Below are 57,671 nucleotides of genomic sequence, written 5' to 3' on the forward strand. Positions count from 1 at the left end.
GACGCCGCACCCGCATCGTGGCCGTCCGAACGCCAGTTACATGGTTCCCTACACTGTCCGCGCCATGGCTGACGTGACAGGAAGTGACCTCGCGGAACTCTGTTCGCGGCTGGCGAAAAATACCGTGGATGCTTATGGATCTTGGGCCTAATCCGCGCTTTTTAGCCGGTGTACCGGACGTTCCCCCAGGTTCCATGGGGGATACCCGGTATGCAGAAGGCTTGGATGGTTTATAACGGATCGGTTACTGTGTTAAACAAGTAGCCGGGGTCGGGGAAGGCCTTCGGACAGCTGGCCTGCTGATGCAGGCCCTCAGTTCAACGATGTGAAACGGCGCAAACGGCCGGCAGTAAAAGGCGGGACCAGGCTTATATGCCTGGCCCCAACGTTTTGCGGCCACGCTCGTTTTTGTGCTCTTCCCCGTGCCTGGATGGTCTAAGAGTAATGGGCAATCGTGATCAAGTTCTTCACAACGGATGGCAAGTTCAGCTTTCTCAAAGTCGGTGTCCAAGTGTTGGTTGTCGCAGCACTGGTGGTCGGAGTTGTCGCCTTCGTCGGCAACAACAAGACCGTAACCCTCAACGTTGACGGCAAGGTGAGCTCCATCCAGACCTTCGGTGGCACTGTTGACGAAGTCGTCAAGGCTGCAAAGGTCGAGCTGAAGAACACGGACCGCGTCTCACCGGCACTGAATGCCAAGGTGGATAACGGCTCTGTGGTGAACGTGAACCTCGCTAAGGCGGTGTCCATTGACTTGGACGGCGCCCGCAAGACGGTCACCACCACGTCCCCGGACGTTGCCGGACTGGTCTCCGAGCTCGGCGTAGCCAGCACGTCCAAGGTCTCCCAGCCCAAGGATGCCTCGCTGGCAGTCAACGGTTCGTTCGTCTCCATCTCCACGCCCAAGACCATCAGCATCGTCGCTGACGGCAAGGACACCAACACCACCACGACGGCGGCCGACGTCGCCACGGTCTTGAAGGACGCCGGTGTTAAGGTGGGCGCTGATGACCGGGTCTCCCAGCCGGGCAACGCCCCGATCATCCAGGACATGGTGATCAAGGTCTCCCGCGTGGACACCAGCAAGACCGCCCAAGCTACCGAAGATGTCCCCTTCGACAGTGTGAAATCGGACAGTGCCGACCTGTTCAAGGGCGAGCAAAAGGTTACCCAGGCCGGTGTGGCCGGCTCTTTGGTCAAGACGTTCAAACTGGTCCTTGTTGATGGCCAGGAGGCATCCCGTGAACTCGTGTCCAGCAATGTGACCACCCAGCCTGTTACCGAGAAGATCAGCGTCGGCACCAAGGACCGCCCGGCCCCCGCGCCGGCGCCTGCCGCGGCTGCCTCAGCCCCTGTTTCGAGTGGACCCACCGGCGCCCCGAACGAAGCCATGTGGGACAGGATCGCCCAGTGTGAGTCCGGTGGAAACTGGGCCATCAACAGCGGCAACGGATACTACGGTGGCCTCCAGTTCTCTGGTTCGACGTGGCTGGCCAACGGTGGTGGCGCATACGCTCCCACCGCAAACCTTGCCAGCAAGGCACAGCAAATCGAGATCGCCAACCGTCTCTACGCCCGCAACGGCCTCAGCGACTGGGGCTGCGCGCACGCAGCCTGACCCGTTCGCCGGACATCCGGCACAGGGGATGTCCGGCGCAGACGATACGATACCTAGGTGACTGAACCGAATTCCCAGCCCGCCGCCGTCGCGCCTTTGCTTGGCGCCTCCGACATCCGGCGACTTGCCGAGGAAATCGGGGTCCGTCCCACCAAGACCTTGGGCCAGAACTTCGTGATCGACGGAAACACGATCCGACGGATTGTGTCCACTGCCGGCATCGGGCCTGACGAAACGGTGCTGGAGGTAGGCCCCGGGCTGGGCTCGCTCACCCTTGGATTACTTGATGCCGCGAGTGCGGTGGTTGCCGTGGAGGTCGATCCCGTGCTCGCCGCCAAGCTCCCGGAGACGGTCAGTGCGTGGCGCCCGCGGACGGAAGGCAATTTCCATCTGGTGGTGTCCGATGCCATGAAGGTTACCGAGCTGCCCGTACAGCCCACGGCGCTGGTGGCGAACTTGCCCTATAACGTTGCCGTCCCGGTGGTGCTCCACCTGTTGCAGCATTTTCCGAGCCTCCAGCACGGTCTGGTGATGGTCCAGGACGAGGTGGCCGATCGCTTAGCCGCCAGCCCCGGGTCCAAGGTCTACGGCGTTCCTTCGGTCAAGGCCGCTTGGTATGGCCGCATGCGCAAAGCCGGCGTTATTGGCATGAACGTCTTTTGGCCCGCGCCCAAGATCCATTCCGGCTTGGTGTCCTTCACCCGGCATGACCCGCCAGCCACCCACGCCACCCGCGAACAAGTGTTCGCCGTCATCGACGCAGCCTTTGCGCAACGGCGTAAAACCATGCGTGCAGCGTTGGCAGGCTGGGCCGGAAGCGCAGCAGAAGCTGAGCGTTTCCTGGTCACGGCCGGCGTCGACCCCACTGCCCGCGGCGAGGTGCTCGATATCTCGGCCTATGTCAGGATCGCCGAAGCCCGCCACCCCGTGGAAGCATGAACCCGGGTACCCGAAAACCAGCCGGCCTGCCATACGCGGGTGACCGCTTCCATGCCCGTACCGTGCGCGTCAAGGCGCCGGGAAAGGTAAACGTCTCGCTCAGCGTGGGCCCACTGCGTCCTGATGGTTACCACTCGGTGGCCAGCGTGTACCTCGCGGTCTCCCTGTACGAGGAAGTGGCGGCCACCAGCACGGAGGCCAGCGGGATCACAGTGAGCATCAGCCCGGACAGCACGCTGGACCTCGACGGCGTCGACATTCCGCTGGACGAGCGGAACCTCGCCTACAAGGCCGCAGCAATCATGGCGGAGGTGTCCGAGAAGCCCACCGGGGTGCACCTGGAAATCACCAAGCGGGTGCCTGTGGCTGGCGGGATGGGCGGCGGATCTGCGGACGCCGCAGCCACGTTGCTTGCCTGCGATGCCTTGTGGAACAGCGGACTTTCCCGGGAAGAACTGGCCCACCTGGCTTCAGAGTTGGGCGCGGACGTGCCTTTCGCGCTCCTCGGCGGCACCGCCGTCGGGCTTGGTGTGGGCGATAAGTTGTCACCGGCGCTGGCCAAGGCGCAGATGGATTGGGTCTTGGTTTTTGCCGATTACGGGCTCTCCACGCCGGATGTTTTTCGCACCCTTGACGGGCTCAGGGACTCCGAAGGCCTGGACATACCCGAGCCCGTGGAGGTGGACCCCACCATCCTGCAGGCCCTCCGGCACGGGGACCCCGAGCAGTTGAGCCGGGTCCTCATTAATGATTTGCAGCGGGCATCCATTGCCTTGGCACCGCAACTTCGCGATGCCATAGGCCTCGGTGAAGCCCGCGGTGCCTTGGCGGGGATGGTGTCCGGGTCCGGGCCCACCATCGCATTGCTCGCGAGGGACTCCGTTTCCGCGAGTGTCCTGGCCGAGGAACTGACGCACCGCGGGCACACCGCCGTCGCAGTCCACGGCCCTGTACCCGGGGCACGGATCATCTCCGATACCCTCCTTTAGTACCTCCGCGTTCCAGCTGTAGAAAGTAGTACCCATTGGCCCACCTGCTCGGCGGCGAGAACCTCACCGTTTCGTTCGCGACCCGCACTGTCCTCGACGGCGTCACCCTCGGTTTGGAGGATGGCGACCGCATCGGCATGGTGGGGCGCAATGGTGACGGAAAGTCCACGCTCATGCGTCTGCTCGCGGCTCGGGCAACGCCGGATTCGGGCCGGGTGACCAAACGCGGCGACGTCACCGTTGGCTACCTCGACCAAAGCGACGTGCTGGACGGTGACCTGACAGTCGGCGCCGCGATCGTCGGTGACCAGGCCGATCACGAATGGGCAGCGAACCCGAAGATCCGCGAAATCATGGGTGGGCTGGTGGGCGACGTCGATTGGCACGCCAACGTCCACGCGCTCTCCGGCGGCCAGAAGCGGCGCGTTGCGCTGGCCAAGCTCCTCATCGGAGACCACGACGTCATCATGCTGGACGAACCCACCAACCACCTCGACGTCGAAGGCGTCGCTTGGCTGGCCAGGCACCTCAAGACGCGCTGGCGCGCCAATCAGGGCGCGTTCCTGGTGGTCACGCACGATCGCTGGTTCCTGGATGAAGTGTGCAACTACACCTGGGAAGTCCACGACGCCATGGTGGACATGTTCGACGGCGGATACGCCGCCTACGTTTTGGCGCGCGCGGAGCGCGACCGCATGGCCGCCGTCGTGGAGGGCAAGCGCCAGCAGTTGGTCAAGAAGGAACTGGCATGGTTGAGGCGCGGCGCCCCGGCCCGGACGGCCAAGCCGAAGTTCCGGATCGAAGCAGCCAACGATCTCATAGCCGACGTGCCGGACCCGCGCGACTCCGTGGCCCTCAGCAAGATGGCCACCGCGCGCCAGGGCAAGGACGTCCTCGACCTCGAGAACGTGACGCTGGACTTCCTCGACGGCGAGGAGGGGCAGAAACTGTTCGACAACATCACCCTCCGGCTTGCCCCGGGCGAACGGCTTGGTTTGGTGGGCGTGAACGGCGCAGGCAAATCCACCTTGCTGAAGCTGCTCAACGGTGAAATCCAACCCACCACGGGCAAGGTCAAGCGCGGAAAAACCGTGGTTACTGCCGTCCTCACCCAAGAGGTGAAAGAGCTCGACGACGTCTCGGACCTGCGCGTCATCGAGGTCATCGAGCGGGAGAAACGCTCCTTCAGCGTGGGCGGCAAGGAATTCACGGCCGGACAGCTGGTGGAGCAGCTCGGTTTCACCAAGGAAAAGCAATGGACTCCCGTATCGGATCTCTCCGGTGGTGAACGACGCCGGCTGCAGCTCCTGCGGTTGTTGGTGGGGGAGCCCAATGTGCTCATGCTCGACGAACCCACTAACGACCTCGACACCGACACGCTCGCCGCCGTCGAAGATGTCCTGGACGGCTGGCCGGGGACGCTGGTGGTTGTCAGCCACGACCGATACCTGCTCGAACGCGTCACGGACCATCAGATGGCGCTGCTTGGCGATGCAAAACTCCGTGGTTTGCCTGGCGGTGTGGATCAGTACCTCGAACTCCGCGAGGCCGCCTTGGCTTCCGGTGGCATGGGCGGGGGATCGGGCGCCCCCACGGCCACGAGCGGTTCTTCTGCATCGGCGTCGTCCGCCGCGCCGTCCGGGGCCAGCGAATCCGAAAAGCGTGAAGCGCGCAAGGACCTCAACCGGATCGACCGGCAGCTCGGCAAAATAGCGCAGCAAGAAGAAAAGCTTCACACCCAAATGGCGGCGAAATCCGAAGCGGGAGATTTCGATGCGCTCGGCGAACTGAACGCCAAACTGCAGGAGTTGCTGGACGAGAAGGAAGGCCTCGAGCTCGAGTGGCTGGAGGCCGCGGAGGTGCTCGGAGAGTAACCCGGCGTGCCCGTAGCTAGGCCCCGGAGCTGGCTAGGCCCCGGAGCGCAGCTCGGGTTCCTTTTGCAACCCGGTCAGCCCATTCCACGCCATGTTCACCAAGTGCGCGGCCACTGCGCGTTTATCCGGCGTGCGGCTATCGAGCCACCATTGGCCCGTCATGGCCACCATGCCAACGAGCATCTGAGCGTACATGGCACCGTCGGCGGAACTGAATCCCCTGAGGGCGAACTCATCGGACAACAGATGCTCCACCCGGACGGTGACATGCGAAAGGAGCGTCGAGAACGCGCCTTCGGGCTGTGATGGCGGCGCATCCCGGATGAGGATCCGGAATCCGTCAGTGCGCTGTTCGATGTAGCCAAGCAGTGCCAGTGCCGCGCGCTCCACAAGAACCCGGGGGTTGGCATCGGTGCTGAGCGCTTCGGTGATGGAGTCGAGCAAGATTCGGAATTCATGCTCTACCACCTCCCGGTAGAGGCCTTCCTTGGACCCGAAGTGTTCGTAGATCACAGGTTTGGAGACTCCGGCCTTGGCGGCGATCTCCTCGATGGTTGTCGCGTCGAGTCCCCGCACGGCGAAGAGGGAGCGGCCAATGCCGATCAGTTGCGCCTTTCGCTGGTGCCCTGTCATCCGAATGCGGGCCGCCGGCTCCCCCGGGGAGGCTTCGGTAGCGGGTTCCAAGCCAACAGAACCGGTCGGGGCCTGGGGCAGGTTGGTGGGCTTGCTCACGTGTCCATCATGCCGCAAAGGCCTGTTGAACACGGGCAACGGCTGTGGGAAGGGCATGTCCGGCAGGGAGTAAAAACCGGTCAAGTCGCGAAGCACGCAATGGTCATGGCAAACTAGATTCTTGTGTGTGCATCCCGGTCATCCGGGAAGCCGTCCGGGCTGCCGCCCTGGCTGCGGAAACACGCACAGTCCGCTCTGGTGTAATGGCAGCACCCCGGCCTTTGGAGCCGTGGAGTATAGGTTCGAATCCTATGGGCGGAACGGTCGGAAAACGCGCTCCTCTCTGTACCTGGAACGGCTCGAACGGTGCCTGGGTCCATTGTTGGATGTGGCATTCCGAAGCCGGGTCACCCGGGACATACCGAGCAAGGAGAGCCAGTACGTGAGCCCCGAAACCACCGGTCCCGCAGCGGTGATCGTCTTGGCCGCAGGTGCAGGAACCCGCATGAAGTCGCGGACTCCCAAAATTCTCCACGAAATCGGCGGCCGCTCCATGGTCGGGCACGCGCTCTTGGCGGCCCGATCCATCGAACCGCGGAAGCTTGCCCTGGTGGTCCGCCATGAGCGGGACCGCGTGGCCGAGCATGTCGCAGCTTTGGACGCGGATGCCCTGATTGTTGACCAAGACGAGGTTCCCGGCACCGGACGCGCGGTGGAAGTTGCCCTCAGCGCCCTCGACGCCCAAGCCGATGTCACCGGCACCGTGGTAGTGACCTATGGCGATGTCCCCCTTCTCACTGGCGAACTTCTCGGCGAGCTCGTGGCCGCGCACGAGGACGAAGGCAACGCTGTTACCGTCCTCACCGCTGTCCTGGATGACGCCACGGGTTATGGCCGCATCCTCCGCGCCGAGGACGGAACAGTGACAGGCATCCGGGAGCACAAGGATGCAAGCGACGCTGAGCGCAGCATCCGTGAGATCAACTCCGGAATTTACGCTTTCGACGCCGCAGTGCTCCGGACTGCGTTGGCCAAAGTGACCACCGATAATGCCCAGGGCGAGATGTACTTGACTGACGTCTTGGGCTTGGCGCGCGACGCCGGCGGCCGGGTTGCCGCCGTCGTGACCGAAGACCGCTGGCAGGTTGAGGGCGCCAACGATCGCATTCAGCTCTCGGCCCTTGGTGCAGAGCACAATCGCCGCATCGTCGAGTCCTGGATGCGGGCGGGCGTCACCGTGGTGGACCCTTCCACCACGTGGATCGATTCCACTGTCACACTGGACGAGGACGTCCGGCTGTTGCCCAACACGCAACTTCACGGCACCACCACGGTGGCGCGCGACGCCGTCGTCGGCCCCGATACCACGCTGACCGATGTCAAGGTGGGCGAGGGCGCCAAGGTGACCCGCACGCACGGCTCCGGTTCGACGATTGGTGCCAAGGCAAGCGTTGGACCCTTCACCTACCTCCGCCCCGGAACGGTGCTGGGGGAGACGGGCAAGATCGGTGCGTTCTATGAGACCAAGAACGTGACGATCGGCCGTGGCTCCAAGCTTTCCCACCTTGGCTACGCCGGCGACGCCGAGATCGGCGAGGACACCAACATCGGCTGCGGGAACATCACGGCAAATTACGACGGCGAGAAGAAGCACCGTACGGTCATCGGCTCGGGGGTCCGTACCGGATCCAACACGGTATTCGTTGCCCCCGTGACAGTTGGCGATGGTGCCTACAGCGGGGCCGGAGCCATCATCCGGAAGGACGTCCCCGCCGGCGCCCTGGCCTTGAGCGTCGCCTCGCAGCGCAACGCAGAGGGTTGGGTCATCGCCAACCGACCGGGCACGGCGTCGGCCGACTTGGCACAGAATGCGCAGGCAACCGCCTCCGCCTCCACTTCCCCAGAATCTCCGGCAACAACAGAAGAGGGCACACAGGCATGAGCGAAATTACCGCACACGGCGAGAAGAAACTGATTCTCGCCGCCGGACGGGCGCATCCGGAACTGGCGCAGGAAATCGCGAAGGAGCTGGAGACGGAACTCCTTCCTATCGACGCTTATGACTTCGCCAATGGGGAAATTTACGTCCGTTCGGCCGAGAGCGTCCGAGGCACCGATGCCTTCGTCATCCAGGCCCACCCGGCTCCACTGAACAACTGGCTCATGGAGCAGTTGATCATGATCGACTCCCTGAAGCGCGCCTCTGCCAAGAGGATCACGGTTGTTTCGCCGTTCTACCCGTACTCCCGCCAGGACAAGAAGGGCCGTGGCCGCGAGCCCATCTCGGCCCGCCTTGTGGCTGACCTCTACAAGACGGCCGGCGCGGACCGCATCATGTCCGTTGACCTGCACACCTCGCAGATCCAGGGCTTCTTTGACGGCCCGGTGGACCACCTGATGGCGATTCCGTTGCTTGCCGATTACATCCGCACCAAGGTCGAAGCGGACAACATCACCGTTGTTTCCCCTGACACCGGCCGCGTCCGCGTCGCAGAGCAGTGGGCCGAGCGCTTGGGCGGTGCCCCGCTGGCGTTCGTCCACAAGAGCCGTGACCTCACGGTCCCCAACCAGGCCGTCTCCAAGACCGTTGTTGGCCAGGTTGAAGGCCGGACATGCGTGCTGATCGATGACATGATCGACACCGGTGGAACCATCTCCGGCGCCGTCCAGGTGTTGAAGAACGCCGGTGCCAAGGACGTCATCATCGCCTGCACGCACGCCGTGTTCTCCGATCCCGCAGCCCAGCGCCTGGCTGATTCCGGTGCCCGCGAAGTCGTCGTCACCAACACGTTGCCCATCCCGGCCGAGAAGCGTTTCCCGTCCCTGACGGTGTTGTCCATCGCGCCGCTGATTGCCCGCGCCATCCGCGAAGTGTTCGACGACGGTTCGGTCACCAGCCTGTTCGACGGCAAAGCGTAGCCTTGGCGTACTGAAACAACCGCTGAAGCAGGACGGGTCAGTCGCCGCCTTCGGGTGTGCGGCTGGCCCGTTTCGTTTGTCCGTTTTCAGTAATCAGGCGGTCCACTGATAAACTCTCGGGGATACCTTGGCGAGGGAGAGCACATCCGGTTCGCGTTAGTGGACCTGGGTTGCGGGTCTCCGTTATCGACTGGGTCTGCACCTCCTTCAACACAGGCGGAACGGCTGCACTGCAGCTGGTCTCGGCCGGGCGTAGAAGGTCTCCAGACCTCCGCCCTTGCTGATAGACCAGTCCGGAACATTCCGGACGCCACAGTAATCAAGGAGTACTCATGTCTGAGCAGAAGCTCACCGCAGAACTGCGCACCGAATTCGGCAAGGGTTTTGCCCGCCGTGCACGCATGGCCGGCCAGATCCCGGCTGTCATCTACGGCCACGGTGCAGAGCCCATCCACATCAACCTGCCGGGCCGCGCCACCACGCTGGCAGTCCGCGTCTCCAACGCCCTCTTGGCGATCGACGTCGACGGCCAGCAGCACCTCACGCTCGTCAAGGACATCCAGCGCGATCCCGTAAAGCAGATCATCGAGCACGTTGACCTGCAGACCGTCCAGGCCGGCGAAAAGGTTACGGTTGACATCGCCATCCACGTGAGCGGCGAAGTTGCTCCCGGTGCTGTTGCCAGCCTCGAAGCAACCACGGTTTCCCTCGAGTCCGAGGCAACCCACGTTCCCACCGCCGTCGAGGTCAGCATTGAGGGCCTCAAGGCCGGCCAGAACATCCACGCCGCAGACCTCGACCTTCCCAAGGGTTCCACGTTGCTCACCGAAGGCGACACCCTCGTGGTCCGCATCGCTGAAGCTGCAGGTTCGGAAGAAGAAGAGTCCGGCGAAGCAGCTGCAGAGTAGTCGTTTGACTGCTTGAGTCGCATGCCGTTGAGTGGCCGGGTACCTTTGGGTCCCGGCCACTTGCTTTGCCCCGCCCGGCGATGCCCGCCTGACGATGACCAGACCATTTCCTAGGATGAAACCATGACAGAGACGTGGCTGATTGTCGGCCTTGGCAATCCCGGCACAGAGTACAGCAACAACAGGCACAACGTGGGCCAGATGGTGTTGGACGAGTTGGCCTCCCGCATGGGCGGGAAATTCAAGGTTCACAAGTCCCGCGCCCAGGTAGTGGAGGGGCGGCTGGGCATTGGCGGCCCGCGCGTGGTGTTGGCCAAGCCCATGACGTACATGAACACTTCAGGCGGACCAGTGTCCGGCTTGGCCCAGTTCTTCGACATTGCTCCCGATCATGTCATTGCTGTTCATGACGAAATCGACATAGCTTTTAACACAGTGAAGTTAAAACTCGGTGGGGGCGAGGGCGGCCACAACGGGCTGCGCGACATCTCCAAAGCACTCGCAACCAAGGATTACCTCCGGGTCCGGGTTGGGGTGGGGCGCCCGCCAGGCCGGATGGAGACTGCCGATTATGTGCTGCGCGATTTTGCCACGACGGAAAAGAAGGAGTTGCCCTTCCTCGTGGATGAGGCTGCCGATGCGGTGGAGCTTCTCATCGCCGAAGGCCTTCTGGCTGCACAACAGAAGCACCACCCCGCCAAAACGTGAGCGACGCGGGCTGTAGCGACGCCGAACCTTGAGCCAATCTTGAGGGAAGCCTGATCAAAGCCTGACAGTTCGGAGCAGTTCAAGCCCTACACAGTGTCGGCGCCCAACGGTAGTGTGCATGGTACGCGGTACGAGGCAGGGGACCACCGCGGATGTGTAGCTAAGGATGCAGATGTCGGCGGAGTTGCTAAGCAGCGGTGGGCGAGGCGCAGCTAGTGCTGCGGCTCCGGATCTCGTTGGCAGCGCGGCAGACCGGCAAACGTGGTCCCTCTTGGCCAGGAGCCGCGATTTATCCAAGGCCGCCATGCAGCTTGAATCCCCGGGCTCCTATGGAGTGGTCCTGACCGGGCAACGTGGCATCGGTAAATCCGGATTGGCCAGGGCACTGGTGTCCTCGCTTGGCCCTAAGGTCCAGAGCCTTCAACTACGGAACACGGTAGCTGGTTCGGAAACACCGTACGGGTGCTTGGGTTTCTTGTTGGCCCGCCTGCCTTCCGAAGCGGTGGCCACCCCTACGGGCATCCTCCACGGCATCACGAGGCTGATTCAATCTGAAGCCGCGGGCCGGGACACGGTGGTGATCGTGGATAGTGCCGGGGGCATGGACCCCATGAGCGCGGGAGTGCTGTTGAACCTTATGGCAACAGGCACCGCCAAAGTGATCGCCACGGTCCAACATGCCAGTGATCTTCCTCCCGACTTCCACCGCTTGGTCCTGGAAGGACAGTTGGGCGAAGTCCACCTCGAAATGCTGACCGAAGAGCAGACCAAACAGGTCCTGGGCTCCGTTTTGGGCCATTATGTTTCCGCAACGCTGGTTGGTTCGCTGCACTCGGCCGTGGGTGGAAACCCGATGTTGCTGCATGCACTCCTTGAGGAGCAGCGGCATTCCGGCAACCTGGTGCTCAACGATTCGGTGTGGACGTTGCGGGAGCAGATCAAGCTCGTCGGTGCTCCGGTGGTGGAGGATTTCGTTCGGTCAAAGTTGGCCCGGGAATCCCAAGCCCATCGAACCGTCGTCGAGCTCTTGTCCTGCGCGAAGCGAGTCAGGCTCGTTGAGTTGGCCGCCATCGTAGGTACCGAGGTCGTGGTGGAAATGGAGGACGCTGGCCTACTCACTGTTGATCGCTGCGCCGAGCACTGGGTCTGTCTCAGGGACTCCTTTATCGGGGAAGTCGTCGGCGGATGGCTGAGCACCCGTCGTCGTCGCGAGTTGCGGTTAATGCTCCTCGGACCCAAGGAACCTAGCCTGGAGGGTCTGGCTTCGCAGGATGTCCTGGCCTACGCCAGGTGGATCCAAGCCTGTGAGGATGATACTGCTCCCTCGGCCGCCTACGCACTGGCTGCCGGACGCGCGGCACTGGACGCCTTCGACCCCGCCTTCGCCATCACGTCCATCGAGTCACTGGATCCCAAGGACGACGAGTGGGTGCCGGGCCAACGTGTCAAAGCGGCCGCTTACTTGATGTTGGATCTGCCGCTGCACGCAGCCCGGACGTTGGACGAGGTGCCCCCGGACAGGGCTGCGGCGCTGGACCCACTGGAGTTTGCCCACCTTGTTGCGGCACAATGCCAGGCCATGCTCTGGATAGACGGCCGCTGTGGCACGATTCCGGACGTTCTCGACCAAGCGGTCGCTGTCCTGGAGAACCGGTCGGAGGGCCATCCAGCGGCAATCATCGCCAAGGCCCGTCACCGGCTACAGCTGAGTCGCTACGAGTACAGGACCTTCATTGGCGATTATGCGTCCGTGGTGGAGTCCTTGGAAGACGAGTTCGCGAACGGGCCTGGCGAGGACTATGACTATTGGATGAGGGCGTGCTTCTACCTGATGGAAGCGCGATGCATCTTGGGCCGGGAGTTGGAGGCGCAAGAGCTTGCACGCACAATGTCCCGCCATGTGGAAGGCATGGCCCGGTCGCCGCAGCTTGAAGAGGCTTTTGTATTACCGCTTTTCCTGACGTTGCTGATGTCCGGCCAATGGCGCAAATGCGTGGGGCTCCTGAGCCGGACTCCTTCCCACCCGGCACGCTTGCAGTACCGTGGCGCCCTGCCCGAACTGGGCCGGGGGCTTGCCTTCACGTATGCCGGGAAGCCGGCCAGCGCCATCGAGCCCCTTCGCTCCGCGGTTGCCCATCTGGAACTTCGGCCCAGCATGAACCTGATCAAAGTCGCTTACGCGGCCACTGCGTTCGCCTATGCCCAAATAGGGAACTCCGCAGAAGCAGGCCGCTACCTCGACCTCTATAGGACATCCCGTGGTGTGGGCACTTACATCGCCGAATCCATAGCGGAGTTTTGCGCTGAGATGGCCGGACGTTGGATGGGTGACCCCGACGTCAAGCAGCGGCTTCTCATGAGGGTCCATGACGACGTCGACAATCAGCGCTTGACGCCGGCAGGCATCTGTCTGTTCGGCGCCACGGTAGAAGGAAGCGACGACGAATATCGCCTGCTTGAAGACATTGCTGCGCGCAGGCAGGGTCCACTGGCTCGAATTTCAGGAGATTTGGCCCGGGGAGCCCTCCACAAGAACGCCAATGCGTTGCTTGCTGCGGCAAATGCCGCGGCCAGCATGGACCTGTTGGTGGTAGAGGCACGATGCGTCGCTATGGCTCTGGACTATGCCCGCGACGCCGGCGAAAGTACCACAGCCCGGACGGCACAGTTGAGGCTTGAGCGGCTGGAACATTTGGTCTCCGCGCTGCCGATCCATCCACGCAGCGACGCTCCTGTTCTGACCGAGCGTGAACGCCAGATTGCCAAACTCGCAGGGAAAGGTGTCAGCAACCGTGAAATCGCCATGGATATTGGGGTATCAGTGCGGACGGTGGAGGGTCACCTATACCAAGTGTTTACCAAGCTCGGCGTTACATCCCGCGGCGAACTCCAAGAGCTGTTATGAGGCCTACGGAGTAGTTTCAATTCTCACGTGCCTGGGCGCCCATGCGGGCTGAGTACCTTGTTGGCAGGGACGGGGAGCTGGGGCTGGCCCTTGACATATTGCGGCAGGACGGTGTTACTGCCGTTCTCCTGCTGGGCGAGTCCGGCGTCGGCAAGTCAGCCATGGCTGCTGAGATAGCCGCGCGCCTGGAGCCGGACATGGTGGTGATGCAAATCCACGGAAGTCCTGCGCTGTCCGGGGTACCTTACGGCGTACTAGCGCCGTACCTCGAGGACCTGCCCGTTGGGCAGGCGACTTCGCCAGTCTCGATCCTCCGCGAGTTTTGGTCCCAGTTCGAAAAGCGCCGGGGGGAAGCTGGATCGCGCCTGGTCCTGGTGATAGACGATGCCCATGAGCTGGACGACCACAGTACACAGATCGTTGCAGAGCTTGTGACTGCCGGGTGGGCCCGGCTGGTCGCCACCAGCCGGCCCAGGCCCGGCTTGCCCGCGGCCTTGGTGCAGCTGTGGTACGACGGATTGGCTGAGCGCTTGGAGCTCCGCCCGTTGGACAAAGACGGCGTGGCGGAGTTGGCTGCCAAGAAGCTCGGCGGAACGGTCATGGCCAGCGTCGTAGACGTGCTCCATGCCGTCTCTGAGGGCAATCCTCTGTTGCTCCAGTGCCTGTTGGCTGACTCGCGCGCTGAGGGTCAGTTGGTGCGCCGCAACGGTGTCTGGCTCCTGGCCCGGCCACTTACGGGAGGCGGTGAGTTGCTCGCGGAGGCAGCTCGCAACCTGGTATTACGCGCCAGCCAGTCCGAACGTGACGCAATGTTCGCGATTGCCCTCGCCGAGCCCGTACCCGCAGGGATGCTGGAACCATACGTGGGCAAGGACACCATCCGTTCCCTGACGGAGAACCGACTCGTGCTTGCCACGGACGGCGCCGGCGGGCCCCTCCGCATCTGGCACCCGCTCTACGGCGAGGCCCTCCGACACTTCATCTCGCCGCCGCGGAGCCTTCACATCCGCGAACGCCTGGCCCCAGACCTTGCCGGGGAACTCCCTATGGAAGGATTGCTCCGTAGGGTGAGCTGGGCGTTGGACTGTGGTGCCGACGTCGACGACGATACGCTGCTCCAAGCAGCCTTCCACGCTGCCAAACGGCTGGAGAATCCGTTGGCACTGGCGGCCGCGCGCCAAGTCCGCTCGGAGGCCCTTCAGCCCCGCGCACGCGCAGTGATGGCCATGGTCCATTACAACGACGGTGATTACCGCAGTGCCGTTGACGTGCTGGGGGCGGACTGCGGTTTCCTCCAGGGCGGCGCTGCGGACGACGTCGACGGCGCTGCTGCTGTGGGGGTGGGCTTACACGCCGGGCTCTTGGATGTTTGCCTCCTCTGGGCGGCATCCAGGGCAGCTTTGGGCCATGCCTCGAAGGACATACTGGCCGACGCACGGGCTACCGTGGGCAACCTCGTAGCCGGACGGGCAGAGTCTGGTCCCGTCGTGCGGCGCCTCCGGAAGTGCATCGAGGCGCTCGAGTTGGCCGAGCTTGCCCGTGAAGGCAGGTTTGAGGACCTCGCGGCCAGCCTGGAGACGTTCCAAGGCAACGCCGAAACGGAGTCAACCGACCGCGGGGCGGAGGGGCTTTTCCTGCTGGCCATGCGCTGTGAAGCCTTGATAGCGCAGGGCCGGCCCGTGGCTGCGCAGGAAGCCGGACGGGAGGCTTTGTCCATGGTAGAGGAACGCCAGGATGACGTCCTGTTCCTCGGTGACTTTGTCCTGATCCGGTATGCCCTTGCCGCACTGGAATCGGGGGACTGGGACTCCGCGGAGGCGGCCATGGCAGACTTTGCGCCCGGCTCAGTAGCGGGACCAGTTGTTTTCGGTGGCGGCACGCATGCGCTCACCGGTCTTTCCCTCCTGCGGCAGGGCCGCGTGGAGCAAGCCAGCAAGGTATTGACGCCAGCTGTGGAGGCTCTTCGCGTCGCTGACCCGCTCCGGCTCGGCGGCTTTGGAGACGCTCTTGCGTTCTATGCGGCTGCCGCTTCCGGGGACACCGCCGTCGCTGAACGACTCGCAGGTGAAGGACCCACTCGGGAATTCACGAGTGGCGGGAGCGCCTATGTCGAGGCACTAGCCGGGCTTTTTCGGATCGCGGGCCAGGCGCATTTGGAGCACCGTGCCAAGTCGGCAAGCTCCATGTACTCCGACGACCGCGCGCCGTCCCAAAGCGGGGTATCCTCGAGGCGCGGCGCGGAAGGGACTTCCGGACTGCGGCAACTGCAGGAACTGGAGAGTTCCGGACGGTTGGACCGGCTGCCGGGAGTGAAATTCCAGAACGTTGTCCTTCGTGTCGAATTGGGGGACCAGGCTGCCATGGAGTCGGTCCGGGAAACCGCGCGAACTGTCGAGGGCGCATGGGTAGCAGGCTGGCGCTCCTTGGCGGATGCGCATCTGTCAGGGGCGGGCCAAGGATTCGTCAGCGCAGGGAACGAGCTCGCGGCCGCAGGAATGCCCGGGCCCGCTGCCCTTGCCTTCGAAAAGGCGGCCGTGACGTTCGACGCCGAAGGCAAACGCCCGGAGGCACGCCAAGCAGCGGTGCTGCGCGATGTCAGCGAGGCTAACCTGGGTACTGCTCCGCTTCCAAACGCCCATTCCGACGTCGACCGAACGGTGCCGTTGACGCGGCGTGAACGGGACATCATTGCCCTGGCCGTTGCTGGCCTGACGGACCGGCAGATCGCCCAGAAGCTCATGGTTTCGGTGCGTACCGTCGAGGGCCACTTGTACCGCAGCTATGCCAAGCTGGGCATCCGCCGCCGGGAAGACCTCGGAGCTGCAGTCCACGAGTGACAGCGTTGGTGTTTGGAAGTCTGCTGCACTCGTCATTTTCGGACGTCGCGATCCTGTTCAGCTACTCGCGTGCCTGGAAAAGTTCGTCGAATGCAGCGCCCTGCGCGCGCTGAGTGCGTGACGCTTGAGGATTAAGGTCGGTGCACCATGCCGGATAGACGCGGAATCCGCGTTTGCCGGGAATCAGGTCGGAGCTGACGTACCCGAGTGAGAGCAGGTGCGCCGTGGTGAATTGGAACACCCCGAACCTTTCGTGCTCCTGTACGAAGACGAGCAGTCCAGACATCGATTCGTCAGCCGTGAAGGGCCTGGTTGATCCGCCTTCGTCGCGCTTCCAGACAGCGACGAAGGCGCCAGGCTTTGTCGGTGTGATTCGGGCGGTGCGGATTCGCCACTGCTCCTTCCCGATGCGCGCGACCCCGGATTCGTAGTCGCTGTTCTGTTCTTCACCCTGGATGACGGGGTGTGCATCGGCAGGAGGAGGCGCAAGGTCGATGAAGCGCTTGAAGGCGTGGAAATTCACCCTCAAACTGTATTCGTTCAAGAATCCGGCTTGAAACCTGTCCGGTTGACGATCCTTCACCGGAGGCAGTCCCCTCATAACGTCGGAAGAAACTCCATGATGTCGTCGGCTAGAAGTTCAGGTTCCTCGTGTGGTGCGAAGTGTCCGCCACGGGGCATCCTTGTGAAGCGCCTTACGTCGTACGTTCGCTCGGCCCAGCTGCGGGGTGGGCTCGCAAGGTCGCGCGGAAAGAGCGCGAGAGCGGTCGGAACGTTCACCCTTTCGACCCGGGCGGTGAAACCCGCCGCGAACTCGTAATACGGGCGAAACGACGTCCCGATGGAGTTTGTAAACCAGTACACGGAGGCGAGTGTGATGAGGTAGTCGTCGCTGAATCGTGTCGAGACGTCTCCGTCGCAGTCGCTCCACGCTCGATGCTTCTCGAGTATCCACGACAGAAGTCCCGCTGGAGAGTCTGAAAGCGCGGGAGCCAGCGTGAGTGGACGCGTCTGTTGCTGGTGTTGATAGGCGCCTTCTGCGGCTACCCACGCCTCGACTCGGGCCAGGTGTTCGCGTTCTTCTGTAGTCAGTGTCGTCTGGTCATATTGCCGAGGGGCGGCGACCGCCAGGAGGTGGATTCCCGCGACCTCTTCGGGGTACGCCTGCGCGAGCCGTGAGGTGATGCCGGCGCCAAGATCGCCCCCATGAGCGGCATACCGCGTGAAACCGAGGTGATCGGTCATCAGCGAGTGCCAGAGATCGTGTGTCTGTTCGCCAAACGTAGGCCTTTGTGGTGAGAACGGCAGTCCAGGGAGGGCTGGAACGATCACCGTGACGGCGTTGTCCGGGTCCTTCCCGAACTGTGACGGCGTCGCCAAGCGCTGGGCCAGATCTACCAACTCGAGTGCTGTGCTGGGCCATCCATTCGTGAGGACGATGGGAAGACCGCCTTTGGTCTCTGCGTCGAAGCGGAGGTAGGTAAGGGCGACATCGCCGATGTCCGCCGTCTCCCACGGCAACGCGGCCATCCGACGTTGTTGTGCTTCCCAGTCGAAATCCTCGGACCAATAGGTGACTAAACGACGCAGCTCGTTGTGGTCGGTCCCGGCTTCCCAACTCGTGGACGGCCAAGGTGTCGACCAACGTGTGTCGCGGAGTCTCCGGCGCAGATCGGCGACGTCATTGTGGCTGGGCGCGAAGTTCATGAGCTCCTTTAAGTGCAGCGAAGCTCCTCAGTGTGGAGAAGGTTTTCGAAGCTTATCGCCCGAGTGACATCAAGTCGTGTCCGCAAGCCGGTGGCTTAGCGGATTTCTGGGAAGTGGCCGCGGTGCGCCTCTTCCATACTGTCACCACCGAGGTAGGACCGCCGTCGGCGTTTTCTGAGCCATCGGCAAGGCGCGGTTTCTCTTGGTCGAACTCGATGGCGCCGTTGTCGACGAACGGGACGGCGACGCTCGCGCCGAGCGATTCTGCTTGGGCGATCGCGGCCTTCACGAAAGTCCTGTCGAATAGTGAGCCGTAGAAGCTCCGGGCGGCATCCGGGTCGGCCGAGCCGACCTCGAAGTAGTTCACTATGGCAGCCATCGTGATTCCCCGGGGTAGGCTCCATGCCCATGGAGATGCCCGAGTAGCCGCTATTGAGGAGTCATCTGATATTGACCCGGGCGGCGCGGCCCCTTGTCGGTAGCCGCTGTGGGGCGGACCAGAAACCGCCAGCCGAGTTGCTTCATTTTTCGGACCCGCGATTTCGGCCCGTTAAGGATCCGCTAGGCGGAGAACGTAGCCTCTGGTCCGATGCTCTCGCTAGATGCCAGACTGGTCGTATGTTCCGCAGACCTCGTGACGCCGACCTATCTTGGCGGCGGTGACCTACCTCAATCCCGTGGGATGGACGCTGCCGCAGAATGTAGGAGCGTCATATGTCCCGTACCGAGAAGACCCAGCCGTTTCGTATCCGCCTGTGGGACGGTACGTTGCACCGTCTCGCTGTCCACGATCATCGGGACGGCATCTGCGACCTGCCAACCACCATCCAGGGGGACCTGGAGCAGGTCGAGCACAAGGACGGCCTTATGGCCCGGTGGTCCTGCCACTGGGAATTCCAGTACACCGGAACAAACACGTGCTGCTGCCCGCTCTGCCATGACGCAGATGGTCTGCGCGATGAGCGCCGGGCAGAGCGTCATCGGAACCGCCGCGACTTGGCCGAACTGCTGAAGCGGACTCGTCACGGCTGGCGCGAACTCGACTGAGGGGTCGATCACGAATTCGGGATCTATCGTTCGAAGCGCGGCGAGGGATCCTCTACCGGACACTTCGGTCACTCTGCGACTTAGGTGAAGCAGTCAACCAAACCGGGGGCAGCCCCAGGTCTGCCTGCTGCCGGTCGGTCTACTGCTGCCGCGTCGATATTTACAGCTTTTTCGGACTTTGGAGGCGCAACTCTTCCTGTTCCCGGATGTCATTTTCGCGGGGTGCCTGCACTTGGGGGTTCCTGCCGTCGTCGAGGTGTAATCTGCAGAAAAGTTCTGACCGAGGTAGTACGTGACTGGTGGGGGGGGTGCCATGGAACATCAACATGCCTTGGGTACCGCGGTCGGCTGGGGCGGGGTGGGTCCGTGGACCACGGCCCGTTCGGTACCGGGCACGCGGAGGGTTGTGGCCGCGGTAGCTACCGCGGTGATGGCGGGTTCCTTGTTGCTCGGAGCGGGCGCCCACCCGGCACGGGCGGATACGACCGTACCCGCTGGCCCCATGTCGGGAGCGGTCGCGGTGAACCAGGCGACCGACAAGATCTATGTCGATAACTATGACTCCACTCTGACGGTGATCGACGCGCCCACCAACACCACTGCGACCGTTCAGGCCGGCATGAGCGGCCAGGGCGGGTCGGTGGTTGTAAACCCGGAGACCAACAAGATTTACTTCACCAAGGGCGACGGTTCCGGTTGTGCTTGTGGTGCCTATCTGGGGGTGATCGACGGGGCCACCAACACCACAACCGGCCTCGGCTTTCCCGTCATCCCGGGCGCAGGGATGCTGGCGGTGAATCAGGTGACCAACAAGATCTACGCCTCCGGTGACCGTGGCACCGTGGCGGTGGTCGACGGGGCCACCAACACGAAAACCGCCGTCCCCGTCGCCACCGGGACGGGGAAGCTGGCGGTGAACCCGGTGACCAACAAAATCTACGTCGCCCCTTCGTATGGCAGCACTGTGACGGTGATCGACGGGGCCACCAACTCCACAACCACCGTTCCCATTGCCACCGGCTACCACCGGATGTCGGTGGCGGTGAACCCGGTGACCAATAAAATCTATGTCGCCAACCGGGACAGCAACATTTTGACGGTGATCGACGGGGCCACCAACACCATCGACGCGAACCTCACGACCGGCAATTACCCGAGTGCTGTGGCCGTGAACCAGATGACCAACAAAATCTACGTCACCGGGGGCACTGTGACGGTGATCGACGGGGCCACCAACACCACCGCCACCGTCGGCGGCAGCGGTGATTCCGTGGCGGTGAACCAGGCGACCAACAAAATCTACGTCACCGGCCTCGGCCAGAACTATGCCAACACTGTGGCGGTGATTGACGGGGCCACCAACACCACCGCGGCGGTTGCCGTCGGCGGCCATTATTCGGTGGCGGTGAACCAGGTGACCAACAAAATCTACGTCACCAGCTTCGGCAATACTGTGGCGGTGATTGACGGGGCCACACCCAGGAAGGATTACAACGGGGACGGGAAGACGGACTTGCTGGCCCGGGACCCCGGTGGGAAGTTGTGGTTGTACCCGGGCAACGGCTCCGGTGGCTGGCTGGGCCGGTCCCAGGTCGGGTCCGGCTGGAACGTGATGACGGCCATCATCGGCGCGGGTGACTTTAACGGGCGCAGTGCCTCCGATGTGCTGGCCCGCGACACCGCGGGCAACCTGTGGCTATACCCGGGCAACGGCTCCGGGGGCTGGTTGGCCCGGTCCCAGGTCGGGTCCGGCTGGAACGTGATGACGGCCATCATCGGTTCAGGTGACTTCAATGGTGACGGAAACATGGACGTGCTCGCCCGAGACAGTGCGGGCAACCTGTGGCTATACCCGGGCAACGGCTCCGGGGGCTGGTTGGCCCGGGCCCAGGTCGGCTCCGGCTGGAACGTCATGACGGCCATCATCGGTTCAGGTGACTTCACCGGTGACGGCAACATGGACGTGCTCGCCCGAGACAGTGCGGGCAACCTGTGGCTGTACCCGGGGGACGGCTCCGGGGGCTGGCTGGGCCGGGCCCAGGTCGGCTCCGGCTGGAACGTCATGACGGCCATTATTGGCTCAGGTGACTTCACCGGTGACGGCAACACTGATCTTCTCGCCAGCGACCAGAATGGCGTCCTGTGGCTGTACCCCGGTGACGGTTCCGGTGGGTGGCTTGACCGCAGCCAGGTCGGCCAAGGCTGGAACGGCATGACGGCCGTCCCCTAAGCCGTCGGCGGTAACGACCCGTGGAAAGGATCCTGCAATCGTTGCGGAACATGCCTGCAGACGGAGGGCCATAGGCGCCTCGCCCGGCGTCCGTGTGGACGATCGGCGTGCGGGCACCGGTGCGACATTTAGCGCCGCGAGAATGCCGCCACTTATCGCTAGGATTCACAGGGACGTACCCCGACCTTCCCTTTCGATACAGGCACAAAGGGTCGTTTTTTGACTGTTGCGGACAGGGATCCTTGGGCACTTTGCGACTTTCCATCCGCTACACCGCGGTGGAGGATTGCAGGATGAAGACCATTGAGTGGTGGCCAAAATTAGACGCCGAGGCACAGGCGTGGCTGATCGAACACAACGGCGAGGTTATCGCCGCAGATGTGGTGAACAAGATCGCAGCAGCTGGCGGCACCGTGACATCGGACGCTTGGTGGATCGGGGACCGGGGACCCGAGGGAATTTACCTCTCCGACGAAGCAGTCGATTGGATCGAGGCAACCGCCACCGGCGAATGAACTGTGGGGTGACCGCGTAAGGATCCTTTCCGTTCGGAGCATCTGCTTGGCGTGGTGGTCAGCTGGCCCTCGGTGTGGCCTGACCGATCACATTTCCGCGCCATGCGGGTCTGTACAACGAAAACCGATTCACAGGAGACTGGTGCCATGCGCAAACTAGCCTTCGGCATGAACCTGAGCCTGGACGGCTACATCGCCGCGGCCGGAGACGACCTCGGCTGGAGCGTACCGAGCGACGAGCTGTTCCAATGGTGGTCCGACCGGGTGGGGGAGACGGGCCTTGCGCTGTACGGGCGCAAGCTGTGGGAGACGATGAGCTCCCACTGGCCGACCGCCGACCAGCAGCCTGGCGCCACAGCGGCACAGATCGAGTTCGCCCGCCGCTGGCGGGACATGCGAAAGGTGGTGTTCTCCTCGTCGACCAGCACGGTCGGCTGGAATACCCGCCTGGTCACCGGCGACGCGGTCACCGAGATCATCCGGCTCAAGGCCGACGACGGCGGCCCCATGGACATCGGCGGTGCCACACTCGCCGCCGCGGCCATGCGGGCCGGGCTGATCGACGAGTACGTAATCGTCACCCATCCGGTCCTCGTGGGCGGCGGCACGCCGTTCTTCACAGCCCTGGACAACTGGGTGAACCTGAGCCTGGTGGAGACCCGGACGTTTCCCGACGGCGTGGTCCTTACCAAGTACGAGACCAGGAGCTGAGTGCCCGACGTCGAATCAGCGCGGGCTTCGGCCCGCCCAAAGAACTCGTGGCGCTGCGTTCGAGGCGATCGTGAGGCTCCTACCGGATCCTGTTCTAACCGCAGACGAGGCGTCCGCTGAGGGATCCCTAACCCAGGTCAGGACGCACGGCGCCCTGACCGGTGATTGCTCGGCTCCCGCGGCTCAGCCGGCGAATTCGTTGACGCCGAGGGCGAAGTCCCAGTGGCCGACCCCGTTCCCGGCGAGTCCCACCGTGACCAGGCCCATTCCTTCCAGCCAGTGGGCCATTTTCAGGCCGCCGACGTCCAGCGGGCGCAGCCCGAGGCTTTCGGTGAATGCCGCCACGTCCGCCTTGGCTTGCGCATTGTCGCCCGCGATAAGGACGTTGGGCCGGCCCTTCTCCAGGACATTGCGGAAGATGGTGTTGAATGCCTTCACCACGCTGGCGCTGGCCGGGGCCACCTTGGCGACTTCCTGGGCGATCGAGGTCTCCCCGTTGTGGGCCAGCCCGTCGAACGTGGCGTTGAAGGGGTTGCTGATGTCGATGATGACCTTGCCTGCGAGGGCGTCACCGTACTCTGCGACGACAGGAACGACACCGTCGTACAACAGGGCCGTGATGACGATGCTGCCGGCCGGGACGGCTCCCCACGTGCCCGTCGTCGTCCCGCCGCCCAGAGTCTTGGCCAGGTGATCTGCCTTGGACTGGTCACGTCCCATGACTTCGACGGTATTGCCGCCTTCCACTGCCAGGGTGCCGATAGTGCGGGCCATGTTTCCGGTGCCGATGAGGGTAATAGTGCTCATGAGTTGTGCTCTTTTCTTGTTTTAGAGGTGTCGCTTTGTCTTGTTGGAGATCAGTTCGTTGTGGCGACGGGAGTTGGGAGGGTTTGCCCGTGGGATTCCCGGTGTGTGGTTCAGAGTGCAGTGGTGCCGCCGTCTGCGACCAGTTCCAGGCCGTTGACGTAGCTGGAGTCGTCGGAAGCGAGGAACAGGGCGACTGAGGCGATTTCTTCTGGGCGGCCCATTGCCCCACGGGGAATGAGGGACTCGAATGCGGACTTGGTTGCGTCGTCGAAAAGTTCTGCCTGTTTCGCAGTGGCGACCTGGCCGGGGGTCAGGACGTTGACCCGGATCTTGCGGTCGCGCAGTTCGTTGAGCCACACGCGGGCCCAGGCTTGCTGGACAGCTTTGCTTCCCGCGTAGAGGCTCCAGCCGGGGAATGCTCCGAGGGAGGCGTTTGATCCGGTCATGAAGATCGAGCCGTTGTCGTTGATCAGAGGCAAGGCCTTCTGGACCGTGAACAGGGTGCCGCGCGCGTTGAGTGAGAACGCGCGGTGGAACTGTTCCTCGGTGATCTCGCCGAGGGTGGCGGGTTCGCCCATCCCGGCGCTGGCCCACAGTACATCGATCGAACCCTTCTCCCGTTTGACGGTGTCGTACAAGCGGTCCAGATCGTCCAGGTGGGCCGCGTCACCTTGGACGGCGGTGACGTTGCGGCCGATCCGTTTGACGGCGTCATCCAGTGCTTCCTGCCGTCGGGCCTGGATGAAGACGTGCGCTCCTTCTTCGACGAACAGTTTTGCGCCGGCCAGTGCCATGCCAGTGGATCCGCCGGTTATCACCGCGACCTTGCCGTCAAGCTTTCCCATGAGTGCTCCATTCATACGTCCCGTCGGCGTTAAGTACACCGAACTGAGTGCTTAACGTATCCACGTGGTTGGGCGTGGCTCAAGTTAAGTACACCGAGCCGTACCCTTGGTGGGATAAGCTGGTTGTATGACGGAGTTGAAGAAAGGACCGCGGGGTCTGCGCCGGGGTAGGGGCGCGCGGGAGCGCATCCTCAGCGCATCACAGCAACTGTTCCGCGATCAGGGCATCAACTGCACCGGGATGGACCAGCTCTGCGCGTCGGCTGAGGTGTCCAAGCGAACGCTGTACCAGCACTTCGCCGGCAAGGACGAGCTGATCACCGAATGCCTCCGGCAATTCGATCCCAACATCCTGCCCGAGGTCTTCGACCGCACCGACCTCACGCCCCGCGAACGACTCCTCGCCATCTTCGACATCCACGCGCCCCTGTGCCCGTTCATCGCAGCGGCCGTCGAAATCCCCGACCCTGACCACCCGGCACGCGCCTACGCCCGCAACTACAAAAGAGATTTTGCCGCGCGGCTCACGGATACCGCCCGCGACGCCGGCGCCACCAACCCCGAGGAGCTCGGCGAGCAACTCGCGCTGCTGCTGGACGGCGCTTCGGCCCGGAGCCGGGTCCTCAACACCGACACCTTCGCCACCGCTGCCGCCATCGCAACGGTCCTCATCGACAACGCCACCCCCAGGGCAATGGCACCGGCCGGCGCCATTGCCGTCGAACACCCTGGCCAGGCCCGCGTCCTTGAACACACCCCTGGGCAGATGTGATCAGAAAGCTACATCGGGCAGAATAGCGAGTCGGTTGACTTGCCTGAAAACACAGTCAAGTCACCGGTCGGCGCCCACCGCTTCCGAGTACCCCTCCGGGCCCGAAGGACCACCCGTTCCGGCATTGACCTGCGTTTGGCCATTCATTGGAGTAATGGGCCGTTTTTTCGTGTCCCAACCAAGTAGTGCAGGTCCGCGGTACTGAGTACAACAGGGTATGTGCCGAACCAAAGCTCCCAAGTAATCGAGTACCAACTACTGGTGTACGGGGTTCATCCGAACGGCAGGATTGTTCTTGGAAGAACGGTTTAGCCCCAAGCATCACCGGGATTCCACAAGTCGCATCATCCGCATCGGTGGTCTCTTTGAGCCGATGCACCGGCCGTCGAAAGGCGGTTCGGCCTTGGACGAAGCCGGCGGCGACAGAGTCTTCTGAGACCGAGACTCTCCCCCCAGCCGCCGCCGGCTTCTAGGCCAAGGACCCGCGAATCGCGGAACCCAAACTTCCCGGACCAGGGACTGCTGCTATTGGAGTGTGCATGTTGCCGGATCCTTGGCTGGATGAAGAAACTGCCGAATCAGGCCTGAAGCCATCAGCCTTCCCGGACCGGACACAGTTGCTCCAGCTCATCGTTTCCGCTGTACCCTCACCTTCCACCCACGGCGTCGTGGTAGTAGGTGACCGGGGATCTGGAAAGAGCGGGTTGTTGCGGGCGGTCAAGGCGGCCCTTCCTGCCAACCTGGACGTCCGCAGCTTTGCCGGAACGCCCGAACTTGCAGCGACCCCCTACGGCATCTTGAATGCGCTCAACGAAGCCTACGAGGATCAGGGCACCCCGCCGGGATTGAATGTCCTCCGGGCTTTCACCCGCACGCTCGGTCCGGCGCAGCACTTGTTCGCCCCCGGCAATGCGCGACGCCGGAGCCGCGGCGGTCCGCCGTCGGGCAGGCCTCCACTGGTCCTGCTGGTGGACGATATCCAGCACATCGACCAAGCCTCTCTGGCCGTCCTTCTTCAGCTGATCCCGGGGTTCGGTGCCACCCTGGTGGCCACGGCAGACAGCGGAGGGCCACTTCCGCAGGATCTCTACCAGCTGTGGGAGGACGGGTTCCTGGAGCAGTACGCGCTCCCGCCGCTGACTTTCCCGGAAGCGCATCAGGTGTGCAGGAGCATTCTTGGGGGCAACGTCCAGGAGCGAGCCAGCGCTCTCCTCTGCGCATTGAGCGGTTTCAACGTGGGTTTCCTGCGCCTTGCGATCGAGGACGCCCTTGAGGCCGGACTCCTGGTACTGCGGCACGGCTTCTGGACTATAGACGCCGGCCTGCACTGTCACTGGCCACGGGTGGTTCGCCGCGTGGAGTGTGAGAACGCCCAGCGACCCGACGAGGAACGGGAAGCACTCGAACTCGTGGCGCTCGCGGAACCGTTGCCCCTGGAGACTGTGGAGCGAAGCTATGGCCAAGTCGTCGTGGAGCGGCTGTTGGCCTCCCACCACCTCAGGCTGCTGGCGGGGCGCCCGCCCCTGATCCGGACGGCGTCCTGGCTATTTGGCGAGGGAACGCGGCGGTCGGTGCCAGCGTCGCGCAGTATCGCTTTGCGGTTGGCGGCGGATGTGCCCTCCCTGACGCCTGCATCGGCACCGACCATGCTCCGATGGTTGACGTGGACGCTCGCGTGCGGATTGCCACTGCCTGAAGAGCTTCTGCTGGCCGCGGCACCGGCCGCTGACAGGCCCTCCACAGCAGCGCTGGCACTGCGCGCAACGGCCGCGGTGGCAGGAGTTGCGCACCGGGACGAGGTGAGGCTCGTGACGGCCCGGGCCTTGGTGGCCGAAGGCCGCCTCCGGGAAGCCGCCCTGGAGTTGCGGCAGTTGGCGGCGGCTGGAATCCCGGCCGAGGTTCGCGTAAGTGCCGCAGACCGTCTCGCGGCCTTGGAGCTGTTAGGGGTAGTGGAAGGCGAACCGTCGGGAGTGTCGGAGGATGCCGATTCCCTGACCGGGGCCGTCAGGGAATCGGAACGGCTGGTGCTCGCCGGCAACTTCAGGGCGGGATTGGCACCATCCTCGGCGGCAATGGACAACATTGCTGCTGATCCTCGCTTGGAGGTCTTTCGGCCCGGTGTGATCCTGAGGCACATGGTGGCCCTCAGGTACAGCCTGGCCTGGGAAGAAGCGGATGGCTTGCTGGAGTCCGCCACCGTGTACGCGCTGCCGCTGCATGTTGCCCTCTGCCATGACGTTGCACGCGGGTACACCCAACTCAGCCAGGGGTTACTGCCGACGGCACAGCGGACGTTGGAGCCGGCGGTTGCAGAACTGTCCGACGCCGGCCTCCCGGCCGTCTACTCGCTTGCCACAGCCATGCTCGCGTATGTGGAGGCGGCCACCGGACAGACCGAACGAGCCACTGCAAGGATCAAGGAAAGTGGCGCCGCCATGGCTCGGATCGGCACCGGCCAACTCCTGCCGCAGCTCGCTGGCTTGTTCACTGCTGCAGCCCAGGATGCGGCGGATGCCCCGTCCGGTTACCTACTGCACCTGGCCGGGCGGTTCCGTGCAGAAGGACGGCCTACCCTGGAGGCCGAAGCGTTATCGCTCTCTGTGCTCAACAAGGCGAACGCAGGTGTAGCAGCCGATGATCCAGTGATTGGCCGCTTGACTGAGGTGGCGGGGAGCCTGGACGGTGCTTGGGCCTCGTCGCTCGGTAAGTTCGCCTCCGCCCTGGGGACTGACAACCCAAGACTGCTGGAACTGGCGGGAAAGTCCCTCGCCTCGGACCGCCAGTTTGCGCACGCTGCGATGTGCTATTCCCGTGCGGCGAGCGGATATGACGCAAGTGGACGCTGGGCTGCTGGCCGGCGCGCGGCCGGCCTCCTCCAACGGCTCCCTGGCGCACTCGAGAGTGAGGTTGCTCCATCCCCGGGAGGGGTGCTGGGGACAACCGCGGGTGAGGTGGCCAACGGCACACCGTTGTGACCGCCCTGCGTGGGATAATTGGGAGTCCCTGAAGGATTTCCAAGGAGCGCCCCTTGACTGCCGTATCAACTCCCGCCTCACTGCAACGGTCCATGAACGCCATGGACAACGCAGAGGTGCTCCGAATCCGGAATGATTTCCCGGTCCTCCACCAGCAAGTCAATGGCCAGGCCTTGGTGTACCTCGATTCCGGTGCCACGTCGCAGAACCCGCTCAGCGTTATCGAGGCGGAGCAGGAATTCTACGAGCAACGCAACGCCGCAGTTCATCGCGGCGCGCACCACTTGGCCGTGGAAGCGACAGAAGTCTTCGAGGACGCGCGCCAGACTGTCGCGGACTTCATCGGCGCGGGGTACGAGGAAACGGTGTGGACCTCCAATGCCACCGAGGGCCTGAACCTGATCAGCTATGCCCTGTCCAACGCGACGCTCTGGGCTGCGCAGGGGAGGGGCAGTTCGGCCCTGAAAGACCTGGCGGTAGGCCCCGGTGACGACATCGTGGTCACCGAAATGGAACACCATGCCAACCTCATTCCTTGGCAGGAGCTCGCGTTCCGGACCGGCGCCACCTTGAAGTACATTCCGGTAACGGACCACGGCGCCCTTCGCCTGGACGCAGCTGCCGAGATCGTGGGAGAGCGGACCAAGGTCCTCGCGTTCACCCACGCTTCCAACGTCCTCGGTACCATCAACCCGGTCCAGGAGCTCGTAGCCATGGCCCGCCTGGTTGGGGCATTGGTGGTTCTGGACGCCTGCCAGTCCGTTCCGCATATGCCCATCAACGTCAAGGACTTGGGCGTCGATTTCGCTGTCTTCTCCGGCCATAAGATGCTGGCACCGACGGGCGTGGGCGTGCTCTACGGCAAGCAGGAACTCCTCGATGCCCTCCCGCCGTTCCTCACCGGCGGTTCCATGATCACCACGGTGACCATGGAGCGGGCCGAGTACCTGCCCGCGCCGCAGCGGTTCGAGGCCGGGACCCAACGGATTTCGCAGGCGGTGGCGTTGGCGGCGGCCGTCAATTACCTGACCGAGACCGGCGTCGACCGCATTCATGCGTGGGAAGCGACGCTGGGACAACGGCTGGTGAAGGGCTTGGAAAGCATCGACGGCATCCGCGTGGTGGGTCCGCCGTCAGGGACTGAGCGGATCGGTTTGGCCGCGTTCGACGTCGACGGTGTTCATGCGCACGACGTCGGCCAGTTCCTTGACGCCCGGGGGATCGCGGTCCGGGTTGGCCATCACTGCGCGCAGCCGCTGCATCGGCGCCTCGGACTGACCGCTACCACCCGGGCGAGCACCTACCTCTACAACACCACGGACGACGTTGACGCTTTCCTTGACGCTGTTTCCGGGGTCCGGGCCTACTTCCAGGCCTGAGCGCATTTTTGATCCCGATTTCTTTGATCCCGAGTTCCCAGAACAGGCAACACACACCATGAGTCTCGACCAGCTGTACCAGCAAATTATCCTGGACCATTCCAAGCAGCGCCACGGCAGCGGCCTCGCTGACACCGCCGCGCCGGCGGGTTCGTCCACAGGTCAATCGCATCAGCTCAATCCCGTGTGCGGGGACGAGGTCACGTTGCGGCTGGCGGTTGCCGATGGCACGGTGCAGCAGATCAGCTGGGACGGTGCCGGTTGCTCCATTTCCATGGCCTCGGCGTCGGTCCTCACGGACCTCGGTGAGGGAATGTCGGTCGCGGAGCTGCACTCGGTCATTGACACCTTCCGCGAGGTGCTCCGTTCCCGTGGCAAGGTGCACGCGGACCCGGAAATCCTGGGGGACGCAGCGGCATTCGAAGGCGTGGCGCGCTATGCGGCAAGGGTCAAGTGCGCCATGATCTCCTGGGTAGCCGCCGAGGACGCCTTGAACCAGGCAAGCGCCTAGCGTTCAGTCCCGGGCAAAGAGGTCCGGCACGCCGTCGCCGTCGTCGTCGCGTTCTTCATCGGCTTGGACTGCCCGGTAGCGCCGGTTTCGGGCTTTAAGCACGACGGCGGCCAGCAGCGCGGAGACCAGGGAACCTGCCAGGATGGCGACTTTGGCGTGGTCCGTGTGCGGCGACGCGGGGCCGAAGCTGAGCTCGGCGATGAGCAGCGAGACGGTGAAACCGATGCCGGCCAGCAGCGCCAGGCCGAAGAGGTCTATCCATGCGATGCTGGAATCCAGGCTGGCGCGGGTGGTTTTGGTGACCAAGAACGTGGTGCCAAAAACACCCACGGCCTTGCCCACTACCAGGGCCGCGGCAATGCCAAGGGCCACGGGATCCCGCAGTGCGGCCCCGACGCCGTCGAAAGCACCGCCGTCGAAAGCACCGCCGTCAAAACCTAATAAGGTGACGCCCGCGGAGAAGAAAGCGAAAACGGGGACGGCGAAGCCGGCAGAGAACGGCCGGAGACGGTGTTCGAGGTACTCAGCCAAGCCCTCAGCAGGTTCGTTTTTCCTCCCGCTGGCCGAGACGGGAACGGCGAAGCCCAACAGCACTCCGGCCACCGTGGCATGAATCCCCGAGGCGTGGACCAAACCCCAGGTTGCAAGCGCCAGGGGGAGCAGGACGTACCAGGTGCGGACGCGCTTTTGGACAAGCACGGTGAACAGGCCCAAGGGAACCAAAGCGGCCAGCAGCAGGAGCGGCTGGAGTCCCGAGGAGTAGAAGAAAGCAATGATGCCGATGGCGATGAGGTCATCCACCACGGCGAGCGTCAATAAGAAGGTTCTCAACGCGGCTGGAAGATGGGTGTTGATAACGGCCAGGACCGCCAGGGCGAAGGCGATGTCCGTGGCCGTGGGAATTGCCCACCCTGTCAGCGTGTCCCGGTTTCCGAGGTTGAAGAGCACGTAGATGAGGGCCGGAACCGCCACGCCACCTACGGCAGCGGCCACGGGAACCACTGCCCGGGCCGGTTTGCGGAGCTCCCCGGCAACGAATTCGCGCTTGAGCTCCAAGCCTGCGAGGAAGAAAAACACCGCCAGCAGGCCGTCGGAGGCCCAATGGCCAAGACTCAGATCCAAGTGCCACGGCGCGTAGCCGAAACCGAGGTCCCGTAGGGCGAAGTAGCCATCAGCTGCCGGGGAATTCGCCCAGACGAGGGCGGCCACGGTGGCCGCGAGGAGGAGCGCACCGCCAACAGTCTCCGTGCGGAGAATCGCGAGGATACGGCGGTACTCGGGGTAGCTTGAGCGGGTGAAAAGGCGGTTGGAAGGTGCCGGTAACTTGGACACGAAGTTCCTTATCTGGTCAGGGCGTTACAAATAAACCGCCGACCAGACTTCCCGGCACACCAATATCCACTCTACCCAACCAGGGGACAGCACATGTCCCAATAACCGCTCAGGGAAACGTGTGCTGTCCCCTGGTTAGGTGCGGGCAGCGCTAGGCGACCAGGCCCACGACGCCGATCACCGCAGTCGCGAGGCCAAGGACCATGGAGATACTGACCAGGACAACGTGGACCGTGAGGAACTTGGTGGCCTTACCGGCAGTGTCGCGGGCGCGGGGATCCTTCATCACGCGCTTGAGGAACTGCGGCCACACCGCCAAGGACCACACTCCGGCAATGACCAGGATGATCGCCAGGATTGCGGGGATGTTCATGCTTAGTGGCTTTCGAGCCAGGCTTCGGCCTGCTGCGACTGGATGTTCAAAGCCTTGCCGACCATGGGCTCGGCGGCATCGGCGATCTTGCCGCCGAGGAACGGAACGGAGGAAGACACGGTGCCTTCGAGTTCGATGCGCGTGCCGGTACCGTCGGCCACCAGGCGCTGGACAGCTTTGACGTCCAACGGAGCGCCGGAAACCTTGAGGGCAATGTTGCTCGAACGCGAGCCGTCCGCTGCCGGGGCTTCCCACTGCTCGTTCTGGGTCACGGTAAGGGTTTCACCGACGAACTTACGGGCCATTTCCGGCAATCGAGTGGTGGGCAGGGTCCGGACGGTGGTGGTGCTGAACGGCCCGGCGGTATCGCCCTCGATGGTGAACGACACGAGGGAGCCGCCCACCAGTTCGCTCGTGTGGCGCAGGAAGTCCTCGTCAACAAATACGGCGGTGACGCGGTCAACGCTGTGCGGAAGTGTGGTGGATGCGCTCAGTGCCATGGGTCCTCCGTGGATGGTGGTGGTGAAGCTTTTTAGCTCCCAACATCCTACGGGGTCTCGCTGGGCACCCCGGAACCGGCCGCCTCCGGCGTCTCTTGGAGGGCCATCGCGGCAGCGGAAATGTTGCGGGCCATGGAGGGGAAGATGAATCCGTGGAACGGGTACACACCCAGCCAATAGAGCCTGCCCGCCAAACCACGCGGAAAGAAGATGGCGCGCTGTTTGTAAAGGCTGCCATCGCCGTCGGGCTCTACACCCAACTCAAGCCACGCACCTCCAGGGGCCCGCATCTCGGCCCGCAAGCGCAGGAGATGGCCCCGCTCGATGGCCTCTACACGCCACCAATCAACTACCTCGCCCGTGTTCAGCGTCTTGGGATGCCGGCGCCCACGCAACAGCCCGGCGCCACCCTGCAGCTTGTCCATCCATCCCCGGATCCGCCAGGCCAGGGGCAGTGAATACCACCCATTCTTCCCGCCGATGCCCTCAATGATGGTCCACACCTGCTCAGGCTTCGCTTCGCTGTGGAAGGTGCGCTCATCGAGATACACCTTGTAACCGGCCCAGTCGGGGTCGCTCGGCAGCGGATCGGCGTCGATCCCGGCATTGGCCCAGGTGGTCTCCACCTGCCCGTCCCTTTCCTTGCCGAGCGCCAGGGCGACGGCGCGGCGGTACGGCGTCAGGCCGCCGTCGGGCTTGGGAATGTAGTGGTCGACGTCGTGCTCCCGTGACACGGCGTCGTGCTGGAGTGACTGCACCAAAGGTAAGGACATGGACCACGGAATGGGCGTCACCAGGGCAACCCATAGCCCGGCCAGCTTGGGCGCCGGGACCGGGAGCGCGATAACCAGCCGCCGCGGAAGCCCACGCTCCGCGGCATATTCATTCATCATTTCCTTGTACTTCAAGACCTCGCGGGAGCCGATGTCGAAAGAACGGTTCAGCTTCTCCGGGAGGGCAGCGGCCGCAACGAGGTAGTGCAGCACGTCGCGGACCGCTATTGCCTCGATCCTGTTATTCACCCAACTGGGTGCGGGCATCACAGGCAGGGTGTCGGCAAGGTGCCGGATCATCTCGAAGGACGCTGACCCCGAACCAATCACCACGCCGGCCTGGAAGACGATCGAATCGACCGGCGACTCGAGGAATACACGCCCCACGGTCTCGCGTGAACGCATGTGTGTGGAAAGCTCCGTGTCCGCCGGGTGCAGGCCGCCCAAGTACACAATCCTGTCCACGCCGGCGTCGGCTGCGGCGCCTGCGACCAGGCGGGCCATGGCTTCCTCCTTGGCCTCGAAACCCCCGCCGGATGCCATGGAATGGACCAGGTAGTACAGGACCTCGACGCCGCTCAAAGCTTCGGTGAGTCCCTCGGCGTCGGACAGGCTGTTCTCCACAATTTCAACGCGGTCATGCCAGGGGACGTCGGCAATCTTCTGCGGCGTGCGGACCAGGACCTTGACCCTGTGGCCCGCTTCGAGGAGCCGGGGGACCAGGCGTCCGCCGATGTAGCCGGTGGCGCCGGTGACCAAGACGGTCCTGGGCTGCTCAGGGGTGTTCGAATGGGTGGCTTCGGAAGGCTGCAACGGAACTCCTGGGGGTGGGGGAGGGGTAGGCTGGAATGACCCGGCATTCATCTGAATTTCCGGGCATTTGTGTTGCCTGCCCTTGGAACCACCCTAGGAGTTTCAGCCATGAGCCTCAACGGTCTGCGCCGCGCACTGGCGGAGGACAAGACTTTCGCCCGCGTCCGTACGGAGGCTGAGCGGCCCTTCGCCGACCGCAACAGCGACTACCAGATCAGTGCCCCCACAGGGATGCGGGCCGTGTTGCTTGCTGAGATGGCCGACGCTTTGGTGTCCGGCGACACGACGAATGGACAGAGCGTACCGGTGGTCCTCGCCGTCACCGCCACCGGCCGCGAAGCCGAGGACCTTACCGCAGCCCTGGCTTCCTACCTTCCCGCGGACTCGGTAGCGACCTTCCCCAGCTGGGAAACCCTTCCGCACGAAAGGCTCTCGCCGCGCTCCGATACTGTCGGGCGCCGGCTTTCGGTCCTCCGCCGCCTCACCCACCCGGAAAGCTCGACGTCGGCCCCCCTCCGCGTGGTGGTGGCTCCCGTTCGTGCTGTGGTCCAGCCCATTGTGGCCGGACTGGGCGACCTGGTTCCGGTCACCCTGCAAGTGGGCCAAGACCGTTCCTTCACTGACGTGGTCCGGGCCCTCTCCGATGCCGCCTACGCCCGGGTGGACATGGTGACGCATCGCGGTGAATTCGCAGTGCGCGGTGGCATCCTGGACGTTTTCCCGCCTACCGAGGACCACCCCATCCGCGTGGAGTTCTTCGGCGATGAGGTGGACCAGATGCGGTGGTTTGCCGTCGCAGACCAGCGCTCGCTGTCTGCGCCCGGCGTTCACCATCCCACGGAACTGCACGCTCCGCCCTGCCGCGAAATCCTGATCACGCCCTCGGTGATGTCCCGCGCCGCGAAGCTTAAGGCAGACATGCCGGCAGCGGCTGACATGCTGGAGAAGATCGCCGGTGGAATCGCCGTGGAAGGAATGGAGTCCCTGGCGCCCGTGCTGGTTGATTCCATGGTTCCATTCGTGGATTCGTTACCGGCCGGCTCGCTGTCAGTGGTCATCGAACCCGAGAAGGTGCGCACCCGTGCGCACGACCTCGCCGCCACCAATGAGGAGTTCCTCGAAGCCGCGTGGTCAACAGCGTCCGACGGCGGTTCGGCTCCCCTTGACCTTTCTTCCCAGGCCTCGTCGGACCTGCACGCCGCCAGCTTCCGTTCCCTGACGGACACCCGCTCGGCAGCCTTGGAACACAGTGTGTCGTGGTGGTCCATTACCTCCCTCGCGACCGACGAAGACCTGGTCCTGGATATCGACGTCCTCAACATGCGCGCCCGGGAGCCCCGGGGCTACCAGGGCGATGTGGCCGAGATGCTCGAGTTCATTGGCTCCCGGGTCCGGGACCAGTGGCGTCTGGTGGTGGTCACGGACGGTCCTGGGCCTGCGCAGCGCCTTGCCGAGTTGTTCCATGACGCGGAGATTCCTTGCTCCCGGGTGGACTCGCTGGATAAGGAACCCCAGGCCGGGATCATCGAGGTGACCACCGCCGCCGTCGGACGTGGTTTTGTTTTGGACGGCCTCAAACTGGGCCTGTTGACCGAAGCCGATTTGCTGGGGCGCGCCAGTGCGGGCTCCACCAAGGACATGCGGCGCATGCCGTCCAAGAGGCGCAACGCCGTGGATCCCTTGCAACTGCATGCGGGGGACTTTGTGGTACACGAACAGCACGGCATCGGCCGGTTCGTGGAGCTGATCCAGCGGAAGGTGGCCGGTACGTCCTCCTCCGATGCCGGACTGCGGGAATACCTGGTGCTGGAATACGCGCCGTCCAAGCGGGGTGCGCCGGGGGACCGGCTTTTCGTTCCGACGGACCAGCTTGACCAGGTAACGCGCTACGTCGGCGGTGATGCGCCTGCGCTGAGCAAGATGGGTGGCGCGGACTGGGCCAGCACCAAGTCCAAGGCACGCAAGGCCGTCAAGGAAATCGCCGGTGAACTGATCCGGCTCTACTCGGCGCGAATGGCCTCCCGTGGGCACGCCTTCGCGCCCGACACGCCGTGGCAGCGGGAGCTCGAAGAGGCGTTCCCGTACGTGGAGACTCCGGACCAGCTGACAACCATCAACGAGGTCAAGGCGGACATGGAGCGGGAGATCCCCATGGATCGCCTGGTGTCCGGGGACGTCGGCTACGGCAAGACCGAAATCGCCGTCCGGGCCGCTTTCAAGGCCGTCCAGGACGGTAAGCAAGTGGCCGTCCTGGTCCCCACCACCCTCCTCGCCCAGCAGCATTATGAGACGTTCACTGAGCGCTTCTCCGGCTTCCCCCTGCGCGTGAAGCCGCTCTCACGGTTCCAGTCCGCGAAGGAAGCCAAAGAGACGGCCGACGGCGTGAAGAGCGGCGCCGTGGACGTGGTAATCGGCACCCACCGGCTCCTGTCCAAGGACTTCCAGTTCAAGGACCTTGGCCTGGTTATCGTTGACGAAGAGCAGCGGTTTGGCGTTGAACATAAGGAAGCGCTGAAGAAAATGCGCACCAACGTGGACGTCCTGGCCATGAGCGCCACACCGATCCCGCGAACCTTGGAAATGTCCCTCACCGGCATTCGGGAAACCTCCACGCTGGCCACTCCACCTGAAGAGCGCCATCCGGTCCTGACTTATGTGGGCCCCTACACCAACAAGCAGACCTCCGCCGCGATCCGCCGGGAGTTGATGCGCGAGGGCCAAGTGTTCTTCGTGCACAACCGGGTGTCTTCCATTGAACGCATTGCCGCCCAGATCCGCGAACTTGTTCCCGAAGCCCGGGTGGAAGTGGCGCACGGCCAAATGTCCGAGAGCCGCCTGGAAAAGATCATTGTGGACTTCTGGGAGAAGCGCTTCGATGTGCTGGTGTGCACCACCATCATCGAGACAGGCCTGGATATCTCCAACGCCAACACCCTCATTGTGGACGGTGCCGACAAGTACGGACTCTCGCAGCTCCACCAGCTCCGGGGACGCGTTGGCCGTGGCCGTGAACGCGCCTACGCCTACTTCCTCTACCCTTCGGAAAAACCACTCGGTGAGGTGGCACTGGAGCGCCTCAAGGCCGTGGCCGCGCACAATGAACTCGGCGCCGGCATGCAGCTGGCCATGAAGGACCTGGAAATCCGTGGTGCGGGTAACCTGCTCGGCGGCGAACAGTCCGGGCACATCCAAGGCGTCGGCTTCGATCTCTACATCCGACTGGTGGGCGAGGCCGTCGCGGAATACCGTGGCGAGGCCGAGGAGAAGGCCGCCGAGATGAAGATCGAGCTGCCAGTGAACGCCCACCTGCCGCACGACTACGTGCCCGGCGAGAGGCTGCGCCTGGAGGCGTACCGCAAGTTGGCCGCCGCCATCACCTACGAAGCCATCGATGAGGTCTTGGCCGAACTGGTGGATCGTTACGGCGAGCCGCCGTTGCCCGTCCAGAACCTCATTGCCGTTGCGCGCTTCAGGGTGGGCGCACGCGAAGCCGGCCTGTCCGACGTCGCCCTTCAGGGCAATTTCGTCCGTTTCTCGCCAGCGCAGCTGCCCGAGTCCAAAACCATGCGCCTGAACAGGATGTACCCGGGTTCGCAGGTCAAGCCGGCCCTGGACGCCGTGCTCATTCCTAAACCCAAAACCGCTAGGATCGGCGGCCGGGACCTGCAGGATGCCGAGATCCTGCAGTGGGCCAACAACGTCATCGAAGCGATCTTCACCGACGTCCCCGTAAAGGCAGGCTAGCCCGATGATGGGAGGACACCACGCCGCATCAGGAGCCGCGGCGTGGATAGCTATTGCCTCAACCAGCCCCTACGCCCTGGGTTGGTACCCGCTGGACCCCACCGGCATCCTGATCGGCGCCATGGCGACGGCGGGCACCGCCTTGGTGTGCGACTGGGACCACCGTCACAGCACCATCGCGAACTCGCTGCCGCCCCTGTCCAATGTGGTTGCGGTCGGCATCGAGAAAGCCAGCGGCGGCCACCGGCAGGGTACGCATTCATTGCTGGGAGCCTCGGCGTTCGTGGTGCTTGCCACTATCGCCGCGCAATTCCAGATGACGACGCCCTTGGGACGGCTGTCCATCGGTGCGGGGCTGCTGTGCATGTTCATGATCAACCTGGCAGCGAAAGCGCTGCACCTGTTTCCGAAATCCGGCTGGATCACCAACTGGCTCTTCGCCGTGGTCATGGCAGGGCTCGTGACCTGGTTCGCGCCGGGCCAGTGGAGCTGGTTGCCGCTGTCCATGCTGACCGGGGTGGCAGTGCACATCGTGGGCGACATGATCACCGTAGGGGGAGTGCCGCTTCTCTGGCCCATCGTCATCAAGCCACCCAAATTCCTCCGAAAGTCCCTCATCAGTGGCATTTGGCGTGCCAACGGAGCGTTCTCCATACCCTTGCTGGGACGCGCCGGATCACGCCGCGAGTGGCTCGTGCTCATCCCCGTCAGCGGATACGCCATGGTGGGAATGGGCGCCGCTGCGTGGGCGCTTCTGCAGCGGCACTGGCCGGGTTTCCTGGCAGCGTTGGGCGGTTTTCTGCCCCCGTTGTGAGGCGTCATTGCACCTCCCGCAGCCATCATGCCGGGGTCCCCGTGCAAGTAGTCTTCGGCGGGAAAACCGAGTACTCGGCAAGGACCACCACTACTTTTCAGGTATTTTTCGAGTAGCCACTACTCGTGCCTGCTTCCGGGGCCAGACATACCGTGGACTTTTACGACGTTTTTGCTTGGCTAGTTGGAGGTTCTCATGGATCTGCTGGACTCGGACAGCATCCAAAAGACCAACTGGGGTAGTCGTGACGTGCAGCGAACAATAGGATCATTGCGCCGTTCCCCTGTCGATCTTGAAGTGGTGATACCGGCCTACAATGAGGCCGAAAGAATTCCTAAAACCCTTATTCAGACTGTCGATTTCCTTGCCTGCCACAAGTGGTCCTCACGGGTTGTAGTGGTGGACAACGGGAGCGTGGATGAGACTGCTGCGGTGGTTCGCCGCATTTCCGGCGAGAATCGCAGCATGGTTCCGATTAGTGTGGTGGGATGTTCACGCCGCGGCAAAGGAGCAGCCGTGGCCCGTGGCCTGCTCAGCGGAACCTCCAGATTCACCGGGTTTTTCGACGCCGATCTCGCCACTCCCCTCGAGACACTCGAAGCCGCCATGGATCATTTGGAACGCGGGGCTGCGGCCGTCATTGCGTCAAGGCACGCCCCCGGTTCCACCTTTGTGCAGCCACAACATTTGGGACGCCGGGTGGGAGGCACCGCCTTCCGGGTATTGACGCGGTCAAAAGTCAAAGGGATCAGCGATACCCAATGCGGTTTCAAGTTCTTTGAACGCGATGCGCTGACGGCGGCAATGGTGCAGTGCCGCACAACGGGCTTTGCTTTCGACGTCGAGCTGCTCCAGTGGCTTCAGCGTTCAGGCGCTGACATCGTGGAACTGCCGGTCGCGTGGACCGACGGAGAATCTTCCACTTTCCGCCCCTTCAAGGACGGAGCTGCGAGTTTTGCGTCAGTCTTCCAGCTTCAGAAAGTCACGCCGTGACGCGGTCTTTCGTGCCTGTGAGCCTTTCGGAACAGCTGGCGGGGAAGCAGATACTTGTCCTGAATTGGCGCGACATTACGCATTCACAGGCCGGTGGAGCCGAGCAATACATGCACGAAATATCCCGCAGGTGGACCGACGGCGGTGCTAAGGTCACTTGGTTTACAGGCCGTGAAGATAGCCAGTCCGGCGACGACATGATCGATGGAATCCGGATTTTCCGCGCCGGAGGCCCTTTGGGGCTCTATCCTAAAGCCGCCCTCAAACTCCTGCGTACCCGCAGTGCATTCGATGCCGTGATTGATTGCCAAAATGGGATCCCTTTCTTCTCGCCACTTTTCCTGCCGAGAAGACTGCCCATAGTCCAGTTGATTCATCACGTCCACCAGGAGCAATTCAGCACCCGTTTTTCCGCCCCCATGGCAGCCGTCGGTCGCTTTTTGGAGGGCAAAGGCGCCAAAGCGGTTTACGGGCGTCGGGCCATTGTGGCTGTGTCCCCGTCCACCCGCTTGGAATTGCGCAAACTTGGTTTCACGGCGCCCATTCATGTTGTGCCCAACGGAACCATCGAAGTAGCCCCAACAGTGGGTCCGCGTGATTTTGAGCCGACCGTCGCCGTCGTCAGCCGGTTGGTGCCCCATAAGCGGTTGGACTTGCTGCTCGGCCAATTTGCCGTGGCTGTCCGGAGCGTGCCGAAGCTCAGGCTCGAAATTGTGGGTGACGGCCCGGAACGCCCCCGCTTGCAGCGACTCGCCATGGACCTCGGCCTCGACGACGTTGTCACGTTCCACGGGTATCAACCCGACGCAGTGCGCAACAGCCTGCTCAGCCGGGCATGGCTCACCGCTTCCACATCGGCATCGGAAGGTTGGGGGTGCTCGGTCATCGAGGCCGCAGCATGGGGAGTGCCGTGCCTTGCCTTGCGGGTCCCGGGGATCCGGGATTCCGTGGTGGAGGGCCGGACCGGTTGGCTTGTGGACACGCCCAAGGAATTTGGGGCTGCCATAGTGTCCGCGATTCAGGTGTTGTCCGACAATGGCACGGCGGGAAGTATTTCCGCCCAATGCCAGGAATGGGCGCGCTGCTTCACATGGGACCGGAGCGCCGCGCTGCTCGCGGGGGTTCTCCTGGAGGAGGAATCACGCAGGAGTGGCCGGTCCGAAGCAGTTGCTGACCGCTCCGATATGTCCACCTTGGTGCATTTCGACATGCCTGCTGGTGCCGACCTCGAAGCCATTCTTCGTCCAACCGATGAAATAGCCGAGAACCAAGGCAAGGTGTCGATCCTGATGAAAGGCCGCGACGAGTTCGAGGCATTTGCATTGATACGGCGGATCGGTCTGGTGCCCGCCGAGCTCCGCTCGGCCAGTCGCAGTGCCTTGCTTGCGGGGCCGGGTAATGCTTTCGCACCGTTCGACGCCGTAGAGGGCATCTGACGCCGTCACACCGAAGCCCTACCCCAGGGGGGACAATGACTGACACTTTGCGCGATGTCGATCCTACCGCGGGTACTGTCGTGTCTGGGACGAGAACCAGAACCAGAACCAGCCAAAGCGCCGGCACCGGAGCCAAAGTGGCCGAGAACAGTGGCGTCCTGTCCGTCTCGGCAGGGGTGGTGGGCGTCCTCAGCTACGCGTGCACCCTGCTGATGGCCAACATGCTTGGAACGCGGGACTACACCCAATTTGCGGCAGGAGCGATGCTGCTGGGAATTGTCGGAATTGTTGCCTCCGCACTGGTGCCTTTACCCCTGTCGCACTTCGTGGCTGTCCATCCGGCGGGGTCTGAAGCGCGGCGTGACGGGATGGCTTTTGCTATCTTCGTTAGCTTCTTCGCGGGCATCGTCGCGGCCGCGGCATCAGGGACGCTGGCCCTGGCTTTTTCGACGCCGGCTGTCGCCGCCGCCGTAGCATGCGGTTCGCTGGCAATCTTCGTGGTGGCGGCCCCATCGGGTTGGCTACAAGGTGAACTGCGCTTTAAGTGGTTTGCGCTGACCACCATTGTGGAGGTCCTCCTTCGGCTGGGGTTAAGTCTCGTGGTGGTGGCCTTTGCATGGGGTGCGGCGGGAGCCATTCTCGGATTCACCATCGGGGCGGTGGCGCTGTTGTTGGTGCCGTGGTCGTTCTATCGCGATTTGCAGTGGCGTCCGCGTGTAGTGCGGGAAAAATGGCGGTGGGCCGAGACCCGGGACATCGCTTCCGTTCTATGCGTGGTGTCGATCCTCGTGGGCATCGATGTGGTGGTGGTCGCGTTCTTGGCGGAAGGATCGGCTTCCGCTGCGGGATTCCAAGCCTTGGCGACTATCGCCAAAGGGCCGGTCTATGTGGCCGCAGGCACTTGTTTGGTGGCTTTCCCGCTCCTCCGCAGGCCAGGTGTTGACGTGCGCCGGGTCCTCGCGGCGGCCTTCGCTTCGTTCGGTCAGCTGGCCGTCGTGGCTTTCGCCATCATAGCCACAGCCCCCCATGCGATGGCTGGCTTGATCATCCCGGAAAAATACCACGGATCCCTTGCCCTCCTGCCGTGGCTTGCTGCTGCGGGGCTCGGGTACGCAGTGCTCACCGTCCTGGCCACGCTCCTGTTGGCGTTGCGTGCCTATCGCCGGTGCCAGCTGGGCCTGGTCTGTGCATGCTTTCTGGTAGTGGCCGGGCTCTGGACAGGCTGGGAAGTGAACCAGGTTAACGGGATGGCGGCCGGATCTGCCTTTGGTGCAGTGGCTGCGGCTCTGGCGCTGGCCCTGATCGCCTGGCCGGTACTGGCCCGCGTCGGCCAAGCCAGCGGTGTCCGAAGCCAGGTGGCCGGTTCAGGGGCCTTGCTGGTAGTCCTGGCGGTTGCCGGTCAGCTTCAGCCCGTTGTGTGGTTGGTCTTGTCCGCCGTCAGTGGCGTGGCCGTCCTCGCGCACCAACGCGGGTTGTTGCCGACACTGTCTGTGGAAAGTGCACGACGTCGGTACGGCCAAGGTCCTCGGGTCCCCGGCCGCCGCGCCAAGGTGCTGAAGCCGTTGCCGATCAGGCTCGCTGAGTCATCTGTCAAACTACTCTCCAAAACTGTGCTCTCCAACAGAGTGCTCTCCAACACTGCCACCGCATGTGCCACTGTGACAGCCATGGCATTCGGAGTTCGGGCTCTTGGGATTACCCGGGGCTTTGAGCTGTGGGTGGACGAGGTGCTCTACGTTCGGCTCGGACAGGCGGTGAGCACCGGACGGTTTCCCACGTTGCCGGACGGTCCGTTTTTCCTACACCCGCCCGGGTACTTTCTTCTGGAGGCCGGCGTCATCAGGCTTTTCAACATCTCCGGTGACGTTATGGACGTTGTCCTCCAACTCCGCTGGCTCAACGCTGCGTTAGGTGCGCTCACGGTGGGTCTGGGCTTCCTGCTTGTCAGCAAGCTGGCAAACCGTTCGGCCGCTTGGTTGACAGCTGTCCTCCTGTCCTTCGAACCGTTCATTCTTCGAAATAACAGCCACGCTTTCCTTGAGACCTCAGCCATGACCGCCGTCGTCGCAGGATTCCTGCTATTGCTGGGCACCCGCGAACCTGACAAGAAGCTCTACCGCGTCCTTCGACTGGGAGCAGCCGGACTTCTGCTGGGATACGGGGTCCTATGCAAGGACTTCTTCATTATCTCGACCATTGCCCCCGTGCTTGCGGCGGTGGTGTGGAAGAGGACGCTGCACTGGCGGAAGGCCGCCGTCGTTGTGGTTGCAACACTGGTTCCCTATGCCTTGTACCTGATGGTGGTAGCTACGCAAGCCACCCTTACGGATTGGATCAGTGCAAAGACAAGCGGGTTCGTCCGGGCATCCGGTTTGGAAAAGAGCACGGGCTTCACATCGGAGGGTTCGCCGAGCATCGTGGCCCGGCTCATAGATCAAAGCGGGCATTTCGGCACCAGCTACCTGCTGTTGGCCCTTTGCCCCGTGGCAGGGGCCTTCCTATGCTTCAGCCGGCGTGCAGACCGGCGAATCATTGGTCTTGCAGGCTTGGCCCTGGGCTTGGCTGGTGCCTACAGCGCTGTTTTCGGGACGTTCGAAGAGCAGTATGGGTACGGCGTCATGGTGGGCGGCGTCTTGTGCTCCGTCCTGGTGGTGGTGGAGCTCCGCGAGAGGTTCCGTAGCGGGCGCAAATTCCTGATGGTTGCCGGCCTGTGCTTTGCCGCACTGACGGTGGTACTCGGCATGCGCACCGCCTTAACGGTCGACGACGGTTTTGTCCAGGTGCGTGACTGGGCGCGAAGCGGCCTTCCTGCGAACGCCCGGGTGAGCGTCACCAACAGTACGGCGCAATTGGTGTTCGGCGATGATCCGAGGTTCGGCGCATGGCCCTCTGCGCCGTTGATGCAGGGAGCCGGTGCCAACTACATCGTCACTCAGTCCTACCCATCGAGCCAAGGCTACGGGTATGTCAACCCGACCATGCTGGCCTGGTTGCGCGCCCACGCTACTCCGGTGTTCAATGTCGAAGGCCCCACCAACGGTTCCACCACGGTGTGGTTCGTAGCAAACGCTGAACTTGCGGTTGGTGCCGACGAGGGCATCGGTGTTCCTTCCCAGAACTACCAGACGGAACGGTGAACGCGGTGAAGATCCTCCATTTGGGCTTCGAGGATCCGCGCATGCCAGGAGCGGGCGGCGGCTCGGTGCGGACCTATGAAATCAACCGGCGCCTGGCAGCGGACGGCTTCCAAGTGACCGTCCTGACCACCAGGTACCCAGGCTGGCAAGAACGGGTCCAAGATGGCGTGCACTACGTCCCGGTTGGAGTAGGAAACGGGCGGAACCGACTGACCCGCCTGGCTGGATACGTGTTCAGACTTCCCTTCGAAGTTCGTAGACGCCGGTCCGATGCCGACCTAGTGGTGGAGGACTTCTTCGCTCCCTTCTCCACCATGGCAGCACCGCTGTGGACACAACGCCCCACGATCGGAGTTGTTCAATGGCTCCACGCCCGCGACAAAGCGCGGCAGTACCGGCTTCCGCTGCATTGGGTGGAGCGGTGGGGGGTTCGCACGCATAGCCGGCTGATCGCGGTGTCGCAGGGCGTCGCGGACAAGCTGATCGCGATGAACCCCACTGTCGTCGTGGACGTGATCGGCAACGGCGTCGACCCGGCCGCCTGGAACCCCGAACCACACCTTGGACAGGACATCTTGTGCATTGGCCGGATCGAGTTCACCGGTAAGGGATTGGACCTGTTGATCGCCGCTTGGGCCCGCTCTGAAAGTCGGGTGCAGGGCAAACTGTTGATAGCCGGAACCGGTCCCGACGAGGCGAAGTTGCGGGCAGCAATCGCGGATGCTGACCTAACGGACCGGGTGGAACTGCTCGGCTGGCTGTCAGGGGAAGCTAAGTTCAAGGCCCTCAGCGCCGCCCGCTTGGTGGTGTTGCCATCACGGCAGGAAACGTTCGGCCTCGTCGCAATCGAAGCGCTTGCCACAGGTACACCGGTGATCGCTTTCGACATTCCTTGCCTGCGCGAGATCGTCCCGGTCGGTGCTGGCCAGCTGGTTCCGGCATTCGACGTTGACGCCTTGGGTGCAGCAATGGTGGACCAGTACGGGAACACGGGATCTGGCGTGATTGCCACAGCACGGCAGTTCACGGCCCGATTCAACTGGGACCACCTCGCGCGACGGCAAGGCGCAGCCTATTGGAGCGCTCTATCTGTGGAATCCGAAGTTAATGACCGGCTGGGCCAACCGCCAGGAAGGTAACCACCATGCCCCACGTCTCCAGACTCGACCGATCCATGCGCAGCCACGCACCATGGCTGTTCCTTTCGCCGCATCTTGACGACGCCGTACTGTCCTGCGGTGCCCTCATCGAAGCGCAGGCACAAGGGCGGGACATCATCGTTGCCACTCTGTTCACGGAAGCGGCGCTCGCGCCACACACCCGGGCGGCGCGTTCCTTCATGCGCCAGTGCGCCGTCACGGACGCCGTCGAGCTTTTCGCGGCCCGCAGAGCGGAGGATAGGGCCGTACTGACGTCGATGGGTGTCCAATCGATCCATTTGGGTGCTGTTGATGCGCTCTTCCGTCAACGGACGCGTCCTGCTCTGGGGAGCAGCGCCTGGGACAGGCTGCTTCCCGAACTGACCCACCGCTACCCTACGTACAGGTTTGACATCGCTATGGGAAGAATCTCCCGAGGAGACCGGCGTCTCACCCGAATGCTTCAAAACGACGTCGATGCTCTGATGACCGCAACAGGAGCAGATCTCCTTTTCTGTCCGGTGGGAGTCGGGAAGCACGTGGACCATCTGATCACCCGGGGGATGGGAGCCGGATACCCGGAGAAATTGGTCCTCTATTCGGATTTTCCCTACGACCTAGCATCCAACCCGGACCACGCGCGTCTGGCGAGCATGCAGTATCAGCCGTGGACGTGGAGCACCGGGCTCGAGGGAAAGCAGCCGCGGATCCGTCAATACGCGACGCAAGTGGATGCCTTGTTTCCCGCCGGGGTGATTCCAGAGAAAGCGGAAACCTATTTCGTTCCCCAGCACCAATGACGTCAGCAGCGTTCCTGGTTGTTTGAATCCACATTGCCGGGAGCGCTACTGAGCTGTTTCGGACCAACTTTGCACGTGTTGTTGTTGGTTATAGTGATGTTCCTTAAGCCGCCGTTGAAGTTGATCCAGGGACCGGGAATTCCCGAGAAGGTGTTGTTCCGCACCGCAACGTCGTACACGGGCGCGTTGCCGCCGTAATATCCCGTGACGATTCCGTCAGGTGAGCCCCAAAATTGATTGCCCTCAATAGTGATGTCATGGATTTCGTGCTGTCCGACGGCCAACTGCATGCCGGAACCATGGGATCCGCCGCGTACCTTGTTGTTTTTGTAGGTGACGGCGTAGACGGGGGAGCCGATCGTCTGGGCCACCAGACCGTCGTCGCCGTCGGCTCCTTGTCGCTGGTCTACCGTATTTCCCTCTACGGTGCCGTCGTGGGAATCGGTGATGTGGATCCCGTCCAGCTGGTCGTATTTTCCGCTGCTGGTCACCAAGGTGTCGTTGTTCCGGAGGCAGAAGTTGCTGCTGGACACTACTGCGATTGAGTACGTGAATGGGTTTCGGGTCCGAATTGAGTCAATCACTGCGTTGGAGCTGTTACGGACATCAACCAAGTATTCAGATAAGCGTCCAGAAGAGTTGCCATCCAGCTCGTCACCGCTTTGATCCGCCGTCAGCTGGGAGATGGTGACATTTTGCGCGCCGTTGGTAGTAATCAACGGGTGGCCCCCGAACGGTCCCTTGGACTTCAGGAAGTCAGGGCCCGCTTTAACGACCGTTGAAGCACCAGCTCCCTTAAGTGCGACGTTGCTCTTGAGGATCAGCGGCCTGTTCAACGTGAAGGTGCCAGCGGGCAGTGTGACGATCGCACCGCCGTCTGAGGAGGCGGAATCAATAAGGTGCTGAAGTTGCGTTGACGTGTCATCGGCGTCCAGATAACCATGTGGCGCCCACTCTTTTACCACCGTTGCCTTGCTCCCCGAAGCCAAGCAATAGTCGACTGATTGGGGCGCGCTTGCCCGGGGAATCATCGAAGCCGCTCCGAGTCCCACTGCGGTCACAGCAACCACAAGCAGCACTATTTTTGGAGCGGCGGACTTCATGGCATCAGCCTATCTTGCCGGGTTTCACGCTAATGAGCCGTACGGTGTCCTTAATCAGGCATGGCCCGGGCAGGAGCCCGGGCCATATGAAGCATCATGGGATGATTTAGCTTTCGCCGGCCGAGTCAGAGCGGCCCAGGACGGTCTGGGGAATCCAGAAAGCGAGCGCAAACAGGATCAAGCAAACCGCCATTGGCCAAACGTTGTCCAAGGTGAGGAAAGTAAGGGAGAAGATGGCGCCAAGGAAAAGGACCATCATGATGACGAACAGGATAATGCTCGTACCGAGGTGGTTCTCATTTTCAATGGGGGCGCTTGTTGCTTCCTTGGACATTCATTCCTCCTTGCCCCGCGGGGCTCAAAATCAGTTACGGACGCCTCAGTAGCTGGATGAACCTTGTTCACCGTTGACGATGGCAATTCCGGAACTCGCTCCGATACGTGTTGCACCTGCAGCAATCATAGCCTGTGCGTCAGCCAGCGAGCGCACTCCGCCGGAGGCCTTGACGCCCATGTCGGGGCCCACTGTCTTGCGCATGAGGGCGACATCCTCCGCTGTAGCCCCGCCGCCATTGAACCCGGTGGAGGTCTTGACGAAATCGGCACCGGCTTCTGCCGCCGCCTCGCATGCGATCACCTTTTGCTCATCGGTCAGCATGGAGGTTTCGATGATGACCTTCAGGATTGCTTCACCCGCATGGACTGTCTCAGCCACCGTTTTGATGTCGTCCACGAGCGCGCCTTTGTCCTTGGCACGTGCCGCGGCCATGTTGATCACCATGTCGATTTCGTTGGCGCCGTCGAGTACTGCGCCCCGGGCTTCGAAAGCCTTGACGTCACTCGGCGTGGCACCGAACGGGAAGCCGATCACTGAACACGTCAGCACCCTGGAACCTTTAAGGGCCTTGCGGACAGTCTTGACCCAGATGGGGTTGACGCACACCGATTTGAACTTATATTCCACAGCCTCAGCGCAGACCTTGAGGATGTCATCCTCGCTGGCTTCCGGCTTGAGGAGCGTGTGGTCGATGTAGGCGGCGATGCTAGCAGGGGCGACGGCTTCGTAGCTCATGGGATCCTTCCGTGCAGGGCGTGGCCGGCCCGGTGGCCGCAGGGTTGTCACAGCCCGTCAGATGACCATCTTGCCACACCTGCCATGGTGGATTTCGGCGACGCCCGGACGGTCTCACGCCGCTTGAAGGGCCTCCCGTTCGGCACCCATCGCAGCTGACAGGATGCCCGATGCGCACAGCATCGCCGAGGACTCCGCTGAGAGGAGCAAACCGAGCCGGAAGCCGTCACAGGATGCGGCATCGCCGATAGCCCAGATTCCCGGCAAGGAGGTGACGAGGTTGCGCCCGACTGCGATGCCGCCGTCGTGCCCGATGTCGAGGCCCGCACTCAAGGCGAGCTCATTGCGGGCGACCCTTTCCTCGGCAATGACCACAAGGTCGCCTTTCATGCTGCTGCCGTCCTCGAAGAGGATGCCAGTGGCCGGGGTAGCGGGAACAGCCTCGGGAACCGCTGCGGAGTTGACGACGGCGGCTGGCCGAAGCGTTGTCCGCACGGGACGGACACCGCGGGCCCGCAACACAGCCTCGGCCTGGCCCGCAGCAGGTCCGGTGCCAACGAGGATGCCCAGAGGTCGGCGCCCCACGGTGCCGGCGATGTCCTTCACAGCCTCGCCGAGGCTGGCGGCGTCGTCGATGGTGGAGTAGCTGAGGCCTGCCTCGGCACCCGCCACCGGTGGGAGCACGGGCGCCGAACCGGTGGCGATGACGAGCTGGTCGTAGGAGAATTCCATGCCGTCCGTTGTGGTCACGATCTTGGCCCCTGCATCGATGAAGCTTGCTGCTTGGCCGAAGCGGACGGAGACGTGGGGAAGTTCCGCGATTTCAAGGAGTGCCTGCGGGTAGTCGTCCCGGTTGCTGAGCAGTGTGATGGTTCCCCTGAAGGTGCGGTCGCCGCCGGCTGTTCCTGCGAGCCTCCGCACCAGCGCCTGCGCGGCGGGACCCGCCCCCGCAATGACGACGTGAGGGGAAACTTCGGACGGGGGAGCGGACATGTCTGGCCCTTTCGCTATGACCTGTTTGGTGCTGTTGATCATCAGCGTAGGGGGACTGCTTTTCGCGGGTGTTTCCGCGCTGTTGCCATTGATGGGCGATCCGTAGCGAGCTGTTTACCCGGCGGTAATAAGCTGCGTCACACGGCCGCGTCACACGGCGGCGTCAGGCGGCGACGGGGACTATGCGACGGTGACTATTCGTACCGCAGGGAGTCGATCGGATTTTGGCGCGCGGCACGGGCAGCCGGAAGCGTACCGGCAATGAAAGCTATGGCCATGACCAGGATGATCACTCCGGCGACAGGTCCGGGGGCGAAGCTGAGGATCTGCAGCCCGGAGAGATCGCTCAGCGGGCCACGGGCGAGGACGCCGCTGACCACGGTCCCCAGGCCGATGGCTACGGCTGATCCAATCAGGCTGCCGAGGAGCCCGATGAACGCGGCTTCTGTGCTGAACAGGGCAAAGACAGATCCGCTGCCCATTCCCATGGCCTTCATGAGTCCGATTTCGCGGGTGCGTTCCTGAACGGACATCAGCAAGGTGTTAACGATGCCGAACCCCGCGGCCACCAGCGCGATGATCGCGAAGGCGTCCAGGACGCCGATGATTCCATTGATGACCGTTTTCACGGTGCCGATGCGGTCATCCAACGTCTGGGCCGTGTAGCCAGCGGCGCTGAGTTGGGACTTCATGTCGTTGACGGCGCGCGAATTGGTGGGGGTGAAGGCTGCTGTGGCTGCGGTCCAGGTCTGGAGTCCGACGGCGGGCGCGCCGGTGTTCTGCGCGCCGTCGAGCGCCGTCGTGAGTGCCTTATTGGCAAGCGCGCCGCCGCTGCCGAGCAGGGCGTTTTCTTCCACGCCCTGGATTGTGGCCGTCACGGTGTGCATCGTGCCGGTGACGTCCAAGATCCCGATGGTGATGTCTTGGCCGATCGCGTGGGCGTTGTCAGTAAGCCCCAGTGGCACCACGTAGTTGGAAGGAAGGGTGATCTGGGCCTGGCTTCCGGTGTCGTCCATGGCCGTGCCGGCGGCCAGCGGGGGATGGGCTCCGGCCAGGGGACTGATGCTGAGCTGGTACTTGTCTTTGTTGTTCCACTGGATGTAAGCGGTGTTGAGCCGGGTGACGGGGGAAACGCTGGTGATTCCCGGAATGGTGGCCATTTTGTCGAGGTCGGCTTGGGTGAGGGCCAATTGGGTGGATCCTGGCCTTCCGCCCACGGCGATGACCCTGGTGTTCGGGTCGTACTTCTTTGGTCCGGATCCGGCGTCCGTGCTGGTGTCGGTCTTGGTAACGGTGAAGGCGTTGCTCGGCCCCACTGCAGCAATCTGGGCGTCTATGTAGTTGGAAATACCCGTGCCCAGGCCGTTGGTGATGGTCAGGGTAAAAGCCCCGACGAAGATGGCCAGGATGGTCAGCGTGGTGCGGAGCTTGCTGCGGAAGCTGTTGGAGATTGCCGTTTTAATTGTTTCAAGCGGTTTCATGCCGCGTGCTCCTCATCGGTGGTGATCAGCTTCCCATCGCGGATGAAGAGGCGTCGGTTGAAGCGGGCTGCGAGGTCGTGGTCGTGGGTGACCGTGATCAAGGTGATGCCCTGGTTCTGGTTGAGGTCGAAGAGGATGTCTTCGACGATCCGTCCGGTGGCGGTATCGAGGTTTCCGGTGGGCTCGTCGGCGAAGAGGACCTGTGGGTTGTTTGCCAGGGCGCGGGCGATCACCACCCGCTGCTTTTGGCCGCCGGAAAGGTTGCCCGCCTTATTCCGGGCCTTGTCTGCCAGTTCAAGCTGTTCCAGGACGGCCATGCCGCGGATGCGCCGTTCCCGCGCGCCAACGCCCGCAATTTTCAGTGGCAGGACCACGTTCTCCAAGACGCTGGAGGTGTGGTTGAGGAAGAACTGTTGGAACACGAAGCCGAACATCTGGTTCCGAAGGGTATTGAGTTTGCGCGCGGTCAGAGTCTTGGCGTCTGTGCCGTCAACGTGTACTTCACCTCCTCCGGGTGTATCGAGCAGGGCGAGCAAGTGCATCAGGGTGGACTTGCCGGACCCGCTCTTCCCTACGATGGCTACGGAATCACCACGGTCGATCTCGAGGGAGACGCCCTTCAGGGCGTCGAAGCGGTCCGGACCGCGACCGTACGTCTTAGTCAGGTCGCGGGTGGACAAAATCGGTACAGGCACAGAGGTTCCCATCAGGAGTCGCAAGCACTGGAGACAAGCAGTGCCAGAGCAGTAATAGGTAACCTACACGGCGAAACTTTCAGAATCCTGAGGGTTCCGAACTTAGGCCCGCAGCCGGTACCCGCGCTTCACCACGGTTTCAATGAGCTTTCCATCCGGGAGCGCGGAGCGGAGCCGGCTCACGGTCATATCCAAGGCATGCACGGAACCGCGCAGATCCAGAAGGTCGGAGAGGGCTTCCCTGGACAGCACGGCACCGCCAGCCCCCAAGAGCGCCCTAAGGAGCAAGAGGGGTGCAGGGGCGAGTTCCACTGCCTCGCCGTTGATCCGCAGGCACCTCCCGCGCAACTCGATCGTGGAGCCCCGGGTCTCCAAACGGCGCACATGGTTCAACGAGAGATGTTCGGTCACCAGGCGGATGAGAGCACCCATCCGGTAGCGGTCCGGGATCAGTGGCGCCAGCCCGGCGTCGAGCAGTGGTTGGGCGGTGACCGGCCCGACGGCGGCAACGGTCACCGGCCCTTTGAGGGCCTCCACGAGTTGGCGGTAGAGGCCCATCTCGTGCGCGGTGCTCCACATGGCGTCCACGGCGGGAGCGCTGGTGAAAGTCAGGACGTCCAGGTTCCCGCTGCAGACGGCCTCGATCAGGCGGGGGAGTTTGTCTTCGCCGTCGGGCTTGACCCAACGGTAAGGCGTCACGGTCAGGACTGTGGCCCCGGACATCCGGAGCCGCTCCAGCTGCCGGACGTCGGTGTAGCCATGGAGCTGGACGGCCACGGTTTTGCCGCGAACTCCCTCCACCAAGAGCATGTCAACGAGCGTTGCGGTGGTTTCGTCGCTGCTGATTCCGACGTCGGCAAGGCCTGCCGCGCGCACGGCACCGCGGGCTTTTGGTCCGCGAACGAACATGCGGCACGCGGACAGTGTCTCGAGGAGTTGTTCGCCGATTCCAAAGGAGTCGGCGGCCTCGCACCAGCGGCGCATTCCGTAAGCGGTGGTGGCGATGCAGATGTCCGGTTTGGCCGCGATGATGGTGCGCGTGTCCTCGATCAGGACCATGTCCTCCTGGACGGGGGCGATCTTGAGCGCGGGAGCGTGGAGCACAGCCGCACCACGGCGTTCCAAGGCCTCGATGAGGTCTTGGGAACGGCGGTGCGAGGTTACCCCGATGCGAAACCCGTCCAGCGGCAAGTCCGCGGGTTCGGCGAGTGTGGGAGTGGTGGCTGGGCCGACGGCTTCGAGGACGCGTGCAACAGTCATGTGTTCTTACCTTCAGGCTTCAATGAGGGAAGCCGCGAGCCGGCTCAGTTCAGCGGATGCTTCGGTGTGGTTTCGGTTGGCTTCGGCCACCCTGACTACCTCGCCGATAACCAGGACGGCCGGGTTGCTGCAGCCGCTCGCTGCCGTTTCAATCGTACCGAGATCGGCAATGGTGGTTCGTTGCCCGGGCCGGTAGCCCCGCTCCACTACGGCCATGGGCATCTCCGGTTTCATCCCGGCGCGGCGGAGGCCTGCCGCCAGTTGCGGAAGCGTGCCAATACCCATGAGCACCACGATCGTGCCGCCGAGCCCGGCCAGATGGGTGAGTTCCTTCTCGGACAGTGGCGCATGGCCGGACACCACCGTGAACATGTGGCTGACTTCGCGATGGGTTACGGGGATGCCAGCGGCCGCGGGGACCGAAATGGCGCTGGTGACACCGGAGATGACCCGTACCGGCACGCCGGCGGCGATGCAGGCGGCCACCTCTTCCCCGCCGCGACCGAACACGTAAGGATCTCCACCCTTGAGCCGGACCACGTTCTTGCCCTGGAGTGCAGCCTCAACCATGAGCTTCTCGATGTCCCGCTGCGTCACCTTATGCAGCCCCGGCTGCTTGCCCACATCGACCAATTCCGCAGACGTCAGGGCATCAAGTTCCCGGTGGGGAGCCAAGCGGTCATAAAACACGACGTCGGCATCCCGCAACGCCTCGACGGCACCGACGGTGAGAAGAGCCAAGGCGCCAGGTCCGCCACCAACCAAGGTCACGTGTCCTTCCGCCCCGGCGGCAGGCTCGAAGGCCACCGGGACTCCGGCTTCGCGGCAGTGCTCCATCAACGGAACCCAACCCGGATCGCCGTCGTCCACTACCGCAACAAGGAACGGCCTCTGGTGGAGGGGTCCGGCGTCCCCGATCCCGGGGTTCGATAGGCGGTGCACCACGGCGCCGGCGTGTTCGTAACGGCGGACGGCCTGCCGGGCGGCGCGGTCAGATCCGGCGACCCAAACGCTGCGGCCGGTGAGGTCAATGGTGAGCTGCATGGTTCCCCCTAGTTTTCGCCGGCGTTGTTTTGTAGGCCGCTGTTTTGCATACCGCTGCTTTGCATACCGCTGCTTTGGCGGACCGGGATGCTAGACGCGATGAGCACGCCGCCCTTTTCTTCATTCGTGGCAGGCCTGATCTGGCCACGCTCGGGAACAAAGGCGATGGATTCGTCCTTCTGGTCCGGTGCGTTGACGAAGGACCGGAAACGGCGCAGTCGCTCGGGATCCTTCAGGGTTTCGGCCCACTCGTCCTGGTACGTGTCGATGTGTTTGGCCATGGCAGCTTCGAGCTCTTCGGCGATTCCCAGGGAGTCATGGACCACCACCTCCTCAACGTGTTTGATCCCGCCGTCGAGCTCCTCCTGCCAGCGCGCGGTGCGCTGGAGGCGGTCCGCTGTACGGATGTAATACATGAGGTAGCGGTCGATGTACTTGAGCAGGGTTTGGTCGTCCAGGTCCTTCGCGAGGAGCTGCGCGTGCGCCGGGGTTGCCCCACCGTTACCACCCACGTACAGGTTCCATCCGTCGGCTGTGGCAATGACTCCAACGTCCTTTCCGCGGGCTTCTGCGCATTCGCGGGCGCAGCCGGAAACACCCATCTTCAGCTTGTGGGGGCTGCGCAGACCCCGATACCGCAGCTCCAAGGCGATCGCCATCGCTACCGAGTCCTGCACTCCGAAACGGCACCACGTGGAGCCCACGCAGGACTTCACCGTCCGCAGGCTCTTGCCGTACGCCTGGCCGGACTCGAAGCCGGCATCCACCAGTTCTTTCCAAATCTCCGGGAGTTGTTCCAAGCGGGCACCAAACATATCGATACGCTGGCCTCCGGTGATCTTGGTGTACAGCTTGTACTTCTCCGCAACGGCCGCGATCACGCCGAGGCCCTTGGGCGTGATCTCGCCACCGGCAATGCGCGGAACCACGGAATAGGTGCCGTCTTTCTGCATGTTCGCCAGCGCCCGGTCATTGGTGTCCTGCAGCGAGCCACGGCCCTCATCAAGGACGTACGCGGAGTGCTGGCTGGCGAGGATGGAGGCGATGGTCGGCTTGCAGATATCGCAGCCCGCTCCGGTGCCGTACTTGGCCATGATGTCCTCGAACGAGGTGAGCTCCAGGACGCGGATGGCGTCAAAGAGTTCCTGCCGGGACAAGCTGATGTGTTCGCACAGCGCCTTGGAAACCTCGATGCCGGACTTGGTTAGCTCACCTTCCAGGAGCTTCTTCAGCATCGGCACGCACGAACCGCACTGTGTGCCGGCGCGGGTGCACCCCTTCAGCTCTGCCAGTTCCCGCACCGGGGACTCGCCCTCGCAGGCACCGCAACCGTTAATGGCGTCACGGATAGTGCCCGCAGCCACGTTGTTGCACGAGCACAGGATCGCGTCGTCCGGGAGTTCGGTTTCCGGCGCTTCCCCGCCGCCGGCAGCGCTCAGGTATGCCCCCGGCTCGGCGGGAAGTTCACGGCCCAGAAGCGGGCGCAGACTCATGTACGGGGAAGCGTCGCCCACGAAAATGCCGCCCAGCAGGGTCTTGGCGTCGTCGGTAGTGACGATCTTCTGGTAGACCCCACGGGCAGGGTCGGCGTAAACGACTTCCAGGGCGTGCTCGGTCTTGGCGAACGCGTCACCGAAGCTGGCAACATCGACGCCGGACAACTTGAGTTTGGTGGCCGTGTCAAACCCCGGGAATGTTGCTTCGCCACCGTGAAGGCGGTCCGCAACGATCTCCGCCATGGTGTTGGCCGGCGCCACGAGGCCCAAGCACATGCCCCCGTAGTTGGCCACCTCGCCGATGGCCCAGATACCGTCAACCTCCGTGGCGCAGAAGTCGTTGATGACCACGCCGCCACGCTGGCCCAAGCTGAAGATCTGTTCTTCGCCCTCAGCCGCACGGAACAGGTCATCGCGCGGCCGGACGCCGATAGCGACGATCACGAGGTCCGCCTCGATGGTCCTGCCGTCCGCCATGAGGACACCGGTGACTTGGCCGTCGTCGTCCGTCAGTACCTCCGAGGGGAACACGCCGCCGTGGACTTCAAAGCCCTTGGCTTCGATGAGACGGCCCAACGCCTGTCCGGCACCTTGATCCAACTGCGTGTTCATCAGCCAGGGTGAGCCGTTGATGACAATGGGGGTCGCCCCAAGCTGTTCGGTGCCGGCAGCGGACTCAAGGCCCAACAACCCACCGCCAATGGTGACCGCTTTGACCTTCCGGCCCAATTTTTGGCGGAGCTCGGCGAGGGCCTTGTTGATGGCCCACACGTCCTCCAGCGTTCGGTACACATGGGTGTGCTCCGCCCCGGGAATGGGGAGGCGGGCAGCGTCCGAACCGGATGCCACAACCAGCTGGTCGTAGTGGTACTTGTTACCTGCGGCGGTGAGGACGCTCTTGGCAGCGGGATCAATCCTCACAGCGCGCTCGCCGGTGATCAGGGTCAAGGCATCGTGGTCCCACATGGAGGCCTGACCCAAGGTGAGGTCTACGTCCGCTTCCGTCAGGGCCCTGCTCAGTGCTACGCGGTCGTAGGGCAGGTGGGCCTCTTCGGTCAGCACTGTGACCTGCCAGCCGTCAAGGCCTCGGGTGTACATGGCGTCAACAAAGCGGTGGGCAGCAGGGCCGCCTCCGACGACGACGATGCGGCGCGGGTTCCCTGCGCTTGAGGTGTGTCCGGTCACTGGTGGGCCTTTCGCAAATGCTGCAGACGGTTCTCCGCAGCTTGTGCTCCAGCCTAGGGACGGGCAATTTCGCTTCAGTTTCCCTTATGTTTCGTGATCTTAACTTCTGCATCACGAACGCATTTCCGGGGGCGTGAGGTCTCTTTTACCCACCCGACACAAAGGCGCACCGCCGGTGAAACACCCGGGTTTTAGCGTGGAGGGGTGGCCGCGACCGTGGCCGATGTCCCGGAATTGACGGCAGGAACGGCCGGCGTCCGGGCCCAGTGAGAGGGGCTGCAATGACCATAATTCTGGACCGCGCAAACGACCTGGAAGCAACCGCTACATGGCACCGCGTGTGCCCGCTCGATGAATTGGAGCTTGCGTGGGGCGAAGCGGCCCTGGTGGCCGGCCGCCAAGTTGCACTGTTCCGCACCGCGGACGGCACGGTGTCCGCCGTCGCCCAACAAGACCCCGCCACCCTGGCAAATGTCATGGCGCGAGGCATCGTTGGATCCCGCGGGAACAGGCCAACCATCGCATCGCCGCTGCATAAAGAGGTGTACGACCTCCACACCGGTGAGTGCTTGACGCGCCCGGACCTGACGTTGCCCACGTTCGCCACCCGGCTGGTGGACGGCTACGTGGAAGTGGCACTTTAGGCCCGGTTCCTCACAGTCCTTACAAGCCCAGGGCCTCGCTGACGTCCCGCAGGACGTCGTCCAAGGACGCCCGCGCAGCCTGCCGGGCAGCGGGAAGTTCCGCTGCGGACTCCACGGGTTGGATGACTTCGAGGTAGCACTTCAGCTTCGGTTCGGTGCCGCTTGGCCGGATGATCACGCGCGTCTGGTCCCGCGTGAGGTACAGCAGTCCGTCCGTTGGCGGCAGGGCATCGCTGCCTTCGGCCAGGTCCGTGAAAACCTCGACGGCGGAACCCGCGAACGCTTCCGGCGCATTGACCCGCAGCCGGTTCATCATCGCGTCCAGAAGCCCCAGGTCAGCCACGCGGATGTTCAACTGGTCGCTCGCGTGCAACCCGTGGACCAGGTAGAGATCATCCAAGGTATCGAAAATTGTCCGTCCTTCAGCCTTGGCCGTGGCGGCAAGCTCAGCGATCAGGACCGCGGCCGAGATGCCGTCCTTGTCGCGGACCAGGTCCGGTGCCACGCAGTAGCCCAGCGCTTCCTCATACCCGTAGGTCAGGCCCGGCACGCGGGAGATCCATTTGAAGCCCGTGAGGGTCTCTTCATGGGCGAATCCTGCGGATGCGGCGATCCGGGCAAGAAGCCGTGAGGAAACGATCGAGTTCGCAAAGACCCTGGCACCCTGCTCCGCCTGTTCCCGGACGGCCAGCCTGGCAACGACATGAGAACCCAATAGCGCGCCCACTTCGTCCCCGCGCAGCATTCGCCAAGCTCCCGTCGCGGGGTCCAGTGCGGCGACTGCAGCGCGGTCGGCGTCGGGGTCGTTGGCAAGGACTATGTCCGCGCCCGACTCAGCGGCGGCCGCCAACGCCAGGTCCAGCGCGCCCGGCTCCTCCGGGTTAGGGAAGGCCACGGTGGGGAAGTCCGGGTCCGGCTCCGCCTGTTCGGCCACCAATGTGACGTCCGTGAAGCCGGCAGCCGAAAGCACCGAAAC

Annotated in this window: 47 protein-coding genes and 1 tRNA gene (2 of these 48 running past the window's edge); 28 read left to right on the forward strand and 20 right to left on the reverse strand. The window is 63.4% G+C overall.

Annotated features, from left to right (window positions below; genetic code table 11):
• The 5 genes from QRN42_RS01600 to QRN42_RS01620 form a co-directional block, all read left to right on the forward strand.
• A protein-coding gene (locus QRN42_RS01600; protein WP_284977691.1) for a TatD family hydrolase crosses the window boundary here: on the forward strand, positions 1-151 show its end. 761 nt of this gene lie to the left of the window's left edge; 151 of the gene's 912 nt are visible here — the last part of the coding sequence; its start codon lies beyond the left edge, outside the window; the stop codon is at positions 149-151.
• 303 nt (positions 152-454) lie between these two features.
• Entirely contained in the window at positions 455-1,618 is a 1,164-nt protein-coding gene (locus QRN42_RS01605) for a resuscitation-promoting factor (protein WP_284977692.1), read from the forward strand.
• A 57-nt stretch (positions 1,619-1,675) separates the two neighbouring features.
• Positions 1,676-2,557 carry a 16S rRNA (adenine(1518)-N(6)/adenine(1519)-N(6))-dimethyltransferase RsmA gene (gene rsmA / locus QRN42_RS01610; RefSeq protein ID WP_284977693.1) on the forward strand — a complete coding sequence of 294 codons (882 nt, stop codon included), beginning with the start codon at positions 1,676-1,678 and terminating at the stop codon, positions 2,555-2,557.
• The gene (locus tag QRN42_RS01615; RefSeq protein ID WP_284977694.1) at positions 2,554-3,546 is read left to right on the forward strand and encodes a 4-(cytidine 5'-diphospho)-2-C-methyl-D-erythritol kinase; all 993 of its coding nucleotides are present in this window, start codon (positions 2,554-2,556) and stop codon (positions 3,544-3,546) included. The genes rsmA and QRN42_RS01615 overlap by 4 nt, the downstream gene beginning before the upstream one ends.
• A 35-nt stretch (positions 3,547-3,581) precedes the next feature.
• Positions 3,582-5,420 carry an ABC-F family ATP-binding cassette domain-containing protein gene (locus QRN42_RS01620; RefSeq protein ID WP_284977695.1) on the forward strand — a complete coding sequence of 613 codons (1,839 nt, stop codon included), beginning with the start codon at positions 3,582-3,584 and terminating at the stop codon, positions 5,418-5,420.
• 33 nt (positions 5,421-5,453) lie between these two features.
• On the opposite strand, the gene QRN42_RS01625 is transcribed toward QRN42_RS01620, so the two are convergent.
• Complete coding sequence (locus QRN42_RS01625; RefSeq protein ID WP_284977855.1) at positions 5,454-6,053, reverse strand: TetR/AcrR family transcriptional regulator; 600 nt, start codon at positions 6,051-6,053, stop codon at positions 5,454-5,456.
• 288 nt (positions 6,054-6,341) lie between these two features.
• On the opposite strand from QRN42_RS01625, the gene QRN42_RS01630 reads away from it, so the two are divergent.
• From QRN42_RS01630 to QRN42_RS01660, 7 genes are all read left to right on the forward strand, one after another.
• A tRNA-Gln gene (locus QRN42_RS01630) sits at positions 6,342-6,413 on the forward strand.
• A gap of 121 nt (positions 6,414-6,534) precedes the next feature.
• Positions 6,535-8,034, forward strand: coding sequence for a bifunctional UDP-N-acetylglucosamine diphosphorylase/glucosamine-1-phosphate N-acetyltransferase GlmU (gene glmU / locus QRN42_RS01635; protein WP_284977696.1), 1,500 nt, complete (start codon positions 6,535-6,537; stop codon positions 8,032-8,034).
• Positions 8,031-9,011 (forward strand): ribose-phosphate diphosphokinase, encoded by a 981-nt coding sequence (locus tag QRN42_RS01640; protein ID WP_011774071.1) that lies wholly within the window; start codon positions 8,031-8,033, stop codon positions 9,009-9,011. Before glmU ends, QRN42_RS01640 begins: the two co-directional genes overlap by 4 nt.
• A gap of 332 nt (positions 9,012-9,343) precedes the next feature.
• Positions 9,344-9,919, forward strand: a complete 576-nt coding sequence (locus tag QRN42_RS01645) for a 50S ribosomal protein L25/general stress protein Ctc (RefSeq protein ID WP_284977697.1) — start codon at positions 9,344-9,346, stop codon at positions 9,917-9,919.
• Between the two features lie 123 nt (positions 9,920-10,042).
• A complete protein-coding gene (pth, locus tag QRN42_RS01650) occupies positions 10,043-10,627 on the forward strand; it encodes an aminoacyl-tRNA hydrolase (protein WP_284977698.1) in 585 nt (194 codons plus the stop codon).
• 172 nt (positions 10,628-10,799) lie between these two features.
• Entirely contained in the window at positions 10,800-13,532 is a 2,733-nt protein-coding gene (locus QRN42_RS01655; protein WP_284977699.1) for a helix-turn-helix transcriptional regulator, read from the forward strand.
• A 41-nt stretch (positions 13,533-13,573) separates the two neighbouring features.
• The gene (locus tag QRN42_RS01660; protein ID WP_284977700.1) at positions 13,574-16,369 is read left to right on the forward strand and encodes an AAA family ATPase; all 2,796 of its coding nucleotides are present in this window, start codon (positions 13,574-13,576) and stop codon (positions 16,367-16,369) included.
• A 61-nt stretch (positions 16,370-16,430) separates the two neighbouring features.
• Here the strand turns inward: QRN42_RS01660 and QRN42_RS01665 are convergent, their stop codons facing one another.
• The 3 genes from QRN42_RS01665 to QRN42_RS01675 form a co-directional block, all read right to left on the reverse strand.
• A complete protein-coding gene (locus QRN42_RS01665; protein ID WP_284977701.1) occupies positions 16,431-16,892 on the reverse strand; it encodes a MepB family protein in 462 nt (153 codons plus the stop codon).
• A 74-nt stretch (positions 16,893-16,966) separates the two neighbouring features.
• Positions 16,967-18,076 carry an epoxide hydrolase family protein gene (locus QRN42_RS01670; RefSeq protein ID WP_284977702.1) on the reverse strand — a complete coding sequence of 370 codons (1,110 nt, stop codon included), beginning with the start codon at positions 18,074-18,076 and terminating at the stop codon, positions 16,967-16,969.
• Positions 18,077-18,128: 52 nt separating this feature from the next.
• Positions 18,129-18,455, reverse strand: coding sequence for a VOC family protein (locus tag QRN42_RS01675; RefSeq protein WP_284977703.1), 327 nt, complete (start codon positions 18,453-18,455; stop codon positions 18,129-18,131).
• 335 nt (positions 18,456-18,790) lie between these two features.
• Here QRN42_RS01675 and QRN42_RS01680 point away from each other — a divergent pair, with 335 nt between their 5' ends.
• From QRN42_RS01680 to QRN42_RS01695, 4 genes are all read left to right on the forward strand, one after another.
• Entirely contained in the window at positions 18,791-19,123 is a 333-nt protein-coding gene (locus QRN42_RS01680; protein ID WP_284977704.1) for a hypothetical protein, read from the forward strand.
• Between the two features lie 313 nt (positions 19,124-19,436).
• Positions 19,437-21,353, forward strand: coding sequence for an FG-GAP-like repeat-containing protein (locus QRN42_RS01685; protein WP_284977705.1), 1,917 nt, complete (start codon positions 19,437-19,439; stop codon positions 21,351-21,353).
• Positions 21,354-21,646: 293 nt separating this feature from the next.
• Positions 21,647-21,868 carry a hypothetical protein gene (locus QRN42_RS01690; RefSeq protein WP_284977706.1) on the forward strand — a complete coding sequence of 74 codons (222 nt, stop codon included), beginning with the start codon at positions 21,647-21,649 and terminating at the stop codon, positions 21,866-21,868.
• 147 nt (positions 21,869-22,015) lie between these two features.
• Entirely contained in the window at positions 22,016-22,579 is a 564-nt protein-coding gene (locus QRN42_RS01695) for a dihydrofolate reductase family protein (RefSeq protein WP_284977707.1), read from the forward strand.
• A gap of 183 nt (positions 22,580-22,762) precedes the next feature.
• Here QRN42_RS01695 and QRN42_RS01700 read toward each other — a convergent pair whose 3' ends face one another.
• Positions 22,763-23,386 (reverse strand): NADPH-dependent F420 reductase, encoded by a 624-nt coding sequence (locus QRN42_RS01700; protein WP_284977708.1) that lies wholly within the window; start codon positions 23,384-23,386, stop codon positions 22,763-22,765.
• Between the two features lie 110 nt (positions 23,387-23,496).
• Positions 23,497-24,231, reverse strand: a complete 735-nt coding sequence (locus QRN42_RS01705; RefSeq protein ID WP_284977709.1) for an SDR family NAD(P)-dependent oxidoreductase — start codon at positions 24,229-24,231, stop codon at positions 23,497-23,499.
• 127 nt (positions 24,232-24,358) lie between these two features.
• On the opposite strand from QRN42_RS01705, the gene QRN42_RS01710 reads away from it, so the two are divergent.
• From QRN42_RS01710 to sufU, 4 genes are all read left to right on the forward strand, one after another.
• Entirely contained in the window at positions 24,359-25,003 is a 645-nt protein-coding gene (locus QRN42_RS01710; protein ID WP_284977710.1) for a TetR/AcrR family transcriptional regulator, read from the forward strand.
• 539 nt (positions 25,004-25,542) lie between these two features.
• Complete coding sequence (locus tag QRN42_RS01715; RefSeq protein WP_284977711.1) at positions 25,543-27,978, forward strand: ATP-binding protein; 2,436 nt, start codon at positions 25,543-25,545, stop codon at positions 27,976-27,978.
• Between the two features lie 53 nt (positions 27,979-28,031).
• On the forward strand, positions 28,032-29,357 hold the full coding sequence (locus QRN42_RS01720; RefSeq protein WP_284977712.1) for a cysteine desulfurase: 1,326 nt from the start codon (positions 28,032-28,034) through the stop codon (positions 29,355-29,357).
• 58 nt (positions 29,358-29,415) lie between these two features.
• Positions 29,416-29,868 carry a Fe-S cluster assembly sulfur transfer protein SufU gene (sufU, locus tag QRN42_RS01725; protein ID WP_284974428.1) on the forward strand — a complete coding sequence of 151 codons (453 nt, stop codon included), beginning with the start codon at positions 29,416-29,418 and terminating at the stop codon, positions 29,866-29,868.
• Positions 29,869-29,871: 3 nt separating this feature from the next.
• Here the strand turns inward: sufU and nhaA are convergent, their stop codons facing one another.
• The 4 genes from nhaA to QRN42_RS01745 form a co-directional block, all read right to left on the reverse strand.
• Positions 29,872-31,200, reverse strand: a complete 1,329-nt coding sequence (nhaA, locus tag QRN42_RS01730; protein WP_284977713.1) for a Na+/H+ antiporter NhaA — start codon at positions 31,198-31,200, stop codon at positions 29,872-29,874.
• 151 nt (positions 31,201-31,351) lie between these two features.
• Positions 31,352-31,573, reverse strand: coding sequence for an SCO4848 family membrane protein (locus QRN42_RS01735; protein WP_284974430.1), 222 nt, complete (start codon positions 31,571-31,573; stop codon positions 31,352-31,354).
• A 2-nt stretch (positions 31,574-31,575) separates the two neighbouring features.
• Positions 31,576-32,073, reverse strand: coding sequence for a DUF2505 domain-containing protein (locus tag QRN42_RS01740; RefSeq protein WP_284977714.1), 498 nt, complete (start codon positions 32,071-32,073; stop codon positions 31,576-31,578).
• 47 nt (positions 32,074-32,120) lie between these two features.
• A complete protein-coding gene (locus QRN42_RS01745; protein ID WP_284977715.1) occupies positions 32,121-33,659 on the reverse strand; it encodes an SDR family oxidoreductase in 1,539 nt (512 codons plus the stop codon).
• 108 nt (positions 33,660-33,767) lie between these two features.
• Between QRN42_RS01745 and mfd the strand changes: the two genes are divergently transcribed.
• The 7 genes from mfd (at position 33,768) to QRN42_RS01780 (ending at position 45,722) form a co-directional block, all read left to right on the forward strand.
• Complete coding sequence (gene mfd / locus QRN42_RS01750) at positions 33,768-37,403, forward strand: transcription-repair coupling factor (protein WP_284977716.1); 3,636 nt, start codon at positions 33,768-33,770, stop codon at positions 37,401-37,403.
• Positions 37,404-37,407: 4 nt separating this feature from the next.
• The gene (locus QRN42_RS01755) at positions 37,408-38,217 is read left to right on the forward strand and encodes a metal-dependent hydrolase (RefSeq protein ID WP_284977717.1); all 810 of its coding nucleotides are present in this window, start codon (positions 37,408-37,410) and stop codon (positions 38,215-38,217) included.
• A gap of 195 nt (positions 38,218-38,412) precedes the next feature.
• Positions 38,413-39,210: a glycosyltransferase gene (locus QRN42_RS01760; protein ID WP_284977718.1), complete on the forward strand. Its 798-nt coding sequence runs from the start codon at positions 38,413-38,415 to the stop codon at positions 39,208-39,210.
• A gap of 110 nt (positions 39,211-39,320) precedes the next feature.
• Positions 39,321-40,646, forward strand: coding sequence for a glycosyltransferase family 4 protein (locus tag QRN42_RS01765; protein WP_284977857.1), 1,326 nt, complete (start codon positions 39,321-39,323; stop codon positions 40,644-40,646).
• 137 nt (positions 40,647-40,783) lie between these two features.
• Positions 40,784-43,783 carry an oligosaccharide flippase family protein gene (locus tag QRN42_RS01770; RefSeq protein ID WP_284977719.1) on the forward strand — a complete coding sequence of 1,000 codons (3,000 nt, stop codon included), beginning with the start codon at positions 40,784-40,786 and terminating at the stop codon, positions 43,781-43,783.
• A gap of 5 nt (positions 43,784-43,788) precedes the next feature.
• Entirely contained in the window at positions 43,789-44,922 is a 1,134-nt protein-coding gene (locus QRN42_RS01775) for a glycosyltransferase family 4 protein (RefSeq protein WP_284977720.1), read from the forward strand.
• Between the two features lie 5 nt (positions 44,923-44,927).
• The gene (locus QRN42_RS01780; RefSeq protein ID WP_284977721.1) at positions 44,928-45,722 is read left to right on the forward strand and encodes a PIG-L deacetylase family protein; all 795 of its coding nucleotides are present in this window, start codon (positions 44,928-44,930) and stop codon (positions 45,720-45,722) included.
• Positions 45,723-45,724: 2 nt separating this feature from the next.
• Here the strand turns inward: QRN42_RS01780 and QRN42_RS01785 are convergent, their stop codons facing one another.
• The 9 genes from QRN42_RS01785 to nirB all read right to left on the reverse strand — a co-directional run bounded on the left by QRN42_RS01785 (position 45,725) and on the right by nirB (position 56,051).
• Positions 45,725-46,825, reverse strand: coding sequence for a glycosyl hydrolase family 28-related protein (locus QRN42_RS01785; RefSeq protein WP_284977722.1), 1,101 nt, complete (start codon positions 46,823-46,825; stop codon positions 45,725-45,727).
• A 106-nt stretch (positions 46,826-46,931) separates the two neighbouring features.
• Positions 46,932-47,159 (reverse strand): hypothetical protein, encoded by a 228-nt coding sequence (locus QRN42_RS01790; RefSeq protein WP_284977723.1) that lies wholly within the window; start codon positions 47,157-47,159, stop codon positions 46,932-46,934.
• 45 nt (positions 47,160-47,204) lie between these two features.
• Entirely contained in the window at positions 47,205-47,897 is a 693-nt protein-coding gene (gene deoC / locus QRN42_RS01795) for a deoxyribose-phosphate aldolase (RefSeq protein WP_284977724.1), read from the reverse strand.
• 114 nt (positions 47,898-48,011) lie between these two features.
• The gene (locus QRN42_RS01800; RefSeq protein WP_284977726.1) at positions 48,012-48,890 is read right to left on the reverse strand and encodes an FAD-dependent oxidoreductase; all 879 of its coding nucleotides are present in this window, start codon (positions 48,888-48,890) and stop codon (positions 48,012-48,014) included.
• A gap of 194 nt (positions 48,891-49,084) precedes the next feature.
• Entirely contained in the window at positions 49,085-50,371 is a 1,287-nt protein-coding gene (locus QRN42_RS01805) for an ABC transporter permease (protein ID WP_284977728.1), read from the reverse strand.
• A complete protein-coding gene (locus tag QRN42_RS01810; protein ID WP_284977730.1) occupies positions 50,368-51,078 on the reverse strand; it encodes an ABC transporter ATP-binding protein in 711 nt (236 codons plus the stop codon). The genes QRN42_RS01805 and QRN42_RS01810 overlap by 4 nt, the downstream gene beginning before the upstream one ends.
• Before the next feature lie 90 nt (positions 51,079-51,168).
• Positions 51,169-52,326: a uroporphyrinogen-III synthase gene (locus QRN42_RS01815; protein WP_284977732.1), complete on the reverse strand. Its 1,158-nt coding sequence runs from the start codon at positions 52,324-52,326 to the stop codon at positions 51,169-51,171.
• A 12-nt stretch (positions 52,327-52,338) separates the two neighbouring features.
• Positions 52,339-53,370, reverse strand: a complete 1,032-nt coding sequence (gene cobA / locus QRN42_RS01820) for a uroporphyrinogen-III C-methyltransferase (RefSeq protein ID WP_284977733.1) — start codon at positions 53,368-53,370, stop codon at positions 52,339-52,341.
• Between the two features lie 8 nt (positions 53,371-53,378).
• A complete protein-coding gene (nirB, locus tag QRN42_RS01825; protein ID WP_284977736.1) occupies positions 53,379-56,051 on the reverse strand; it encodes a nitrite reductase large subunit NirB in 2,673 nt (890 codons plus the stop codon).
• Positions 56,052-56,332: 281 nt separating this feature from the next.
• On the opposite strand from nirB, the gene nirD reads away from it, so the two are divergent.
• Positions 56,333-56,695 (forward strand): nitrite reductase small subunit NirD, encoded by a 363-nt coding sequence (gene nirD / locus QRN42_RS01830; protein ID WP_284977737.1) that lies wholly within the window; start codon positions 56,333-56,335, stop codon positions 56,693-56,695.
• A 19-nt stretch (positions 56,696-56,714) separates the two neighbouring features.
• Here the strand turns inward: nirD and QRN42_RS01835 are convergent, their stop codons facing one another.
• A protein-coding gene (locus QRN42_RS01835) for a phospho-sugar mutase (RefSeq protein ID WP_284977739.1) crosses the window boundary here: on the reverse strand, positions 56,715-57,671 show its 3' portion. 789 nt of this gene lie beyond the right edge of the window; the window shows 957 of its 1,746 coding nt (coding positions 790-1,746); the start codon falls outside the window, past its right edge — the gene reads right to left on this strand; it ends in the stop codon at positions 56,715-56,717.

This window comes from Arthrobacter sp. fls2-241-R2A-200 (assembly GCF_030209745.1).
In the GTDB taxonomy this organism is placed as follows: domain Bacteria; phylum Actinomycetota; class Actinomycetes; order Actinomycetales; family Micrococcaceae; genus Arthrobacter.

Bases quoted from the DNA above. Each gene is read 5' to 3' on its own strand.
- QRN42_RS01660 (WP_284977700.1), top strand. From the start codon at position 13,574: ATGCGGGCTGAGTACCTTGTTGGCAGGGACGGGGAGCTGGGGCTGGCC.
- pth (WP_284977698.1), top strand. From the start codon at position 10,043: ATGACAGAGACGTGGCTGATTGTCGGCCTTGGCAATCCCGGCACAGAG.
- QRN42_RS01715 (WP_284977711.1), top strand. From the start codon at position 25,543: ATGTTGCCGGATCCTTGGCTGGATGAAGAAACTGCCGAATCAGGCCTG.
- QRN42_RS01805 (WP_284977728.1), bottom strand. From the start codon at position 50,371: ATGAAACCGCTTGAAACAATTAAAACGGCAATCTCCAACAGCTTCCGC.
- QRN42_RS01740 (WP_284977714.1), bottom strand. From the start codon at position 32,073: ATGGCACTGAGCGCATCCACCACACTTCCGCACAGCGTTGACCGCGTC.
- deoC (WP_284977724.1), bottom strand. From the start codon at position 47,897: ATGAGCTACGAAGCCGTCGCCCCTGCTAGCATCGCCGCCTACATCGAC.
- QRN42_RS01800 (WP_284977726.1), bottom strand. From the start codon at position 48,890: ATGTCCGCTCCCCCGTCCGAAGTTTCCCCTCACGTCGTCATTGCGGGG.
- QRN42_RS01625 (WP_284977855.1), bottom strand. From the start codon at position 6,053: ATGACAGGGCACCAGCGAAAGGCGCAACTGATCGGCATTGGCCGCTCC.
- QRN42_RS01780 (WP_284977721.1), top strand. From the start codon at position 44,928: ATGCCCCACGTCTCCAGACTCGACCGATCCATGCGCAGCCACGCACCA.
- QRN42_RS01785 (WP_284977722.1), bottom strand. From the start codon at position 46,825: ATGAAGTCCGCCGCTCCAAAAATAGTGCTGCTTGTGGTTGCTGTGACC.
- QRN42_RS01615 (WP_284977694.1), top strand. From the start codon at position 2,554: ATGAACCCGGGTACCCGAAAACCAGCCGGCCTGCCATACGCGGGTGAC.
- QRN42_RS01655 (WP_284977699.1), top strand. From the start codon at position 10,800: ATGTCGGCGGAGTTGCTAAGCAGCGGTGGGCGAGGCGCAGCTAGTGCT.
- QRN42_RS01685 (WP_284977705.1), top strand. From the start codon at position 19,437: ATGGAACATCAACATGCCTTGGGTACCGCGGTCGGCTGGGGCGGGGTG.
- QRN42_RS01700 (WP_284977708.1), bottom strand. From the start codon at position 23,386: ATGAGCACTATTACCCTCATCGGCACCGGAAACATGGCCCGCACTATC.
- QRN42_RS01680 (WP_284977704.1), top strand. From the start codon at position 18,791: ATGTCCCGTACCGAGAAGACCCAGCCGTTTCGTATCCGCCTGTGGGAC.
- mfd (WP_284977716.1), top strand. From the start codon at position 33,768: ATGAGCCTCAACGGTCTGCGCCGCGCACTGGCGGAGGACAAGACTTTC.
- QRN42_RS01690 (WP_284977706.1), top strand. From the start codon at position 21,647: ATGAAGACCATTGAGTGGTGGCCAAAATTAGACGCCGAGGCACAGGCG.
- QRN42_RS01675 (WP_284977703.1), bottom strand. From the start codon at position 18,455: ATGGCTGCCATAGTGAACTACTTCGAGGTCGGCTCGGCCGACCCGGAT.
- QRN42_RS01640 (WP_011774071.1), top strand. From the start codon at position 8,031: ATGAGCGAAATTACCGCACACGGCGAGAAGAAACTGATTCTCGCCGCC.
- QRN42_RS01695 (WP_284977707.1), top strand. From the start codon at position 22,016: ATGCGCAAACTAGCCTTCGGCATGAACCTGAGCCTGGACGGCTACATC.
- QRN42_RS01705 (WP_284977709.1), bottom strand. From the start codon at position 24,231: ATGGGAAAGCTTGACGGCAAGGTCGCGGTGATAACCGGCGGATCCACT.
- QRN42_RS01670 (WP_284977702.1), bottom strand. From the start codon at position 18,076: ATGAACTTCGCGCCCAGCCACAATGACGTCGCCGATCTGCGCCGGAGA.
- nirD (WP_284977737.1), top strand. From the start codon at position 56,333: ATGACCATAATTCTGGACCGCGCAAACGACCTGGAAGCAACCGCTACA.
- QRN42_RS01710 (WP_284977710.1), top strand. From the start codon at position 24,359: ATGACGGAGTTGAAGAAAGGACCGCGGGGTCTGCGCCGGGGTAGGGGC.
- QRN42_RS01765 (WP_284977857.1), top strand. From the start codon at position 39,321: ATGCACGAAATATCCCGCAGGTGGACCGACGGCGGTGCTAAGGTCACT.
- sufU (WP_284974428.1), top strand. From the start codon at position 29,416: ATGAGTCTCGACCAGCTGTACCAGCAAATTATCCTGGACCATTCCAAG.
- cobA (WP_284977733.1), bottom strand. From the start codon at position 53,370: ATGCAGCTCACCATTGACCTCACCGGCCGCAGCGTTTGGGTCGCCGGA.
- QRN42_RS01735 (WP_284974430.1), bottom strand. From the start codon at position 31,573: ATGAACATCCCCGCAATCCTGGCGATCATCCTGGTCATTGCCGGAGTG.
- QRN42_RS01760 (WP_284977718.1), top strand. From the start codon at position 38,413: ATGGATCTGCTGGACTCGGACAGCATCCAAAAGACCAACTGGGGTAGT.
- QRN42_RS01755 (WP_284977717.1), top strand. From the start codon at position 37,408: ATGATGGGAGGACACCACGCCGCATCAGGAGCCGCGGCGTGGATAGCT.
- QRN42_RS01810 (WP_284977730.1), bottom strand. From the start codon at position 51,078: ATGGGAACCTCTGTGCCTGTACCGATTTTGTCCACCCGCGACCTGACT.
- QRN42_RS01815 (WP_284977732.1), bottom strand. From the start codon at position 52,326: ATGACTGTTGCACGCGTCCTCGAAGCCGTCGGCCCAGCCACCACTCCC.
- QRN42_RS01645 (WP_284977697.1), top strand. From the start codon at position 9,344: ATGTCTGAGCAGAAGCTCACCGCAGAACTGCGCACCGAATTCGGCAAG.
- QRN42_RS01790 (WP_284977723.1), bottom strand. From the start codon at position 47,159: ATGTCCAAGGAAGCAACAAGCGCCCCCATTGAAAATGAGAACCACCTC.